The 54,256-nt window shown below is 73.8% G+C and carries 57 protein-coding genes and 1 pseudogene (1 of these 58 cut by a window edge); 29 read left to right on the top strand and 29 right to left on the bottom strand.

From position 1 onward, the window contains the following. Both ACGFSC_RS13100 and ACGFSC_RS13095 read left to right on the top strand, forming a co-directional pair. Positions 1–284 carry the 3' end of an IS982 family transposase gene (locus ACGFSC_RS13100; protein ID WP_359906367.1) on the top strand. The gene continues 631 nt to the left of window position 1, outside the view, so 284 of the gene's 915 nt are visible here — the last part of the coding sequence; its start codon lies beyond the left edge, outside the window; the stop codon is at positions 282–284. Between the two features lie 230 nt (positions 285–514). Then, the gene (locus tag ACGFSC_RS13095; RefSeq protein WP_359906370.1) at positions 515–1,786 is read left to right on the top strand and encodes a hypothetical protein; all 1,272 of its coding nucleotides are present in this window, start codon (positions 515–517) and stop codon (positions 1,784–1,786) included. Between the two features lie 82 nt (positions 1,787–1,868). Here ACGFSC_RS13095 and ACGFSC_RS13090 read toward each other — a convergent pair. From ACGFSC_RS13090 to ACGFSC_RS13080, 3 genes and pseudogenes are all read right to left on the bottom strand, one after another. Then, positions 1,869–2,263 (bottom strand): annotated as a pseudogene (locus ACGFSC_RS13090) (hypothetical protein); the annotation flags it as partial. 212 nt (positions 2,264–2,475) lie between these two features. Continuing rightward, positions 2,476–2,898, bottom strand: a complete 423-nt coding sequence (locus tag ACGFSC_RS13085) for a tautomerase family protein (protein ID WP_359906373.1) — start codon at positions 2,896–2,898, stop codon at positions 2,476–2,478. 92 nt (positions 2,899–2,990) lie between these two features. Continuing rightward, on the bottom strand, positions 2,991–3,698 hold the full coding sequence (locus tag ACGFSC_RS13080; protein ID WP_359906376.1) for an SDR family oxidoreductase: 708 nt from the start codon (positions 3,696–3,698) through the stop codon (positions 2,991–2,993). Between the two features lie 141 nt (positions 3,699–3,839). Between ACGFSC_RS13080 and ACGFSC_RS13075 the strand changes: the two genes are divergently transcribed. Further along, a complete protein-coding gene (locus ACGFSC_RS13075; protein WP_359906379.1) occupies positions 3,840–4,478 on the top strand; it encodes a TetR/AcrR family transcriptional regulator in 639 nt (212 codons plus the stop codon). A gap of 51 nt (positions 4,479–4,529) precedes the next feature. Further along, complete coding sequence (locus ACGFSC_RS13070; protein ID WP_359906382.1) at positions 4,530–5,249, top strand: HAD family hydrolase; 720 nt, start codon at positions 4,530–4,532, stop codon at positions 5,247–5,249. A gap of 1,319 nt (positions 5,250–6,568) precedes the next feature. Here the strand turns inward: ACGFSC_RS13070 and ACGFSC_RS13065 are convergent. Then, positions 6,569–7,219 carry a GNAT family N-acetyltransferase gene (locus ACGFSC_RS13065; RefSeq protein WP_359906385.1) on the bottom strand — a complete coding sequence of 217 codons (651 nt, stop codon included), beginning with the start codon at positions 7,217–7,219 and terminating at the stop codon, positions 6,569–6,571. Positions 7,220–7,427: 208 nt separating this feature from the next. On the opposite strand from ACGFSC_RS13065, the gene ACGFSC_RS13060 reads away from it, so the two are divergent. Together ACGFSC_RS13060 and ACGFSC_RS13055 are read left to right on the top strand one after the other, a co-directional pair. Then, the gene (locus ACGFSC_RS13060; RefSeq protein ID WP_359906388.1) at positions 7,428–8,669 is read left to right on the top strand and encodes an acyltransferase; all 1,242 of its coding nucleotides are present in this window, start codon (positions 7,428–7,430) and stop codon (positions 8,667–8,669) included. A gap of 77 nt (positions 8,670–8,746) precedes the next feature. Further along, positions 8,747–9,094, top strand: a complete 348-nt coding sequence (locus ACGFSC_RS13055) for a hypothetical protein (RefSeq protein ID WP_359906391.1) — start codon at positions 8,747–8,749, stop codon at positions 9,092–9,094. 108 nt (positions 9,095–9,202) lie between these two features. Here ACGFSC_RS13055 and ACGFSC_RS13050 read toward each other — a convergent pair whose 3' ends face one another. Further along, positions 9,203–10,030 carry an alpha/beta hydrolase gene (locus tag ACGFSC_RS13050; protein WP_359906394.1) on the bottom strand — a complete coding sequence of 276 codons (828 nt, stop codon included), beginning with the start codon at positions 10,028–10,030 and terminating at the stop codon, positions 9,203–9,205. Positions 10,031–10,076: 46 nt separating this feature from the next. Next, complete coding sequence (locus tag ACGFSC_RS13045) at positions 10,077–10,742, bottom strand: DUF4097 family beta strand repeat-containing protein (protein ID WP_359906397.1); 666 nt, start codon at positions 10,740–10,742, stop codon at positions 10,077–10,079. A gap of 332 nt (positions 10,743–11,074) precedes the next feature. Between ACGFSC_RS13045 and ACGFSC_RS13040 the strand changes: the two genes are divergently transcribed. After that, complete coding sequence (locus ACGFSC_RS13040; protein ID WP_359906480.1) at positions 11,075–11,812, top strand: helix-turn-helix domain-containing protein; 738 nt, start codon at positions 11,075–11,077, stop codon at positions 11,810–11,812. Positions 11,813–11,866: 54 nt separating this feature from the next. On the opposite strand, the gene ACGFSC_RS13035 is transcribed toward ACGFSC_RS13040, so the two are convergent. From ACGFSC_RS13035 to ACGFSC_RS13025, 3 genes are all read right to left on the bottom strand, one after another. Next, the gene (locus ACGFSC_RS13035; RefSeq protein ID WP_359906400.1) at positions 11,867–12,565 is read right to left on the bottom strand and encodes a hypothetical protein; all 699 of its coding nucleotides are present in this window, start codon (positions 12,563–12,565) and stop codon (positions 11,867–11,869) included. Further along, the gene (locus ACGFSC_RS13030) at positions 12,562–12,786 is read right to left on the bottom strand and encodes a hypothetical protein (protein WP_359906403.1); all 225 of its coding nucleotides are present in this window, start codon (positions 12,784–12,786) and stop codon (positions 12,562–12,564) included. Before ACGFSC_RS13030 ends, ACGFSC_RS13035 begins: the two co-directional genes overlap by 4 nt. Positions 12,787–13,291: 505 nt before the next feature. After that, the gene (locus ACGFSC_RS13025) at positions 13,292–14,230 is read right to left on the bottom strand and encodes an NADP-dependent oxidoreductase (RefSeq protein WP_359906482.1); all 939 of its coding nucleotides are present in this window, start codon (positions 14,228–14,230) and stop codon (positions 13,292–13,294) included. A gap of 136 nt (positions 14,231–14,366) precedes the next feature. On the opposite strand from ACGFSC_RS13025, the gene ACGFSC_RS13020 reads away from it, so the two are divergent. Together ACGFSC_RS13020 and ACGFSC_RS13015 are read left to right on the top strand one after the other, a co-directional pair. Then, complete coding sequence (locus ACGFSC_RS13020; protein WP_359906406.1) at positions 14,367–14,777, top strand: helix-turn-helix domain-containing protein; 411 nt, start codon at positions 14,367–14,369, stop codon at positions 14,775–14,777. Positions 14,778–14,914: 137 nt separating this feature from the next. Then, positions 14,915–15,310, top strand: coding sequence for a hypothetical protein (locus ACGFSC_RS13015; protein ID WP_359906409.1), 396 nt, complete (start codon positions 14,915–14,917; stop codon positions 15,308–15,310). Between the two features lie 51 nt (positions 15,311–15,361). Here the strand turns inward: ACGFSC_RS13015 and ACGFSC_RS13010 are convergent, their stop codons facing one another. The 3 genes from ACGFSC_RS13010 to ACGFSC_RS13000 form a co-directional block, all read right to left on the bottom strand. Further along, positions 15,362–15,964 carry an AAA family ATPase gene (locus ACGFSC_RS13010; protein WP_359906412.1) on the bottom strand — a complete coding sequence of 201 codons (603 nt, stop codon included), beginning with the start codon at positions 15,962–15,964 and terminating at the stop codon, positions 15,362–15,364. Between the two features lie 224 nt (positions 15,965–16,188). Beyond that, positions 16,189–16,722: a DUF6328 family protein gene (locus ACGFSC_RS13005; protein ID WP_359906414.1), complete on the bottom strand. Its 534-nt coding sequence runs from the start codon at positions 16,720–16,722 to the stop codon at positions 16,189–16,191. An 11-nt stretch (positions 16,723–16,733) separates the two neighbouring features. Next, the gene (locus tag ACGFSC_RS13000) at positions 16,734–17,390 is read right to left on the bottom strand and encodes a MarR family transcriptional regulator (protein ID WP_359906417.1); all 657 of its coding nucleotides are present in this window, start codon (positions 17,388–17,390) and stop codon (positions 16,734–16,736) included. A gap of 48 nt (positions 17,391–17,438) precedes the next feature. Here ACGFSC_RS13000 and ACGFSC_RS12995 point away from each other — a divergent pair, with 48 nt between their 5' ends. The 3 genes from ACGFSC_RS12995 (at position 17,439) to fusA (ending at position 21,461) form a co-directional block, all read left to right on the top strand. Further along, positions 17,439–18,350, top strand: a complete 912-nt coding sequence (locus tag ACGFSC_RS12995; protein WP_359906420.1) for an EamA family transporter — start codon at positions 17,439–17,441, stop codon at positions 18,348–18,350. Positions 18,351–18,427: 77 nt separating this feature from the next. Further along, the gene (locus tag ACGFSC_RS12990) at positions 18,428–18,946 is read left to right on the top strand and encodes a hemerythrin domain-containing protein (RefSeq protein WP_359906423.1); all 519 of its coding nucleotides are present in this window, start codon (positions 18,428–18,430) and stop codon (positions 18,944–18,946) included. A 397-nt stretch (positions 18,947–19,343) separates the two neighbouring features. After that, positions 19,344–21,461, top strand: a complete 2,118-nt coding sequence (gene fusA, locus ACGFSC_RS12985) for an elongation factor G (protein WP_359906426.1) — start codon at positions 19,344–19,346, stop codon at positions 21,459–21,461. A gap of 66 nt (positions 21,462–21,527) precedes the next feature. Here fusA and ACGFSC_RS12980 read toward each other — a convergent pair whose 3' ends face one another. Beyond that, entirely contained in the window at positions 21,528–22,397 is an 870-nt protein-coding gene (locus ACGFSC_RS12980; protein ID WP_359906429.1) for an NAD(P)-dependent oxidoreductase, read from the bottom strand. Between the two features lie 164 nt (positions 22,398–22,561). Here ACGFSC_RS12980 and ACGFSC_RS12975 point away from each other — a divergent pair, with 164 nt between their 5' ends. The 3 genes from ACGFSC_RS12975 (at position 22,562) to ACGFSC_RS12965 (ending at position 25,202) form a co-directional block, all read left to right on the top strand. Then, positions 22,562–23,206 carry a class I SAM-dependent methyltransferase gene (locus ACGFSC_RS12975; RefSeq protein ID WP_359906432.1) on the top strand — a complete coding sequence of 215 codons (645 nt, stop codon included), beginning with the start codon at positions 22,562–22,564 and terminating at the stop codon, positions 23,204–23,206. A gap of 70 nt (positions 23,207–23,276) precedes the next feature. Beyond that, entirely contained in the window at positions 23,277–24,113 is an 837-nt protein-coding gene (locus ACGFSC_RS12970) for a helix-turn-helix transcriptional regulator (RefSeq protein ID WP_359906485.1), read from the top strand. A 183-nt stretch (positions 24,114–24,296) separates the two neighbouring features. Next, positions 24,297–25,202 carry a neutral zinc metallopeptidase gene (locus tag ACGFSC_RS12965; RefSeq protein WP_359906435.1) on the top strand — a complete coding sequence of 302 codons (906 nt, stop codon included), beginning with the start codon at positions 24,297–24,299 and terminating at the stop codon, positions 25,200–25,202. 63 nt (positions 25,203–25,265) lie between these two features. On the opposite strand, the gene ACGFSC_RS12960 is transcribed toward ACGFSC_RS12965, so the two are convergent. Beyond that, positions 25,266–26,255: a LysR family transcriptional regulator gene (locus ACGFSC_RS12960; protein WP_359906438.1), complete on the bottom strand. Its 990-nt coding sequence runs from the start codon at positions 26,253–26,255 to the stop codon at positions 25,266–25,268. Positions 26,256–26,322: 67 nt separating this feature from the next. Between ACGFSC_RS12960 and ACGFSC_RS12955 the strand changes: the two genes are divergently transcribed. The 3 genes from ACGFSC_RS12955 to ACGFSC_RS12945 all read left to right on the top strand — a co-directional run bounded on the left by ACGFSC_RS12955 (position 26,323) and on the right by ACGFSC_RS12945 (position 30,390). Then, a complete protein-coding gene (locus ACGFSC_RS12955) occupies positions 26,323–26,784 on the top strand; it encodes a hypothetical protein (protein ID WP_359906441.1) in 462 nt (153 codons plus the stop codon). Further along, on the top strand, positions 26,777–28,414 hold the full coding sequence (locus ACGFSC_RS12950; protein WP_359906444.1) for a multicopper oxidase family protein: 1,638 nt from the start codon (positions 26,777–26,779) through the stop codon (positions 28,412–28,414). Before ACGFSC_RS12955 ends, ACGFSC_RS12950 begins: the two co-directional genes overlap by 8 nt. A gap of 338 nt (positions 28,415–28,752) precedes the next feature. Beyond that, complete coding sequence (locus ACGFSC_RS12945; protein WP_359906447.1) at positions 28,753–30,390, top strand: alkaline phosphatase D family protein; 1,638 nt, start codon at positions 28,753–28,755, stop codon at positions 30,388–30,390. 52 nt (positions 30,391–30,442) lie between these two features. Here ACGFSC_RS12945 and ACGFSC_RS12940 read toward each other — a convergent pair whose 3' ends face one another. Continuing rightward, a complete protein-coding gene (locus ACGFSC_RS12940) occupies positions 30,443–31,195 on the bottom strand; it encodes a histone-like nucleoid-structuring protein Lsr2 (protein ID WP_359906450.1) in 753 nt (250 codons plus the stop codon). A gap of 170 nt (positions 31,196–31,365) precedes the next feature. On the opposite strand from ACGFSC_RS12940, the gene ACGFSC_RS12935 reads away from it, so the two are divergent. Next, on the top strand, positions 31,366–32,178 hold the full coding sequence (locus tag ACGFSC_RS12935) for a hypothetical protein (protein WP_359906453.1): 813 nt from the start codon (positions 31,366–31,368) through the stop codon (positions 32,176–32,178). A gap of 170 nt (positions 32,179–32,348) precedes the next feature. On the opposite strand, the gene ACGFSC_RS12930 is transcribed toward ACGFSC_RS12935, so the two are convergent. Beyond that, positions 32,349–32,597, bottom strand: a complete 249-nt coding sequence (locus ACGFSC_RS12930) for a hypothetical protein (RefSeq protein ID WP_359906456.1) — start codon at positions 32,595–32,597, stop codon at positions 32,349–32,351. A 137-nt stretch (positions 32,598–32,734) separates the two neighbouring features. Here ACGFSC_RS12930 and ACGFSC_RS12925 point away from each other — a divergent pair, with 137 nt between their 5' ends. Beyond that, positions 32,735–33,805, top strand: a complete 1,071-nt coding sequence (locus ACGFSC_RS12925) for a winged helix-turn-helix domain-containing protein (RefSeq protein ID WP_359906459.1) — start codon at positions 32,735–32,737, stop codon at positions 33,803–33,805. Positions 33,806–33,982: 177 nt separating this feature from the next. Here ACGFSC_RS12925 and ACGFSC_RS12920 read toward each other — a convergent pair whose 3' ends face one another. Continuing rightward, positions 33,983–34,147, bottom strand: a complete 165-nt coding sequence (locus ACGFSC_RS12920) for a hypothetical protein (RefSeq protein WP_359906462.1) — start codon at positions 34,145–34,147, stop codon at positions 33,983–33,985. Positions 34,148–34,895: 748 nt separating this feature from the next. Next, positions 34,896–36,134: a cytochrome P450 gene (locus ACGFSC_RS12915; RefSeq protein WP_359906465.1), complete on the bottom strand. Its 1,239-nt coding sequence runs from the start codon at positions 36,132–36,134 to the stop codon at positions 34,896–34,898. A 338-nt stretch (positions 36,135–36,472) separates the two neighbouring features. Between ACGFSC_RS12915 and ACGFSC_RS12910 the strand changes: the two genes are divergently transcribed. Next, positions 36,473–37,201, top strand: a complete 729-nt coding sequence (locus tag ACGFSC_RS12910; protein WP_359906468.1) for a transcriptional regulator — start codon at positions 36,473–36,475, stop codon at positions 37,199–37,201. A 132-nt stretch (positions 37,202–37,333) separates the two neighbouring features. On the opposite strand, the gene ACGFSC_RS12905 is transcribed toward ACGFSC_RS12910, so the two are convergent. Continuing rightward, positions 37,334–38,830, bottom strand: a complete 1,497-nt coding sequence (locus ACGFSC_RS12905; protein ID WP_359906471.1) for a hypothetical protein — start codon at positions 38,828–38,830, stop codon at positions 37,334–37,336. Between the two features lie 456 nt (positions 38,831–39,286). Between ACGFSC_RS12905 and ACGFSC_RS12900 the strand changes: the two genes are divergently transcribed. The 3 genes from ACGFSC_RS12900 (at position 39,287) to ACGFSC_RS12890 (ending at position 41,941) form a co-directional block, all read left to right on the top strand. Then, positions 39,287–40,456, top strand: coding sequence for a histidine kinase (locus ACGFSC_RS12900; RefSeq protein ID WP_359906474.1), 1,170 nt, complete (start codon positions 39,287–39,289; stop codon positions 40,454–40,456). Further along, positions 40,453–41,115 (top strand): response regulator transcription factor, encoded by a 663-nt coding sequence (locus ACGFSC_RS12895; protein ID WP_359906477.1) that lies wholly within the window; start codon positions 40,453–40,455, stop codon positions 41,113–41,115. Before ACGFSC_RS12900 ends, ACGFSC_RS12895 begins: the two co-directional genes overlap by 4 nt. 358 nt (positions 41,116–41,473) lie before the next feature. After that, a complete protein-coding gene (locus ACGFSC_RS12890; protein ID WP_359915445.1) occupies positions 41,474–41,941 on the top strand; it encodes a DUF6623 family protein in 468 nt (155 codons plus the stop codon). Positions 41,942–42,149: 208 nt separating this feature from the next. Here ACGFSC_RS12890 and ACGFSC_RS12885 read toward each other — a convergent pair whose 3' ends face one another. Beyond that, positions 42,150–42,347 (bottom strand): DUF397 domain-containing protein, encoded by a 198-nt coding sequence (locus ACGFSC_RS12885; protein ID WP_359915447.1) that lies wholly within the window; start codon positions 42,345–42,347, stop codon positions 42,150–42,152. On the opposite strand from ACGFSC_RS12885, the gene ACGFSC_RS12880 reads away from it, so the two are divergent. Together ACGFSC_RS12880 and ACGFSC_RS12875 are read left to right on the top strand one after the other, a co-directional pair. Beyond that, positions 42,346–43,008, top strand: coding sequence for an HAD family hydrolase (locus ACGFSC_RS12880; RefSeq protein ID WP_359915448.1), 663 nt, complete (start codon positions 42,346–42,348; stop codon positions 43,006–43,008). The genes ACGFSC_RS12885 and ACGFSC_RS12880 overlap by 2 nt on opposite strands. Before the next feature lie 7 nt (positions 43,009–43,015). Then, positions 43,016–43,549, top strand: a complete 534-nt coding sequence (locus ACGFSC_RS12875; protein ID WP_359915450.1) for an NUDIX hydrolase — start codon at positions 43,016–43,018, stop codon at positions 43,547–43,549. 98 nt (positions 43,550–43,647) lie between these two features. Here ACGFSC_RS12875 and ACGFSC_RS12870 read toward each other — a convergent pair whose 3' ends face one another. Both ACGFSC_RS12870 and ACGFSC_RS12865 read right to left on the bottom strand, forming a co-directional pair. Next, positions 43,648–44,115: an NUDIX domain-containing protein gene (locus tag ACGFSC_RS12870; protein ID WP_359915452.1), complete on the bottom strand. Its 468-nt coding sequence runs from the start codon at positions 44,113–44,115 to the stop codon at positions 43,648–43,650. Continuing rightward, positions 44,102–44,848: an XRE family transcriptional regulator gene (locus ACGFSC_RS12865; protein WP_359915454.1), complete on the bottom strand. Its 747-nt coding sequence runs from the start codon at positions 44,846–44,848 to the stop codon at positions 44,102–44,104. Before ACGFSC_RS12865 ends, ACGFSC_RS12870 begins: the two co-directional genes overlap by 14 nt. A 391-nt stretch (positions 44,849–45,239) precedes the next feature. Between ACGFSC_RS12865 and ACGFSC_RS12860 the strand changes: the two genes are divergently transcribed. Together ACGFSC_RS12860 and ACGFSC_RS12855 are read left to right on the top strand one after the other, a co-directional pair. Continuing rightward, positions 45,240–45,674, top strand: coding sequence for an ATP-binding protein (locus ACGFSC_RS12860; protein ID WP_359915455.1), 435 nt, complete (start codon positions 45,240–45,242; stop codon positions 45,672–45,674). 15 nt (positions 45,675–45,689) lie between these two features. Continuing rightward, positions 45,690–46,241, top strand: a complete 552-nt coding sequence (locus tag ACGFSC_RS12855; RefSeq protein ID WP_359915457.1) for a hypothetical protein — start codon at positions 45,690–45,692, stop codon at positions 46,239–46,241. A gap of 750 nt (positions 46,242–46,991) precedes the next feature. On the opposite strand, the gene ACGFSC_RS12850 is transcribed toward ACGFSC_RS12855, so the two are convergent. Continuing rightward, a complete protein-coding gene (locus ACGFSC_RS12850) occupies positions 46,992–47,360 on the bottom strand; it encodes a hypothetical protein (protein WP_359915459.1) in 369 nt (122 codons plus the stop codon). Positions 47,361–47,818: 458 nt separating this feature from the next. Here ACGFSC_RS12850 and ACGFSC_RS12845 point away from each other — a divergent pair, with 458 nt between their 5' ends. After that, on the top strand, positions 47,819–48,505 hold the full coding sequence (locus ACGFSC_RS12845; RefSeq protein ID WP_359912957.1) for a hypothetical protein: 687 nt from the start codon (positions 47,819–47,821) through the stop codon (positions 48,503–48,505). 300 nt (positions 48,506–48,805) lie between these two features. Here the strand turns inward: ACGFSC_RS12845 and ACGFSC_RS12840 are convergent, their stop codons facing one another. The 6 genes from ACGFSC_RS12840 to ACGFSC_RS12815 all read right to left on the bottom strand — a co-directional run bounded on the left by ACGFSC_RS12840 (position 48,806) and on the right by ACGFSC_RS12815 (position 54,171). Beyond that, a complete protein-coding gene (locus ACGFSC_RS12840) occupies positions 48,806–49,036 on the bottom strand; it encodes a hypothetical protein (RefSeq protein WP_359912960.1) in 231 nt (76 codons plus the stop codon). A 106-nt stretch (positions 49,037–49,142) separates the two neighbouring features. After that, entirely contained in the window at positions 49,143–50,405 is a 1,263-nt protein-coding gene (locus ACGFSC_RS12835; protein ID WP_359912963.1) for a sugar ABC transporter permease, read from the bottom strand. Then, positions 50,402–51,229, bottom strand: a complete 828-nt coding sequence (locus ACGFSC_RS12830) for an ATP-binding cassette domain-containing protein (protein ID WP_359912966.1) — start codon at positions 51,227–51,229, stop codon at positions 50,402–50,404. Before ACGFSC_RS12830 ends, ACGFSC_RS12835 begins: the two co-directional genes overlap by 4 nt. 106 nt (positions 51,230–51,335) lie before the next feature. Next, entirely contained in the window at positions 51,336–52,433 is a 1,098-nt protein-coding gene (locus ACGFSC_RS12825) for a substrate-binding domain-containing protein (protein WP_359912969.1), read from the bottom strand. A gap of 227 nt (positions 52,434–52,660) precedes the next feature. Further along, a complete protein-coding gene (locus tag ACGFSC_RS12820) occupies positions 52,661–53,026 on the bottom strand; it encodes a hypothetical protein (RefSeq protein WP_359912972.1) in 366 nt (121 codons plus the stop codon). 191 nt (positions 53,027–53,217) lie between these two features. Continuing rightward, positions 53,218–54,171: a DUF4331 family protein gene (locus ACGFSC_RS12815; RefSeq protein ID WP_359912975.1), complete on the bottom strand. Its 954-nt coding sequence runs from the start codon at positions 54,169–54,171 to the stop codon at positions 53,218–53,220. Positions 54,172–54,256 lie beyond the last annotated feature (85 nt).

Genomic DNA, 54,256 nt, shown 5'->3' with positions numbered 1-54,256 from the left:
TCGAGCGCGACCTCACAGAGCGTCATCTGGAGTTGCTGCGCCCGGCCCGAAAGGGCGAACCCGAACGGGCCGGGGTACATCTGTTCAAGCCGCTGCGGCAGGTCATCGAGTCGATCAACCAGACCTTCAAAGGGCAGCTCGACCTGGAACGACATGGCGGGCGAACTCCAGCCGGAGTGATCGTCCGGGTGCTGATGCGGATCTTGGCGCTCACCGCCGCGATCTGGTTCAACGACAAGACCGACCACCCCGTTAAGCGATCCCTGATCGCCTTCGATCACTGATCGCGACGGCATCCCTTGGACTCATTCATCTAGGGGGTGGAGCGCCGCGGCTGCCGCCGCAGGCGTAGGCCTGCGGACGTAAGGCCCCCCGGGCGGCTCCTGCCGCGGGCGGACGCGCCCGGGCGGGCCGGGTCGGCACGGTGGACGCGCACCCCGCCCACCGGCGCGCACCGCCCACCGGCGCACCCCGCCGTCGTGCCGCCGCCCGACCCGCCGCAGGAGCCACGCCCATGACCGGAAGCCAGCCCGACCGTCCGTCCGACCGTCCTCTCGCGCGCCCGTCCGAGCGTCCGCTCAGCCGCCGCGGCGTCCTCGGGGCGCTCGCCCTGGGCGCCGCCACCGCCGCCTCCGCCGCCGTCACCGGTGCCGGGTCCGCGCGTGCCGACAGCGCGCCGGGCGGTGCCGCACCGGGCGGCACGGCATCGGGTGCTGCCGCGGGGGAGCCCCGCCTGTGCCTGCCGGCGCCCACCGGTCCCCACCCCGTCGGCACCGCCCTGCTGTACCTGACCGACGCCACCCGCACCGACGCCTGGGCCCCCGCGCCGCGCCCGCGCGAACTGCGCGCCCGCCTCTGGTACCCGGCCGCGCCCGGTGCCCGGGGCCCGTACGCGCCGTGGATGAGCCCCGCCGAGACCGCCCACCTGCAGGCCGCCTACTTCGCCGTCCCCGACGCCCGCCTCGCCTGGCCCACCACCCACGCCCGCCCGGACGTGCCCGCCGACCGCAGCCGTCGCCACCCCGTGGTCCTCAACTCCCACGGCTCCGGCGCCGACAGCGCCTTCAACACCGCCCTCGCCGAGGAACTCGCCTCCCACGGCCACGTCGTCGCCGCCGTCGACCACACCTACGACGCCGGCGAGGTCGAATTCCCCGGCCACCGCCTCGAAGTGCGCGACAAGGCCCGCGTCCAGGCGATGACCGACGCCGAGATCGTCGCCTACCGCGCCGCCGACGCCCGCTGCCTGCTCGACCGCCTCGAAAGCGGCCCGCTGCCCGCCGGCCTCCACACCGCCCTCGACCTCGACGCCGTCGGCATGTTCGGCCACTCCATGGGCGGCGCCACCACCGCCCAGGCCCTGCACGACGACCCGCGCATCCGCGTCGGCGCCGTCCTGGACGGCCCCCTGTTCGGCACCAGCGCCACCGCCGACCAGGACCGCCCCCTGCTGCTGATGGCCTCCACCTGGGACAGCCCCGCCCGCGACGCCATGTGGGACACCCTGTGGCCGCACCTGACCGGCTGGCGCCGCCGCCTGACCCTCACCCGCTCAGGACACCTGTCCTACTGCGACCTCCAACTCCTCGTCCCCCAGGGCCAGAGCGTCTTCGCCTGGCCCACCGACCAGCTGGAACACTTCCTCGGCACCGGCGACCCCCAGCGCGCCGTCGCCGCCCAACGCGCCTACCTCACCGCCTACTTCGGCCTCCACCTGCGCGCCGTCCCCGCACCCCTGCTCGACGCCCCCTCGCCCCGCTGGCCCGAGATCCGCTTCGACGCCTGATCCCCTGAGCCCCTGAGGCCCTGAGGCCCGAGTCCCTGCGCCCTGTTCCGCCGCTCCGTCGCTCCGCTGTTCCGTCGCTCCGCTGTTCCGCCGCCTCAGCCGACCGCGCGCTTGCCGGCCACATCGGCCCCTCGTCCAGCTGCGCCTGGTCGCTGAAACCCAGCGTGGCGTAGCGGGACTTGAACTTCTCCCGCTCTGGAAGAAGCACACCGCCCTGCCCTCCAGCGCGTAGGCGGGCATCCCGTACCAGAGCTTGGGCGCGAGCGCGGGAGCGGCGGCGGTGACCACCGCGTGCACCCGCTCGGCCGGCGCCCGGTCGCCCTGCGGCATCTCCGCGATCTTCGCGAGCACGTCCCGCAGCGCCTCGGCCGCCTTCTCCGCCTGCGAGGCCCGGCGCGCGGCCTGCTTCAGCTCCTGCGCGTGGTCCTTCATCGCGGCCCGCTCCTCGGCGGAGAACCCCTCGTGCCTGCTGCTCATGCCGAACCCTCCGTGCTGTCGTGCGATCTCGGGAGGGACCATGGCGCCCGCCTCCGAAACGGCGGACGGCCCGTCAGATGCCGGGTCCGGTACCGGTTCCGGCGCAAGGTGTGCGCACGACGAAGCGGCGGAGCGGGAGGCCCGTGCCGGTGGGCCTCCCGCTCCGCCGTACCGCCTCCCGAGGGCGGTGAGGGCGGTGAGGTGCGGCGGGGTCAGTAGGGCAGGGGTCGGTTCTCGCGGGCCCACGCGCGTTCGGCCTCGCTGCGGGGCGGGGGCGGGGCGATGCCGTCCGTCATCCACAGGTCCTGGGGCGTCTCGTCGATGTGGAACTCGCAGTACAGGCCGCGCTCGGCGGTGTGGGGCGCGAGGAGGGCGGCGAGGCTCTCACGGGTGTGCCGGCGCGCCTGCGGGTCCGCGTTGTGGCGGGCGATGTGCTCGACCACGATGCGCACCGCGCTGTCGGCCGGTTCGCCGCCGACGTGGAAGGAGTCGGCGGCGATCTCGTGGAAGAGGGTCATGACGTAGAACCTCGGCAGCCCGATACGGGTGTAGAACCCCGTGACGTCGCCGGCCAGTTGACGCTTCTGCTCGGGGGTGTAGGTGCCGGGAGGGTGGTAGACGTGCCACAGCGGCATGGGGTGTGCTCCTCGGTGTCGGTGTCGGTGCGTGCTGGTGTCGGTGTGCGTCGGTGCGTGTCGGCCCCGGTGCGCCGGTCCCGGCGCGGGGGTCAGCGGCCGATGCGCACGGTGAGGCCCTCCACCGGCCCGGACAGGGCGGCCTTGACGGCCCGGGTGGCGTCGTCGACGAGGACCTCGCTCTCGCCGCGCGCCAGGGCGTCCAGCACGAGCCGGGCGACCTCGGCCGGCGGGACCTTCTCGACCGGGAGGGCCGCGACCATGTCGGTGTCCGCGAAGCCCAGGTGCACGCCGAGGACCTGGGTGTGCTGGGCGGCGAGCTCCAGGCGCAGGGAGTTGGTCAGCGACCACAGTGCCGCCTTGGACGCCCCGTAGGCCCCGGCGCCCGCGCCCCAGGACAGCAGCGAGTGGATGTCCACCATCGCGCCGCCGCCGCGCGCGGCCAGCACCGGCGCGAACGCCCGGGCGACGCGCAGCAGGCCGAGGACGTTGGTCTCGAAGGTGGCCCGGACCTCCTCCAGGTCACCGGTCAGCAGCGGCCCCGGGTACAGGACGCCGGCGTTGTTGAAGACGATGTCGACGTCGTCGGCGGTGGCGGCCGCGGCAGCCACCGAGGCGTCGTCGGTCACGTCCAGGGCGAGGACCTCCACCCGCGGGTCGCCGCCGGCGCCGGGGGCGGGGGTGCGGGCGGTGGCGTAGACCTTCCCCGCGCCGCGCGCCAGCAGCTCCGAGACGAACGCCCGGCCCAGGCCGCGCAGGCCCCCGGTCACCAGGACGGTGGAGCCTTCGATCACGGTCATGCGCATCTCCTCGCTCTCGGGGCGGCACCGGCCGTGACTGGCGGCGCCGCAGCGTTTAGATTATTACCATCATCTAAACGGGATGGGAAAGTGGACCCCGGGAACACCACCGCCGTCCGACACGAGGAAGGGAGCCGCGGCATGCCCCGCGTCTCACGCGCCGAGGCCGAACGCAGCCGCCGCCGCGTCATCGACCACACCGCCCGCCTGATCCGGGAGAAGGGCCCCGACCAGGTCAGCGTCCCCGAGGCGATGGCCGCCGCCGGACTCACCCACGGCGGCTTCTACCGGCACTTCGCCTCCAAGGACGACCTCCTCGCCCAAGCCCTCGCCGCCGCCTTCACCGAACGCCGCGAAGCCATGGAACGACTCGCCGACCAGCCCGCCGACCGGCCCGGCGACGACCGCACCCCCCGCGCCGAGTTCCTCGACCGCTACCTGTCCGAACCCCACCGCGACCACCCCGGCCACGGCTGCGCCGCCGCCGCACTGGCCGCCGACGCCGCCCGCACCGAACCCGGCTCCCCCCTGCGCACCGCCTACACCGCCGGACTGCGCGAACTCGTCGACGCCCTGGCCGCACTGCCCGAAGGCGCCGGACGGCAGGAGACCCTCGCCGACCTGTCCACCATGGTCGGAGCGCTGCTGCTCGCCCGCGCCAGCGACGACACCGCACTGTCCGAGGAGTTCCTGGCCGCCGCCCGCCACCGCCTGGCCGACGGGGCGGACCGCGGGGACGGGGCGGACGGGGGCGGCGACGGGGCACCGCGGACCGCATAGGGTCCGTACGTGACCGGGCGGACCCGGACGGAACCAGCGGAAGGACGGACCGTGCCGATCAGAGGCGTGATCTTCGACGTCGACGACACCCTGTTCGACTACTCGGGCTCGGAACAGGCAGGCATCCTCGCCCACCTGCACCACCTCGACCTGCTGCACCGCGTCCCCGACCCGCAGAGCGCCGTGACACTGTGGCGCGAGGTCATGCAGGAGCAGTACGCCCGCTTCCTGGCCGGCGAACTGACCTTCGCCGGACAACAGCGCGAACGCGCCCGCCAGTTCCTCGCCCGCCTCGGCGAGGACACCACCACCATGCCCGACGAGACCGCCGCCGCCTGGTTCGCCGGCTACACCGCCCACCGCAACGCCGCCTGGACCGCCTTCCCCGACGCCGCCCCCACCCTCGCCGCCCTCGCCCCCACCCACCGCCTCGGGATCGTCTCCAACGCCCCGATCGACCAGCAACGCCCCAAACTCCACGCCACCGGGCTGCTGCACCACTTCGACGACACCGCCCTCGTCGGCTCCGACCGGCCCGGCGAGGCCAAACCCGACCCCGCCATCTTCTGGACCGGCTGCGCCCGCCTCGGCCTGCCCCCGCACGAAGTCGCCTACGTCGGCGACAACTACGACCTCGACGCCCTCGGCGCCCGCAACGCCGGCCTGCACCCCTTCTGGCTCGACCGCACCGCCGCCCGCACCGCCCCGGTCGACGACGGCATCCACGTCCTGCACACCCTCACCGCCCTGCCCGCCGCCCTCCACCCCTGAGCCGGGCCGCCCCCGCACACAGAAAGTCGGCCGGGCCGACTTCTGGCGCACGCAGGAGGAGAAGCGGTGCCGGGCGAGCGCATGGAAAGTCGGCCGGGCCGACTTTTGGCGCGTGCGGGAGGTGGGGCGGGGCTGGTGGCCCAGGCCCGGCCCCGGTGCCGGTGCTCGTTGGCGGTGCCGGGCGAGCGCGTGGGAAGTCGGCGGGGCCGACTTCCCGCTCCTCGGGGCGTGTTGGCCGTTGGCCGCTCACGGTCCGTTCGCCGGTCGGTCCGCTGCCTGTGCATCTGGCACGGCCACTGCCTCGCACGGAAAGTCGGCGGGGCCGACTTCCCACTGCCCGGCCCGTTCCCGGGAATCGCCGGCTGAGCCGCCCCGCTGGCGGGGCCGACTTCCCGCGTGCGGGGCCGCAACGCCACGCGGTACCCCAACTGCGGGGACCGTTCGCCGAGCGCCGGAAGTCGGCCCGGCCGACTTCCGGCGTCGAGGCATGGAGCGGAGCCGAATCCCTCGTCCGCGACCTGGGCCCCGGCTGACGGCGATTCCCGTGCCGACCAGTCCGGCCCTCGTCAGCAGGCCCGCGCCTCCCGCGGCTGTCGCGGGTTGTGGGGGAGTGGGAAGTCGGCGGGGTCGACTTCCCACTCCCCGGGCCGTGTTGGCCGCAGGCTGCTCGCTGGTGGGGAGGCGTGAGCGCATCGGAAGTCGACGGGGCCGACTTCCGGCGTCGAGGAAGGGCTTGAACTCGAAGCTCTCGTCGGGCGCCTGGCCTTGGGCTGATGGCGATTCCCTGGCCGAGCTGCCCGATTGCCGCTGGTCGGCCTGTCTCCCCTGGGGCTTTCCCTTCGGCCCGTGCCGCGCGCCGGCTCTGCCCGTCGGCCGGGCCAGTGTGCGGCCACCGCCGCGCGCCGGAAGTCGGCGGGGCCGACTTCCGGTGTTGAGGCCGGGTTGGGACCTGATGCCCTCGTTCGCCGCTTGGGCCGTGGGCGGATGGCGATTCCCAGTGCCGAGCTGCCCGGTGCTCGTTGGCAGGCCCGCGTCTCCCGCGGCTGTCGCGGGTTGTGGGGGAGTGGGAAGTCGGCGGGGTCGACTTCCCACTCCCCGGGCCGCGTTGGCCGCAGGCTGTTCGCTGGCGGGGAGGGGTGAGCGCGCGGGAAGTCGGTGGGGCCGACTTCTCGCGCGGGGAGATGGGGCTCGGGGGGGTCCGAAGCTCGTTCACCATCCGGGCCCGTGCTGCGTGCGGTTGTTGCGGGGGAGTGGGAAGTCGATGGGGCCGACTTCCCACTCCCCGGGCCGCGTTGGCCGCCGGACGTTCGCTGGTGGGGTCAGTCGGTGAGGCCGAACATGGTGCGGCAGTCGGCGCTCAGGCCGGTGACGGTGACCGGGGTGCGGGCGTGTTCGGCCCAGGCCTCGGGGCTCAGGCGCAGGCGTTCGGAGACCACCACCCGCCCGTCCAGGACGTCCCGGTCGATGCCGTCGCCGCGGTAGCCGAGCTTGCGCGAGACGGCCAGGGAGGAGTGGTTGTCGGTGAAGGAGAGCGAGGTCGCCGAGCGCGCGCCCAGCTCCGCGAAGGCCAGGTGGAGCATCGCGGCCCGCATCTCGGTGCCCAGGCCCTTGCCCTGGTGCTCCAGGCCGAGCCAGGAACCGGAGACGATCTCGCGCCGCACGCCGAACTCCTTGGCGCGCATGTCCTGGATCCCCACCGGGCGCCCCTCGTGGAAGGCGACCAGGTCCAGCGCCCAGTGCTGCGCGCTCCAGCGGCCCAGCCGTGCCCAGTGCGACTGCATCACGTGCCGGGCGCGTTCGGCCGGCGGCAGCTCGCCCCACGGCGTCAGGAACGGGCGGTCCTGGGGCAGGTGGACGCCGCGCGCGGCGACGTCCGCCACCTCGGCGAGTTCGTCCTCGGTGGGCAGGCGCAGCTCCAGGCGGGGCGAGGTCACGCGCAGCCCCCGCAGGGGCCAGTGGTCGGTGATCATCGAACCAGTGTGCCCAGCGGGCGCGCGACCCGCACCGCCATTTCCACCCGGCTCGCCGCCCCCCGCGTCCCGCCCCGGCTCGCCACCAGCGCATCCCGCCCCCCGCTCGCCACCAGCGCATCCCGCCCCCGTGTTCCGCCCCGCTTTACGCCGTCCGGGCGACACCGTCAGTGACCCGACTTGACGCACAGTCACCTAAGGTCATGTTATGAGTGCACGAAGTGATGCTCTGCTCGTCGGAGAACCGCCACCCCCGCACCGCCTGCCCACCCTCACCGCCCTGCGCTTCGCCGCCGCCCTCGCCGTCTTCCTCTTCCACGCCTTCCTCATCACCGACCCGCTGCGCCCGCGGGCCCCGCTCGGCTTCTTTGCCGACCCCCGCCTCGCCGCCGCCCTCGCCCACATCACCTCCAAGGCCGGCTACGCCGGGGTCTCGTTCTTCTTCGTCCTCAGCGGCTTCGTCCTGACCTGGTCCGCGCGGGACGGCGAGCGCCCCGCCGCGTTCTGGCGCCGGCGCCTGGCCCGGATCTACCCCAGCCACCTGGCGATGTGGGCCGCCGCCGCCCTCCTGTTCGCCTGGGCCTGCCCGGTGCGGGTCTGGCTGCCCAACCTCCTGCTCGTGCACGCCTACTCGCCCGACCCGAACATCAACTCGGGTATGAACATGCCCAGCTGGTCGCTGTGCTGCGAGGTCCTGTTCTACCTGCTGTTCCCGCTCCTGCACCGCGCCGTACGGTTTCTGCCCGATCGCGCCCTGCGCCCGGCCCTGGCCGCCGTCCTGCTGGTGGCCGCGGCCGTCGCGGGAGCCGACGCCGCCCTGCTGCCGTCCTACCCCCGCATCTCCCAACTGCCGGTGTCGCTCGACCAGTTGTGGTTCGGCTACCTCTTCCCGCCGGCCCGGCTGCCGGAGTTCGTCCTGGGCATGCTGCTGGCCCGGGCCGTGGCCGCCGGTCTCGCCCCGCGCATCCCCCTCGCCCCCGCCGCCCTCCTGGTCGTGCCCGCCTACGCGCTCACCCTCGCCGTCCCCTCGCCCTACGACTTCGTCCTGCCGATGGCCCTGCCGATCGCCCTGGTCATCTGCGCCGCCGCCCACCGCGACCTGCACCGCGGCGGCCCGCGCCCCGCGCCGCGCCGCCTGGCCCAGTGGCTGGGCGCCGTCTCCTTCGGCTTCTACCTCTGCCAGGGCGTCGTCCTCTTCCACGGCCGCCCCCTCGTCCTCGGCGACCGCACCTACCCGACCCCGATCGCGGTCCTGCTGACGCTCGCCGCGTTCGCCGCGACCCTGGCCGCCGGGGCCCTCGTCCACACCCTGGTCGAACGCCCGGCGGTACGGCGCCTCGCCCGCCGCCGTGGCACGGCGGGGGGAGAGGTGGATAGGCTCCGCCCATGTCGAGCCGGCACCGATCGAGGGGATTCACCGCCGCCCAGCTCTCGATCGTCGACGAACTGAGCATCCTCCCGTTTCCCGAGCGGGAGGTCCGGCCGGGGACGGACCGTCGATGGGGTGGGCCCGGACACCATGTGGCAGTGCTCGGGGAGAGCCGGGACTTCTGGGAGGACCGCAGCGAAGAGATCGTCGAGGCGGCCGAACGGGAGCTGGAAGCCGATCTCCACGCGCTGACGGCCGTTCTGGCCGACCGCTGGGGAGATCCGGCGACGGTCGAACTGTGGCCGTATCTCGGGTTCGACGACCCGGATCCCGAATCGGCGGCTCCGGAGCCGCTGGGCTTCCTGTGCAACGTCGCCGGCACCATGCGCGTGTGGTGGCTGCCGTCCGGCGGCCGTTGGCTCGCGCTGGCCGTCGGCCAGGCCGATCCGGAGTTCCCGTTCGAGCTGCTGGCCGCCGTCGGTGAGGAGTCCTCGCTTCCGCGCTGAGCCGCGGCGTGCAGGGCCGCCGTTCCGGCGGGCCGCCCGGCGGTGCCCGGTGGCGGCAGGTGGCGGCCGGTGCCTGTGCCGGTGGCGGCCTGTGCGGGTGCGGGGCCGTCAGCGGCCGGAGGCGGGGCGGTCGAGGGCGGCGACCTCGCGGACGGCGTCGGCGATGGCGCGGAAGTCCTTCTTCAGGATCGCGCCGTGGTTGCTGGGGACCTTCGCGCTGATCTCGATGTGCGGGTTGCGCTCGGTCACCGCGGGCAGGGCCGCGCGGATGATCTCCTGCTCCTCGCCCTTGCTGCCCAGGGACACCCCCGAGGCGACCACGTACCGGGTCGGGACGGTGACGGCGTCCAGCACCGGGCCCAGTGCGCCGGCGCTGCCGATCCTGCCGAGTTCGATGTTGCAGTCGGACATCTGCCGGTGGGTCATCCGCGGGGTCAGGCCGGTGGGGCGCATCAGCGCCATGAGCGGCGCCCACTGCCGGAACTGCCTGCGGATGCGCTGCTCCATCTCCTCAGTGAGCCAGTCGTAGGGCTGCGCGCCGTCGACCAGGACGGCGCCGATGGTGCGCCGCGGGTTGCGCGAGGCCTGGTGCGCGCCGAGGAACGCCCCGTAGGACCAGCCCACCAGCAGGGCCCGCTCGACGCCGCGGGCGGTGAGGACGGCGTCGATGTCCCGGACGGCGGCCTCGAAGGAGTAGTCCGCGGAGCGCTTCGACCTGCGGCCGCGGGCCCGCTCGTCGTAGGTGATGTGCCGGAACCGCGGGCCGAGTTCGGTGATGACGCGGCGCCAGTGGCCCTGGGTGGCGAACTGGCCGTTGAGGTAGAGCACGGGCAGGCCCGGGCCGCCGGTGTCGGTGACGGCGAGGGCGGTGTCGTCGACCGGCAGCATGCCGGTCCACGCGCTCGGACGGGTGGTGGGTGTCGCGTTGCCGGTCATGGTGTCCCCCTGGAACTGGATGGTGTCGGCCCGGGCGGGGCCGGGGTCAGAGGCTGCGGGCGGTGATGTCGCCGTGGGAGGTGGTGGCGCGGATGTCGAGCACGGTGGTGCCGTCGTTGCGCAGGGTGTTGGCGATGCGGCCGTGGCCGGTGCCGGCGTCCAGGGCGGCCGGGACGCCGGCGGCGGCGCCGACGGTGATGCTCCCGGCCTGGGTGGTCAGCTCGACGGTGCCGCGCCGGGCCTCGGTGATCCGGATGTCGCCGCGGGTGGTGGCGATCCGGGCGGGCCCGGTGAGCCGGCCGACCTCGACGTCGCCGTCGACGGCGGTCAGGTCCAGGCTCGCGGCCTCGTCGACCTTGGTGGTGCGGTACGCGCCGTCGAAGGCGACGTCGCCGAGGCGGCCGACGACGCGCAGTTCGGCGGCGGCGGCCCTGCCCCGGACGGCGGAGCCGGCCGGCAGCTGGACGGTGACCTCCAGGGAGCCGGTGGGGCCCAGGAGCTGGTTCCCGGCCGCGGCGGTGGTGATCCGCAGGACGCCGTCGGCGAAGGCGACGTCGGTGCGCTCTGCGGCCTGGACGTCGCGGTTCTTGCCGGCCTCGGCGGGCCGGACCTCGACGGTGGTGTCGCCGCGCTCGGCGGCGATGAACCGGACGCGCCCGCCGGGGATGTCCAGGACGACGGTGATCGGGGCGGAGGTGTCGAACTTCTGCATGGTGCGCTCCTGGGTGGATGCGGGGGTGGGTGCGGGCTCGGCCCGGTTCCGGGCCTGCCCCGTCGGTGTTTCCGACGTTGGAAACGCTACGTTGCTTTCAAGATCTCGGCAACTAGTTCGTTGCGTCAAAACAGCGTTGCAGCAGGTGAATGACGGGAAACTGTTGCAACGGATGTGTCAATGAATGCAACGGCGACCGTTGCGACCATTGCAATGGGTGAAAGGTGAACGCTATGGTGGGGCCGACCGGTGACCCCACCGGCAAGCACGCCGCGAACCGTGCGGCGAACCGTGCCGCGAACCGTGCGGCGACGACCACCGAGGAGAACGCGATGCCCGGAGGCAGGCTCACCCAGCAGGAACGCCGACAGATCGCGCTGGGGCTGGCCGACAGCCTCCCCTACGCCGAGATCGCCCGGCGCCTGGAACGCCCCACCTCCACCGTCACCCGCGAGGTGATGCGCAACGGCGGCCCCCTCGCCTACCGCGCCGACCTCGCCCACCGCGCCACCGAACACCGCGCCCAGCGGCGCCGGCCCGCCACCCCCGGCGCACAGCAGTCCGGCCCGCAGCCCCACGGGCGCGACAGCGAGGCCGTGGCCGCCTACGAGGAACAGCTCACCACCGTCCTGATGGGCTCGGGCCTCAACCGGATGGGCGCCCGGGTGATCACCTGCCTGTCCACCACCGACGCGGGCAGCCTCACCGCCGCCGAACTCGCCCAGCGCCTGCAGGTCAGCCCGGCCTCCGTCTCCAAGGCGATCGCCTTCCTGGAGAGCCAGAGCCTGGTGCGCCGCGAACGCGACGAACGCCGCCGCGACCGCTACATCGTCGACGACGAGCTCTACTACCAGGCCGTCATCGCCAGCGCCCGCGCCAACGACCGGGTCATCGAAGCCGCCCGCCAGGGCGTCACCGTCCTCGGCCCCGGCACCCCCGCCGCCGTCCGCCTGGAGAACATCGCCCGCTTCCTCGACTTCATCAGCGAGAGCATCGTGCGCGCCGCCGACCAGGCCCGCGAAGTCCTCCACACCAAGCCGGCCTCCACCGCGGGCAAGGAACCGGAGTAGGAAGCCGGAGTGGGAAGTCGGACCCGCCGACTTCCCACTCCGCGGCCGTGAGGGTCAGGCCGCCCGGCGCACGGCGGCCTTCTCGATCGTCCGGATCCGCCGCCACGTGTACACCCACGCGTCGATGTCCCGCACCCCGCAGATCTGCAGGTAGTGCCGCACTTTCTCCATCTGCGGAAGCACCGAGGCGTTGAGCATGTCGGAGATCGTGCTGCGCCGCAGGACCTTGCCGTACGCCGTGTGCCGCTGCCGGTGAAGCCTCTCGCTGCGCTCCTCCAGCCGGCGCAGCGACGGCTCGCCGGCCCAGACCCTGACGTCCTCCAGGCCCGCGACGAACTCCCGCACGGTGGAGAACAGCACGGGGTCGGGTTCCCCCGCGGCCGGGACCGGCACGCGCCAGTCGGGGGCGGGACGCTCGTCGGCGGGGGGCTCGGTGACGGGGGGTTCGGCGGCGGGGGGTTCGGCGGGGGCGCGCCGAGCGAAGGTGCGGGCTGCCGAGGCCGCATCGCGCAGGAGCAGCGCGTGCTGCTGGTCGCGACTGCTCACGCCCATGCCGTCCAGCAGTGCCTTCAGCGCCTGCTCCGAGGGAAGAAGCCTCCCCGTGAGCATGCTGCTCACGGCGCTGACCGACAGATCGCTCCCTCTGGCGATCGAGCTCAGGGACGGCAGGCCTGCCAGTAGGCGCTGGTGCTGCAGCTCGGCGACGAGCCGGGCGCGGGCGGGAGGGATCCCCGTGCGATCCGGCGTGCTCATCGCCGCCCCCGGGCGGCCGTGCCGGAGGCCTCCACCGCGGCGGTGACGACGACGGTCACCAGCGCCTCGACGGTGTACCCGAGGACGATCAGGGCGATGACGCCGGCCAGGGCGACCGCGAGGAACGCGGCGGACGGCGCGGCGCGCCGCAGGTCGTGGCTCCCGGCGTACTGGGCGGGCGGCGGTGTGCGCCGCACCGCGCAACGGAACTCGAACAGCACAGTGATCCCTTTCTGAACTCTCAACCCGGACGTGGGGATTGCCGTCCCCTGGGCCGCCCGGCGGGCGGCTGGGTCAGATCATGCGCGGGCCGCGAAGGCCGGTGCAAGTTCGTGTCCGCGGGCGCTGCCGGAAGCAACACGGCTTCGGAAGAGGTGATGTGACGGGCTTTCGGGACACCTTCGGACACCGCCGCGCCGGCACCGGGGCCCGCGCGTCCGGGGCCGTCCGAAGCCGTCCGCGTACCTGCGGGCGCAGTCGCGGGATCGCGCCTGCTCAGGGCGCTCGGGCGTCCGAAGGCGTCCGGGAGTGTCCGAAGTCGTCCGGCCCGCTTGGTCGGAGCCCCGCCGGCTGCCACAGTGCAACCCGAGAGCCCTTCCCCTCAACCCGGACGGTCTCCCCGGGCGGAGCGCTGTTGCCGCAGTCCCGCCGTGACGCGGATCACATCGAAGAAGGCCTGCCCCGTAACGGGAGCAGGCCTTCTTTCCGTTCCCCGGGGGCGACGGTTCAGGGGGTGAGGACCAGCCGGCCGCGCAGGTGGCCCGCCTCCAGGCGGCGGTGGGCGTGGGCGGCGCTGGTCAGGGGGAGGGTGTCGGCGACCCGCAGGGTGAGGCGGCCGTCGGCGGCGAGGGCGCAGAGGCGGGCGAGGGCGGGGCCGTCGGCGGTGATCCACACGTTGGCGACCCGGATGCCGCGCAGGGCCGCCGGGGCGCTGCCGGCCGCGACCGCGACGAAGGCGCCGCGACCGCGCACCGCGCCCAGCGCCCGCACGCCCAGCAGGGCGGCGTCGATCGCGCCGTCGACCCCGCCGGGCACCGCCTCCCGTACGGCGGCGGCCGCATCGGGCGCCGTGCGCGGCACGAACCACTCGGCGCCCAGCCCGCGCACCAGCGGCTCGTCGCCCTCCCCGGCCAGTGCGACCACCCGCAGGCCGCGCAGGACGGCCAGTTCGACGGCGAAGCCGCCGACCGCGCCCGCGGCGCCGGTGACCAGGACGGTGGAGCCGGCCGGAAGGTCGAGCAGGTCCAGGGCCTGCAGCGCGGTGAGGCCGTTCAGCGGCAGCGTCGCGGCCTGCGCGAGGGTGGCGCCCGCCGGGGCGGGGGCCAGGGTGTCCGCGTCCAGGACGACCTGGTCGGCGTAGGTGCCGAGGTCGGTGTCCAGGCGGTCGCGCAGGCCCACCACCGGCTGCCCGGGGGCGAATCGCGTCACGCCGGGGCCGACGGCGTCCACCGTCCCGGCCACGTCCCAGCCGATCCCGGTCACCGCCCGGGGCGCCATCAGCCCGGCCCCGGCGAGCACCCCGGAACGGGTGACCGCGTCCACCGGGTTGACCCCGGCCGCCGCCACCCGCACCCGCACCTGCCCGCGGCCCGGCTGCGGCAGCGCCACCTCCACCAGCTCCAGCATCTCGGGACCACCGAACCCCCGCACCACCACGGCACGCATCGCACCCACACCCCTCGCGCCTCGGCTCGCGCCGTCGGCTCACGCATCGGCAACTCCACCCAACCTAAGGAGAGTTACTCTCCACGGGGAAGGACGCACCCGAAGGTGCGTACCGTACGGAAAGGAGAGTGGGCCGGTGCCCACCACGACCGCTGCCCAGCGCCGCGCCGCCGAGGCCGCCGACTACGACGCCTACCTCGCCGAGTGCCCGGCCCGCCAACTCCTCGACCGGATCGGCGACAAGTGGGCCAGCCTCGTCGTCAACGCCCTCGCCGACGGACCGCTGCGCTACAGCGGCCTGCGCCGGCGCCTGGCCGGGGTGAGCGAGAAGATGCTCACCCAGACCCTGCGCGCCCTGGAACGCGACGGCCTGGTCGGGCGCACCGTCACCGCCGGGGTGCCGGCCCGCGTCGACTACGCGCTCACCGCGCTCGGACGCGACCTGCTGCCGCTCATGCGGCAGATCAAGGCCTGGGCCGAGTGCCACATGCCGCAGGTGCTCACGGCGCGCGCCGCGTACGACGCCGGGCACCAGGCACCGGACTGACCCGAACGCCGCCCCCGGCCGGTGAGGGAGGCGGACCGGGGCGCAACCTCCGGTGGGCAGGCTCGTTGGGTCTACAGGTCGAACCGACCGGCCGGGGCGGGAGCGTGCCACCCCCGGCCCTGACGGATGGGGATGTCATGACCGACGCCGACGCCGACACCGCCGCGGGCTCCGCGGTCCGCAGCGGCAGCCCGGACTCCGCGGTGGACCGGGTGGCCGACTTCTACGGCGCCTACATCGACGCCGTCTCCGACGGCACCGACGACCTGGGCGACCAGCTGCGCTCCCACTACCTCACCGAGGACTTCCGTCAGCGGCTGGCGGCCTGGGAGGAGGCCAACCACGCCGACGGCGTGCTGCGCGCCCAGGACGTGCCCACCCGCTGGGAGGTGCTCTACCACGACTCGGGCGCCGGGCACCTGTTCACCACCGTCACCCTGACCTGGGGTACCGGCCCCGACGCCGGGCACACCCGGCTGGCGGTGCAGAGCGACCTGAGTACCAAGCTGATCTCGGACATCGAGGACGCCTGATCCGCCGTCACGCCACCCGCCGTCCCGCCGCCGCCTCCGCCCTCGCGGGGGTCACGCCAGGGCGGCGGCCAGGCGTTCGGGCAGGGTGGTGTACGGGCGGCAGTCGACCACGGGCAGCGCGTGGGCGCGGGCCTGGTCGGCGAGCCAGGTGCTGTAGCGGGCGCTGACGGCGGCGCGCTCGGGCTGCGGGCCCGAACCGGGCTCGCGGTCGGCGTAGTTGGCGCCGATGCGCCGCGGGTCGTCCTCGTGCAGGAAGACCGCGCGCACGCGCCGGCCCTGCCCGGCGGCCTCGGCAACGGCGCGGGCGGCGGCGGCCGGGGTGAGGTAGTCGCCCTCCACGATCGCGGGCACGTCCACGGTGAGCCGGTTGCGCACGACGCCCAGCAGCGCGTCGTCCAGGGCGCGGGCGGTGGCGATCTGGAGCTCCAGGACGCGGTCGGCGGGCAGCGCGTCGGGGTCGGGCACGGTGGCGAAGTGGTGCAGGCCGGGGTGGCCGGCGGGGGTGGTGGCGGCCTGGAGGGCGGCCACGACGTCGTCGAACTCGACCACGAACGCGCCGTGCCGGGCGGACAGGCGGGCGGCGGCGCGGCTCTTGCCGAGGCCGGACGCGCCGCCGATCAGCAGGACGTCCCACGGGCTTTCGTCGGTATGCATACCGGCACGGTAAGCGGTCCGGGGTGCGGGTGGGCTCTGTGGGGTGGGGGAGGCGGCCCGGCGGGCGCCTCCCGGCCCGGCCCCCGGCGCCCGGCAGCCGGCCCCGGCCCGGTCCGTGGTCCGCCGCCCGTGCAACCCCGCTGCGGGCGGCGGCAGCGGCGAAGGCGGCGATGGCGAAGGCGGTGGCGAAGACGGCGGTGGCGAAGGCGGCGGTGGCCGTCGGGTCAGGCCCGGTGGTGGGTGGCGGAGCGGCGCACCGCCCAGGGCAGGACGAACCACAGCACGGCGAAGACCAGCGCGATGGCGCAGGTGATCGGCACCGCCGGCACGGTGCCGAGGACGACGTCGAGGACCAGCAGCACGGCGCCGGTCAGCGCGCAGGCGAGCAGCAGCAGGCCCACCTGGGCGATGCGGGCGGAGACGTCGACGATCCGCGCCTTGCCGGGGTGGCGGTACAGGCCGCGGTGCAGGGCGACGGGGGTGGCCAGGACGGCCGAGGAGACGACCGACAGCAGCAGGGTGACGATGTAGATGTCCTGCTGGGCGTCGGTGAGTTGGGGGAAGCGCGGGGTGAAGGCGACGCCGAGCAGGAACGCGAAGACGATCTGCACGCCGGTCTGGAGCACCCGCAGTTCCTGGAGCATCTCCACCAGGCGCCGGGCGGCCCGCACCTCCGGGTTCCGCCAGCCGGGCGGGGGAGCGGAGGAGTGCCGGTGGTGCGGCGGCGGGGCGTCGGGCGGGGGAGTCTCGCTGGCCATGCGTCAGCTTCTCACGGTCCGCCGTCACCGCCCCGCTCCGTACGGCCCGCGTCCCCGGTGCCCCCGGCGCCGCTTCCACCGGTGCGGCTTCCACCCGCGTCCCCGGTGCCGTCCAGGCGGTGCTGCCAGGCGGTGAGCAGGCCCTGCAGGGCGGCGGCCTCCTCGGTGCTCAGGTGCGCCAGCAGGCGGTGCTCGTTGCGCAGGTGGGCGGTGAACGCCTCGTCGAACAGGCGCCGGCCGGCGTCGGTGAGGGCGACCACGCGCCCGCGCCGGTCGTCCATGGCGGGGCGGCGGGTGACCAGCCCGGCGCGCTCCAGCCGGTCGATCCGCTTGGTCATCGCGCCGGTGGTCACCATCGTGTGCGCGGCCAGCTCGCCCGGGGCCCGCTCGTACGGGGCGCCGGCGCGGCGCAGCGCGGCGAGCACGTCGAACTCGCCCTCGCCCAGGCCGTAGCGCTGGTAGACGAGGGTCAGCTCGGCGGTCAGGCGGGCGGCGAGGCGGTGCAGGCGCCCGATGACGGCCAGCGGGGAGACGTCGAGGTCGGGGCGCTCGCGCCGCCACGCGGCCTGGATCTGGGCGACGTGGTCCGGGGACCGCTCCTCGCACCGGTCCTCGTACCGCTCTTCGTACCGCTCTTCGTGCCGGTCCTCGTGCTGGTCGGGCTCCATGGACACCACCCTACGCCAGTAGCTTCCCAGGAAGCTATATTGCCTTCCATGGAAGCCACCAAACGCTGGGTGCTGCTCACCGCCCTCGCCCCCGTCGCCTGGGGCGCCAACTACTGGGTCACCCACGCCCACCTGCCCGCCGACCGCCCCCTGTGGGGCGCCGCCCTGCGCGCCCTGCCCGCCGGACTGCTGCTGCTCGCCCTCGCCCGCCGCCGCCCGCACGGCGCCTGGTGGTGGCGCAGCGCCCTGCTCGGCCTGCTCAACACCGCCGCCTTCTTCGTCCTGCTCTACCTCGCCTCCCAACTGCTGCCCACCAGCGCCGCCGCCACCCTCATGGCCGCCTCCCCGCTGGCCCTGCTGCTCACCGCCTGGGCGCTGGCCGGGCAGCGGCCGCGCCGCGCGCACCTGGCGGGGTCGGTGGTGGGCCTGGCCGGGGTCGCCCTCGCACTGGCCGGAACGGGGGAGGGGATCGGCTGGGCCGGGCTGGCGGCCTCCGCGGCCGCGATGCTCGTCTCCTCCGTCGGCTACGTGCTGGCCGCCCGCTGGCGCGAGGGCGCCGACCCGCTCACCGCCACCGCCTGGCAGCTGACCGCCGGCGGCCTGGTGCTGCTGCCGCTCGCCGTCGTCGCCGAGGGCGCGCCCCCACCGGCGGACGGGCCCACCCTGCTCGCCTTCGGCTACACCACCGTGGTCGCCACCGCGCTCGCCTTCACCTGCTGGTTCGCCGGGCTGCGCCACCTGCCGGCCGGCACGGTGGGCCTGCTCGGACTGCTCAACCCGCTCACCGGCGTGCTGCTGGGCACCGCGCTGGACGGCGACCCCTTCGGGGTGCGCCAGGGCGCGGGACTGGCGCTGGTGCTCGCCGGCATCCTGCTCGGACGCCCGCGCGCCGGCGCGGCCGCCGAACCCGCCGCCGAGCCCGGCCCCGCCGCCCGCTTGCCTTCCGGCCGGACCACATGATCCGATGGCGCGAGCATCGCGTGCCGGTGACGGACTGCGTCAGGCATGGAGGTGCGGAACCGAAGGGACCGCCACCCGTGGCCTCCCCCTCCACCGGCCGTACGGCCGCCCTCAGCCTGCAACTCTCCCGCGCGCACCAGGACTTGCGCCGACGCCTCGCCGACCTGCGCACCAACCTCGGCCGGCCCCGCCGCCCCGACGGCGACGGCAACGAACTCCTCACCCACTGCCTGGCCTTCTGCACCGCCCTGACCAACCACCACCAGGGCGAGGACACCGGCCTGTTCGCCCAACTCCTGCAAGAACGCCCCGACCTGGCACCGACCATCGGCAAACTCGTCGAGGACCACGGCTTCATCACCCACATCCTCGCCCGGGTGCGCCACCTCGCCGACCGGGCCGCCGGGCAGTCCGACGCCGGCGTCCAGGGCGCCACCGGCGCCGACCTGGAGGCGATCGGACGCGAACTCGACGGACTCGCCGCCATCATGGACTCCCACTTCGCGTACGAGGAACGGGCCATCGGCGCCGCCCTGGACGCCGGGGTGCGCGACGACGGCTGGTCGGAGCCGGTGCTGCGCTTCCGGGCGCCGTAGGACCCGGCACCGTAAAACCCGGCACTAAAACCCGTCGCACCGGCCGGCCCGCCTTCCCTACACTCGCCACGCGGCCGCGCCCCGACGCGCGGCCCGCCGCGACAACGCGACGACCGCGACGACCGCGACGACGAACGGGACGAGAGAGGGGGCGGGCGGCCATGCCGAAGCAGAGCGCCGCCGCCCCCTCTCCCGCGTCGCGGTACGAGGTGATCCTGGTGTCCTCGGCCTTCCGGTGCCCGCTGCGCGGCCGGCACCGGAGCAGTGCCGCCACCGTCTGACACCGGCCTGTCCGGCCGTAACCCCATTCCGTGGTCATGAATCCGACGATCCGTCGGCACTGCTGGAATCGCGCGCCCACCCCATGAGCGGAACCGCCTCGAAAGGCACCCGGGCCATGCGCACCCACACCACCACCACCCGCAGCACCACCCGCAGCACCACCCGCGGCACCACCACCGCCACCGGCACCACCGCCGCCGCGACCGCCGGCATCGCCGCCGTCCGCAACCTCGGCATCCTCGCCCACGTCGACGCCGGCAAGACCACCGTCACCGAGCGGATCCTCTACCTCACCGGCACCACCCACAAGCGCGGCGAGGTCCACGACGGCACCACCGTCACCGACTTCGACCCCCAGGAGCGCGACCGCGGCATCACCATCTTCGCCGCCGCCGTCAGCTGCGCCTGGGCCGGGCACCGGATCAACCTCATCGACACCCCCGGCCACGTCGACTTCGCCGACGAGGTCGAGCGCTCCCTGCGGGTGCTCGACGGCGCGGTGGCGGTGTTCGACGCGGTCGCCGGCGTCGAGCCGCAGAGCGAGTCGGTGTGGCGCCAGGCCGAACGCCACGGCGTGCCGCGCATCGCCTTCGTCAACAAGCTCGACCGCGCCGGCGCCGACCTGGACGCCGCCGTCGCCGCCATCCGCGAACGCCTGCATCCGCGCCCGCTGGCCGTCCACGTGCCCATCGGCGCCGAGGAGTCGTTCACCGGCGTCGTCGACCTGGTCGGCCAGCGCGCCCTCACCTGGGACGAGGACGGCACCCTGCACGAAGGCCCGGTCCCGGCCGGCCTCGAAGCCGTGGCGGCCGAGCGCCGCCGCGCCCTGGAGGAGGCGGTGGCCGAACTGCACCCCGAAGCCCTGGAGGAGTTCTGCGCCCGCGCCACCCTGGGCGCCGACACCCTCACCGCGGCCCTGCGCGACCTCACCCGCACCGGCGAGGTGGTCGTGGTGCTGTGCGGCTCCGCCTACCGCAACCGCGGCATCGAACCGCTCCTGGACGCCGCCGTCGCCTACCTGCCCTCCCCGCTCGACGTCCCGCCCACCCGCTCCGCCGACCGTGCCCAGCAGCGCGACCCCGACCCCGAACAGCCCCTGACCGCCCTGGCGTTCAAGGTCACCTCCGCCCCGACCGGGCGCCTGACCCACCTGCGCCTGTACGCCGGAACCCTCCACAAGGGAGCCACCGTGCTCGACAGCGCCACCGGCCGCCGCGAGCGCGTCGCCCGCATCCTCACCGTCCTGGCCGACCGCCACACCGAGACCGACACGGCCCGCGCCGGCGACATCGTCGCCGTCGTCGGCCCCAAGCACACCCGCGTCGGCGCCACCCTGTGCGACGCCGACCACCCCATCGTCCTGGAGGCCCCCGTGAGCGCCGAACCGGTCGTCACCGTCGCCGTCGAGGCCCGCCGCGCCGCCGACACCGACAAGCTCGCCGCCGCCCTCGCCCGCCTGGCCGAGGAGGATCCCTCGCTGCGCGTGGCCACCGACCCGGAGACCGGCCAGCGCACCCTGTCCGGCCTGGGCGAACTGCACCTGGAGGTCGCGGTGGAGAAGGTCCGGCGCGACGCCGGCGTCGAAGCGGTCGTCGGGCGCCCGCGCGTCGCGCTGCGCGAGGCCCTCACCGAGGGCGTCACCGGCTTCACCTACCGGCACGCCAAACAGGACGGCGGCGCCGGGCAGTTCGCCCACCTCGTCCTCGACGTCCACCCCCTGCCGGCGGGCACCGAGGGGGAGTTCGCGTTCACCTCCACCGTCACCGGCGGACGGGTGCCGCGCGAGTACGTGCAGGCCGTCGAGGCCGGCTGCCGCGACGCCCTGGCCGAGGGCCCGCTCGGCGGGCACCCGGTCACCGGCGTCGCCGTCACCCTCACCGACGGGGCCACCCACCCCAAGGACTCCTCCGAGCTCGCCTTCCGCACCGCCGCCCGCCTCGGCCTGCGCGAGGCCCTGCGCGCCTCGCGGATGCACCTGCTGGAACCGCTCGCCGAAGTGAGCGTCACCGTGCCCGAGGACGCCCTCGGAACCGTCCTGGGCGACCTCGCCGCCCGCCGAGGCCACGTCCGCTCCACCGAACCCGGCCACGGCGCCACCGCCCGGGTCGGCGCACTGGTGCCGCTGGCCGAACTGTTCGGCTACGCGGGCCGCCTGCGCGGCCGCACCCAGGGCCGCGGCACCTTCACCACCCGCCCGGCCGGCTACGCCCCCGCGCCCACGCCGGCCGGCTGAGCGGCGCCGGCCGGCTGTGCGGCGTCGCCCGGCCCTCCCCGTACCGGGAGGGCCGGACGGCGTCCGCTACAGCGCCCCGGCGTCGGCCGCCGCCCACGCCGACGGGTACAGCGGACGCCAGCCCAGCTCCCGGCGCGCCGCCGCCGTGGACACCTGTCCCTCCCACGGGTCGAACGGCTCGGCCGGCTCGGCCGCCTCGGACGGTGAACTGCCGGGGTGCGTCCGACCGTTGAGCGCGTACAGGTCCCAGGCCGTCAGCGGCGCGTCGTCGCCGACGTTGTACGTGCGCCCCTCGATGCCGGGCGTCACCACCGCGCGCCACAGCGCCCGCGCCACGTCCGCGTGGTGCACCACCGCCAGGCGCTGGTGCGCGGGCCAGTTCGCCGCCCAGTGCAGCGACTGCGCCAGGTGCGGATCGCCCTGCCCGTAAACGAACGCCAACCGGGCCACCACCAGAGGCAGTTCGTCCCCCAGGGCGCGCAGCCCCGCCTCGGCCTGCGCCTTGGACGCCGCGTACACCCCCCATGCCGGATCCGGTGCGAGCCGGTCGCCCTCCACGGCGGGGCGCCCCAGCCCCCGCCCGTACACCAGGTTCGTACTGGTGTGGACGAACCGCCGCACCCCGGCCTTCGCGGCCTCCCGCCCCAGGGCGACGGCCGCGTCCCGGTTGACCGCCCACGCCGCCTCGTCCGGCACCCCGCGCAGCGCCGCCGCCACGTTCAGCACCACCTCGGCGCCCTCCAGCGCCCGCGCCCGGTCCGCCTCCTCGCACAGGTCGCCGACCACCACCTCCACCCCGTCCAGGGCCCGCGCCTTCGCGGCGTCCCGCACCAGCACCCGCACCGAGGACCCGTCCGCCTCCGCCCACCGCACCAGCCGCGGCACCAGCCTGCTGCCCACCGAACCCGTCGCGCCCGTCACCAGGATCGTCGCCATCGTCCGCCTCCTCCAGGAGAGTTGATCACCTTCGACACCCACCACCCTGCCCGCGCCCCGAGCGGTGCGGCAGAGACCTCCCGATCCAGGGACCGCCGATCCCTGGCTGGGGGCCCGGGTGAAAAGCGGTCGCGCTCCCGGCGGGCGCGCCGTAGCGTGCGCGCGTGGACGACGAGAATCCGAAGGAAGTGGTCCGGCGCGGGTACGACGTGCTGTCGGAGCACTACGAGCGGGCGTTCGGCAGCGGGACGAAGTACGGACCGTGGATCGAGGAGCTGCTCGGCCGGCTCCCCGGGGCCGCGGCCGTCCTGGACATCGGGTGTGGCACCGGGGTTCCCGTGGCCCGGTCCCTGGTCGCGGCGGGCCACCGGGTGACGGGGGTCGACATCAGCGAGGTCCAGATCCGCAGGGCCCGGCAGCTCGTGCCGGGCGCCGACTTCATCCGGGCCGATGCCACGACCGTGGAGCTTCCCCGGGGCCGCTTCGACGCCGTCGTCTGCCTGTACACCCTGATCCATGTGCCGGTGGAGGAACAACCGGCCCTGCTGGAGCGGATCGCCCACTGGCTGCGGCCGGGAGGCTGGTTCCTGAGCACCACCGGGCACCGGGCCTGGACCGGCACCGACGAGAACTGGCTCGGCGGCGGGGCCGCGATGTGGTGGAGCCACGCCGACGCCGCCACCAGCCGCGGGTGGCTCGTGAGCGCCGGCTTCGACGTGGTCCACGAGGAGTTCGTGCCCGAGGGCGACAGCGGCCACGTCCTGTTCCGGGCCCGGCGCCGCGGACACCCACCGCACGCCGACGGGTGACGGCGTCCGCGAGCGGGGGACCGCCGGTCCCTGGTGGCGGCGGGCTCCGGCGGGCCATGCTGGGGGCATGATCGACCGAGCGGCACTGGCCGACTTCCTCACCCGTACCCGGGCCCGGCTCGCCCCCGCCGACCTGGGGCTGCCGCCCGGGGTCCGGCGGCGCACACCGGGGCTGCGCCGGGAGGAGGTGGCGCAGGTGGCGGGGCTGTCGGTGGACTACTACGCGCGCCTGGAGCAGCGGCGCGGCCCGCAGCCCTCGCCGCAGCTGCTCGCGGCGCTGGCGCGGGCGCTGCGGCTGAGCGAGGACGAGCGCGACCACCTGTTCCGCCTCGCCGGGCACGAGCCGCCGCGCCGGCGCGGGCCGCTCGGGCACGTGCGGCCGGGGCTGCTGCTGATCCTGGACCGGCTGCACGACACGCCCGCCCAGGTCGTCTCCGACCTCGGCGACGTCCTCGCGCAGAACCCGATGGCCACCGCCGTCTTCGGCGACGTCACCGCGCTGGCGCCCGAGCGGCGCAACCTGCTGCTGCGCTGGTTCACCGAACCGGGCGTCCGGGCGCTGTTCCCGCCCGAGGACCACGAGGACCTCGCCCGCGCCCACGTCGCCTCCCTGCGCGCCGCCCGCACCGCCCGCCCCGGGGATCGGCGCGCCGCCGAACTGCTGGAGCAACTCCTTGCCAGCGGTGATGAGTTCACCTCATTCTGGGAGCGCCACGAGGTCGCCCGGCGGCGCAGCGGCCGCAAGCGGGTGCTGCACCCGGTGGTGGGGCCGCTGGAGCTGGAGTGCGAGGTGCTGGCCGCCGGCGGCGAGGACCAGTTGCTGCTGGTGCACACCGCCGCGCCGGGCGGCGAGTCGGCCTCCCGTCTGGAGCTGCTGCGCGTCGTCGGCGCCCCGGCGCCCGCCTGACCGCGCCCGCCCGACCGCGCCCGGGCCGCCGGGGCGGGACCGCCGGGCGGGACCGCCGGTCGGGGCAGCCGGGACCCGCTGCGGCGCGATCCGGGGCGGGGCCCGTAGGCTGGGCCGGGCCGTCGACGGTACAGACCGTCACCAGTAGGGCGGAACGCGACAGAAGCGGGCAGGCAGGGGCACATGCAGTTCGACGACCAGGGCGACCTCGACACCTCGCAGGTGGACGACCGGCGCGGCATCCCGGGCGGGAAGATCGCCATCGGGGGCGGGGCCGTGGGCCTGATCGCGGTGCTGTTCGCCGTCGTCCTCGGGGTCGACCCGCAGCTGCTGGGCCTGTCCTCCGGCTCCGGCTCCTCCTCCAACTCCTCCGGCGTGCGCACCGCCGGCGAGGCGCAGCAGGCCTGCAAGACCGGGGCGGACGCCAACAAGCGCCAGGACTGCCGGATCGTGGCGGTCACCAACAGCCTCCAGGAGTTCTGGCGCACCGAGCTGCCGCGCGCCGCCAAGGTCCCGTACAAGAACGCCGAGACGGTGCTGTTCACCGGCCAGGTCTCCACCGCCTGCGGGGCGGCGACCTCGGCGGTGGGCCCGTTCTACTGCCCCGGCGACAAGAAGGCCTACGTCGACCTGGGCTTCTTCAACGAGCTGTCCGCCCGCTTCGGCGCCAAGGGCGGCCCGTTCGCCGAGTCCTACGTCGTCGCCCACGAGTACGGCCACCACATCCAGAACCTCACCGGCGCCATGCAGAAGGTCGGCAACGACCGCCAGGGCGCCACCAGCGGCTCGGTGCGCCTGGAGCTGCAGGCCGACTGCTACGCCGGGGTGTGGGCGCACCACGCGACGACCACCCCGCAGCCCTCCACCGGCCGTCCGCTGATCGCCTCGCTCACCGACCAGGACATCGCCCAGGGCCTGGACGCGGCGGCGGCGGTCGGCGACGACCGGATCCAGCAGCAGGCCACCGGGCGGATCAACCCGGAGGCCTGGACGCACGGTTCCGCCGAGCAGCGCAAGGCCTGGTTCACCACCGGCTACCGCAGCGGCGACTTCGCCCAGTGCGACACCTTCTCGGCCGCGAAGCTGTAGCGGCACTCGAACGGGGGCAGGCCGTCAGAAGCCGCCGTCCGCCCGCCGTCCGCCTGCCGGCCGTCAGAAGCCGCCGGCAGCCCGCCCGCCGGCCTCTGTCCGACCGCCGCCCGCCCAGTCCCAGCCCGCGATCGCCTCGCGCAGCAGCCGGGCGCCGGCGGGCAGGCGGGCCCGCGCGTCCCAGAACAGGGTCAGGGAGCGCCGGCAGTCGGGGCTGTCGACGCCGACCCACACCAGCGGCAGGCGGGTGGCGGTGCGCCGGGCGACGGCGGGCACCAGGCCGATGCCCAGGCCCGCGCTGATCAGTTCGGCGATGGCGCCGGCCTCGTCGCTCTCGCAGACGATCCGCGGCACCAGCCCGCGGGCGGCGAACAGCCGGTCCAGCAGGCGGCGTTGCCAGTGGCCGGGGCGGGCGGCGATGAACGGGCGTTCGGCGAGCTCCTCGACGCCCACCGAGGTGCGGCCGGCCAGCGGGTCGCCCACCGGGACGGCCAGCCCCACCTCCTCGTCCAGCAGCGGCACCGACTCCAGGCCCTCGGCGGCGACGGGCTGGGAGAAGACGGCGAGGTCGACGTCCTGGGCCCGCAGTCGCCGCGCCGCCTCCTGCGCGGACAGCTGGTGCAGCTCGATCTCCACCCCCGGGTGGCCGCGCTTGAACGCCGCCAGCGGCCCGCTGAAGGCCAGGAACGTCTCCGAGGCCAGGCGCACCGTGCCCAGTCCCTGCCCGGCGGCCTCCGCCACCGCCCGTCGGCCCGCCTCCAGTTCACCGAGCGAATGCTCCGCGTAGCCGCGGAACAGGTGCCCGGCCGCGTTCAGCCGCAGCCGCCCGCCCCGCTCGAACAGCGGGGTGCCCAGCTCGGCCTCCAGCCGGGCGATGGAGCGGCTCAACGACGGCTGGGCGACGCGCAGTTCCTCGGCGGCCCGGCTCAGGTGCTCCAGCCGCGCCACCGCCAGGAACTGCGCGAGCGTGTTCAGGTCCACCGGCGCCCCCATGCCCGAGGCGTCATAACGCCATAGCAATATTGATCTTAGACAGGATAACCGGACGGTCATAGCGTCATGGGCGGGGCCGCGCACCGGCACACAGCGCGGCCCGGCAACGGTTCGAGGAAGGACGCCCATGGCCATCGCCGCCGACAGGACCCCACCGGAGCCGAGGGCCCGGTCCGCCGCGGGGGAGCGGACCGGGCCCGCCGGACGGACCCTGCGCGCCCTGGCCGCCGCCCACACCGCCGCCGTCTTCGGCCAGCCCGTCTTCGCCGGCGTCTACCTCAGCGGCGACTACGACGCCCTCTCCTGGCACGCCGCCGGCGCCAACGCCGTCACCTCCCTCGGCTACCTCCAGCTGATCGCCGCCCTCGTGGTGTGGATCCGGCTGCGCCGCGGCTGGCCGGCGGCCGCCACCCTCGCCGTCGTCGCGGCCGAGACCGTCCAGTACTTCGCCGGACGCGACGGCGCCCTGTGGCTGCACCTGCCCCTGGGCGTGGCCACCATCGCCGCCACCGTCGTCCTCACCATCGCCCTGTGGCGCACCCCGCTGCCCGCGCGCCGCCCCGCCCGCCGGGAGGGCGACCGTGACTGAACCCCGCCCCGGCCGCCCGCTCGGCATGACCCGCCGTCAGATCCTCGGCATCGGCGGCGCGTTCGGCCTGCTCACCACCACCGGCCTCGCCACCGCCGCCACCCTCGCCCGCCGCCCCGCCACCACCGGCGCCCAACTGCGCAGCACCGCCGCCCTGCCACCCCCCTACCGGGTGCCGCTGCCGCTGCCCGCCGTCGCCAAGCCCCTGTCCACCGACGGCGGAGCCGACCGCTACGAGATCGTCCAGCGCGAGACCGACGCCGAGATCCTGCCCGGCCTCACCACCCGGCTGTGGACGTACGGCGGCACCTTCCCCGGCCCCACCATCGAGGCCCGCCGCGGCCGGCCCGTCACCGTCACCCACCGCAACGAACTGCCGGTACCCACCGTCGTCCACCTCCACGGCGGGCACACCCCCGCCGACTCCGACGGCTACCCCACCGACCTCGTCCTGCCCGCCGGCTGGCCCGAGACCCCCCACGTCATGCCCGGCATGCAGGGCGCGGACGGCATGCCGGGCATGGGCGGCGCCATGACCGACCCCCGCGCCGTCACCAGCCGCCGCACACGCGACTACACCTTCCCCAACGACCAGCGCCCCACCCTGCTCTGGTACCACGACCACCGCATGGACTTCACCGCCCCCGCCCTGTGGCGCGGCCTCGCGGGCCTGCACATCGTGCGCGACGACGCCGAGGAAGCCCTCGGCCTGCCCGCCGGCCCCCGCGAGATCCCCCTGATGATCACCGACCGCGCCTTCGCCGCCGACGGCGCCCTGACCTACCCCTCCCTCGACCCCACCCTGCGCGAGCGCCCCGGCGTCACCGAACCCCACCTCGCCGGCGTCCTCGGCGACGTCGTCCTCGTCAACGGCGCCCCCTGGCCCGTCCACGAGACCGACGCCGCCCGCCACCGCCTGCGCCTGCTCAACGCCTCCAACGCCCGCCACTACGAGATCGAGGCCCGCACCGAGGACGGCCGCCGCCTCGACCTCGTCCAGGTCGGCGCCGACCAGGGCCTGCTCGCCACCCCCGTCACCCACCAGTCCCTGCCCCTGGCCCCCGCCGAACGCCACGACCTCGTCGTCGACTTCGCCGCCGCCCCCGTCGGCTCCCTGGTCCGCCTCGTCAACCGCCTCGGCACCGGCCGCACCCGCGACATCATGGCCTTCCGCATCACCCGCCGCCCCGCCGCCGACGACAGCCGCATCCCACCCGTCCTGTCGACCGACCTGCCCGAATGGAGCCGCCAGGACGCCGTGCGCACCCGCGACTTCGCCTTCCGCGCCGGCCGCATGAACGGCGGCCACGGCTGGCTGATCGGCGGCCGCCCCTTCGACCCCGCCCGCACCGACGTCACCGTCCCCCTCGGCGACACCGAGATCTGGCGCCTGATCGCCGACGTCCACCACCCCGTCCACCTCCACCTGGTGGGCTTCCGCATCCTCACCCGCGGCGGCAGGCCCCCGCTGCCCCACGACGCCGGCCTCAAGGACACCGTCTCGCTGCGCCCGGGGGAGTCCGCCGAGATCATCACCCGCTTCGACGGCTACCGCGGCCGCTACCTCTTCCACTGCCACAACGCCGAGCACGAGGACATGGGGATGATGGCCAACCTGGAAGTCGTCTGAGCGTCCGGCCCGGGCCCGCCCGCCCGAAGGCGTCCGGCCCGCGCGCCTTGACCTGCCCATTGCGCGGGCCGCGCCCACCGGGCGCACGGGCGGGTGCCGGGGCCCGCGGGGTGCGGGGCGGGGCCGGCCGGGGCCGGTCGGGGCCGGTCGGGGCCGGTCGGGATACGGCGAACGCAACCGGAATGCGGCCTTCCGTCCGGTTCGGGGTGAAGTGCCGGACCTTCACCGCTCTCCCACCGGATGATCACTCTGCTGCCGTGATCCCGACCCCCGCCGTACGGGGCGGTCCACTCCAATTCCCTTCGCACACCCCCGAGCTGCGAAAGGCCACCACGCCGATGACCCGCCCCGCCGACCACCCCACGCCCGACCGGATGCTGCGCGAGGCCGCCGCCCGCCTGGACCGGCGCCGCTTCCTGACCGTCACCTCGGCCGCCGCCGCGCTCGCCTTCGGCGTCAACCTGCCCTCCGCGCACGCCGCCGACAACGAGATCGCCCCGCGCGCCATCGGCGACAACCCCTTCACCCTCGGCGTGGCCTCCGGCGACGCCACCCCCGAGGCCGTCGTGCTGTGGACCCGCCTGGCCCCGCGCCCCCTGGAGCCCGGCGCCGGCCTGCCGCCCACCGGCTCGGTCAAGGTCGCCTGGGAGATCGCCCGCGACGAGAAGTTCCGCCGCGTCGAGCGCCGCGGCACCGCCCGCGCCCACGCCGAGTTCAACTACGCCCTCCACGTCGACGTCGACGACCTCGACGCCGGACGCGAGTACTGGTACCGCTTCACCGTCGGCTCCTGGTCCAGCCCCGTCGGCCGCACCCGCACCGCCCCGCCGCGCGGCCGGAAGCTCGACAGCGCCCGCATCGCCCTCGTCTCCTGCCAGGCCTACGAGGACGGCTACTTCACCGCCTACCGCCACCTCGCGAACGAGGACCTGGACGCCGTCTTCCACGTCGGCGACTACATCTACGAATACGGCATCGACGCCACCGGCGGCGACCGCAAGTACACCGACCGCACCCTCGCGGCCCACTTCAACCACGAGACCACCACCCTGGAGGACTACCGGCTGCGCTACTCCCTCTACAAGAACGACCCCGACCTCCAGGCCGCGCACGCCGCCCACCCCTGGTACGTCACCTGGGACGACCACGAGGTGGAGAACAACTACGCCGCCGGCATCCCGGAGAAGAACCAGGACCCGGCCCCCTTCGTCGCCCGCCGCGCCGCCGCCTACCGCGCCTACTGGGAGAACCAGCCGCTGCGCATGCCCCAGCCGCACGGCACCGAACTGACCCTCTACCGGCGCGTCCACTTCGGCCAGCTCGCCCAGTTCGACATCCTCGACACCCGCCAGTACCGCGACGACCAGGCCAACGGCGACGGCTGGCAGTACCCCACCCCGGAGTCCGACGCCGCCGGACGCACCCTGATGGGCGCCACCCAGGAACGCTGGTTCGCCGAGGGCCTGCGCCGCTCCAGGGCCACCTGGAACGTCGTGCCCCAGCAGGTCGTCTTCTCCCGCCGCAAGAACACCACCGCCGAGCGCTCCAAGCTCTCCATGGACGCCTGGGACGGCTACCCGGCCGCCCGCGAGCGCTTCCTGCAGGCCGTCGACCGCTCCGGCGTCAAGAACCTCGTGCTGCTCACCGGCGACGTGCACGTGGCCTACGCCCTGGACGTCAAGCGCAACTTCGACGACCCCGGCTCCCGCACCGTGGGCGTGGAGTTCGTCGGCACCTCGATCAGCAGCGACGGCGACGGCGAGGAGAAGCCCTCCAACTGGAACAACCTCATGTCGGCCAACCCGCACATGAAGTTCTACGACGGGCGCCGCGGCTACACCGTCCTCACCCTGGACCGCCACCGCGTCCGCGCCGACTACCGGGTGGTCTCCCACATCACCCGCCCCGGCGGCACCCTGTCCACCGCCGCCTCCTTCACCACCGAGGCCGGCAACCCGGGCATCCGCCCCGCCTGACACCTTGTCGAACGCCCCGGCCCCGCCGCTTCGAGGGAGGCGGCGGGGCCGCTCACCGCCGGGACGCCTCGTAGGCCTCGCGGACGGTCGAGGGGACGCGTCCGCGCTCGTTGACGAGGAAGCCGTGGGCGCGGGCCCAGACGCGGATCGGCTCGTCCTGCGGCCGGGGGTCGGGCTCGCGGGAGGCGGCGGGCCTGCCGGGGCCGGTCCAATCTCCCGTGGGGGCTCCCTCCAGCCAGTCCGCCGCATGGTGGAAGAACGCGGACAGCGAGGCGTACACGCCCTCCTCGGGGCAGTACGCCTCCGCCCACGTGCCGACGGCTCCGGTGGCCGTGTCCAGGAACGTCCCGTAGAGCCCGTCGCGCTCCGCGGCGACCGGCACCCAGGCACGGCGCCAGAACGGGCAGTCGGGGTCCTCGGACGGCTCCGCCTCCTCCAGGGCCGTCCGGCTGAGGTGGACCCGCTGGATGTCCGTCAGGCCGAGCAGGAAGTGGCCGCCGGGCAGGGGCACGGCGCAGGCCCGCGTCACCAGGCACGAGGGCATGTCGGGCTGCGTGCCGGCGTCGATGCCGTTCACCAGCAGCCACTGCCGCAACTCCTGCGGCAGCGTCAGGCCCATGCGCCGTTCGGCCCGGTCGACGTCCTCCCGGCTCGCCGGGCCGCCGAGGGAGGCGAAGACCGCCGGGTCGTGCCGCTCCAGCCACCCCGTCACCCGGTCCCACGCCCGCCGTACGTCGTCTCCCGGCCCGTACGCCGCCCCGTGCACCGGAGTTCCGGCCGTGTGCGATTCCTGCTGGTCATCCATGGGACGACCGTACGCGGGGCCACCGACAGGGCCGGTCGGACGCCCGACCGGGGAGGTTTCGGCATCGATCGGCCGGTTTGTGATCACGGTTCGGCGACCTTCCGTCGGCCGGTGAATAAATCGGTCCTCCCGGCTCCCCGGCAGCGGTAGGTTTCCCGACGCACATATTCGTGACCGTCACGGGGGATTTCACCATTTCCACTCAGTCTGCCGAGCTGCCCGAGAGCGCTGCGCCCACCGAGCCCGCCTCCGAGGCCCCGGCACCCGGCCCGGGCCTGCCCGGCTACGGCGAGGGGCAGCTCAGCTGCCGGCACTGCGGATCCGTCCCGGCCGTGGACGCGACCTTCCGCGGGCACCTGGGCCTCATCATCATCCTGAAGTACCTGAAGACCCGGGGGCCGTTCTGCCGCAGCTGCGGCATCGCCACCCACCGCGAGATGACCTCCGACAGCCTCTGGCAGGGCTGGTGGGGCATCCCCTCGATGATCGTCAACCCGATCATCATGCTGATCAACATCCCGCAGCGCCTGAAGGTCGACAAGCTGGCGGAGCCGCTGCCCGGCGCGCCCCGCCCGCCGATGGACCCCGGCAAGCCGGTGTACCTGCGGCCCACGATCCTCGGCGTGCTCATCCCGGCGCTGCTGATCACGGTGATCTACCTCGTCGCGAAGCGCGACCCCGAGTTCGCCAAGGCCGGCGACTGCATCCACAACAACAACCCGATCGCCGCCGCCCTGCCCGGCCTCGTCGACAAGAACCCCGACGTCGAAGTGGTGCCCTGCTCCGACCCCAAGGCCGAGGCCCGCGTCGTGGGCCGCGAGGAGGACACCGACGACGGCGAGGCCGCGTGCAGGAAGTTCCCCACCGCCGACGGCTACTTCACCTACAAGCGGAGCAGCACCAAGTACACCCTCTGCCTGCAGAGCCTGGAGACCCCGAAGCAGACGAGGCCGACCACGATCTTCGGCCCCGTGAACCCGTAGATCCCGTGATCCTGTAGTCAGGCCCGCCCCGGGCCGGCGCGACTCCGGCCCTTCGGACGAACCGAAGGGCCGGAACCGTTTCCTGACGCGCCGCCGACGAACTCCCCGGGCCTTCGCGGCGCAGCGCACTCACGATGAGGCCGCTCCAGGAGCAGTCCGCGAGGAGAGGGTCAGAGGACCCAGATGTGCAGGTAGTAGTCGGCGCCAGCGGAGGTGCAGTAGGCCTTGCCGGCGTAGGAGTCCCTCATGGCGATGCACATCGACTTGGTGAAGGGGCCCATGACCTCCCAGTACCCCGGAACCACGGCCGACGACGTGCCGGCCTGGGAGGGCACGGGGGCCGCCTGTGCGGTGGCGGCGCCGCCCACCAGCACGGTGGCGCCCAGAACCAGGCCGGTGAGAAGCAGACGTGCGCGCATGTGTGTTCTCCTCTGTCGCTTCGTGGATGTGCGGTGTGCCTCGGGCACGAATGAAAGAGTCCACCCGGACCGGTGCGGGATTCGACTCGTTTCGGCCTGCCCCGAAACGAGTGCGGCCGGAAGGCTCATCCGCAGGTGTGGGCGCGGATGAGGAGGATGTCGTGCTACGGGTTCATTTCACCGCCGAGGACCTGGCGCAGGTACGGGTCACGGCGTTGGGGCCGCTCGCCGAGACGCAGCTGAGCCTGCGGACCGTGCAGTGGCGTGACCGTGCGGTGCTGTTCGACGGCTGGCGCGCGCGGACCGGTCCGAGGATCGATGCCGACGGGCGGGAGACGGCACGGTTCCTCAGTCCGGCTGCCTGCGGGGGACTGGTGGACCTGTTCACCCTGGTGGGCGCGGTGGGCTGTGTGGACGAGGGGGTGGAGCGGCTGATCAGTGTGCCGGCCCCGCGGCTGCGCGCGGAGTTCTCCGTCAAGCCGCGCACGGCCGGGCCTCCGGCACCGTGGCTGACCGAGGCGATGGACGCCGCCCCGCAGGCGGTGCGACGGCTGGGCGTCGCCCTGCGGCACTGCCACCGCGTCGCGGTCGCCCCCTACTGGCCACGCATCGACCAGCACCTTCGGGGGGAGGTGGCGCGACGCGGCCGGCTCATGGCGCAGGGCGGGGTGGGGGCACTGCTGGACGGCCTGCGCCCGATGGCCGTGTGGAACCCGCCGGTGCTTCAGATCCCCGGCTACCGGCCGCTGGTCCACCCGGAGGCCGACTTCCACCTGTCGGGCCGCTCGTTCGTGCTGGCTCCGTCGGTGTTCTGCGGGCCGGTGCCCCAGCTGTTCGCCAGCCCTGAAGCCGAGACGGTGGTCATGGCCTATCAGGCACTGCACGACCCGGTCGATGCGGCCGCCCTGTGGGCTCCCCCTGCCGACACCCGCCGAGGCGCTGCCCCGGTACCGCCGGCGCTGACCGCGCTCCTCGGCCGTAGCAGGGCGATCGTGCTGTGCGTCATAGCCGACCATCCGGCCTGCACGACGACGCAGCTGGCGCAGCGGGCCGGATTGTCGCCGGCCAGCGCCAGCGAGCACGCCACCACCCTGCGCAAGGCCGGACTGACCGCGCTGACCCGGGAGCGGAAAACAACCCTTCACACGCTGACCCATCTCGGTCTCACCTTGCTGAGCACCAACGGCACTTCCCCTACGGCTTCCTGACTGCTGGTCGGCACACCGGGACGGTGCGGCCGGCAAGACCTCCCGACCAGAGTTCGCCACCGGCTACCAGGCACATGGCCGAGACGGTCCCGCGCAGCTCGAAGTCACCTCGGACCGATGTGGCAGAAGGCCGATGACCCGGAGGCCGAAGAACAAGCCGGGGGCGGCATCCGGCTGTCAGGCGGCGGCCAGGCCGTCCGGGTTCACGCCGACGGTCTGCGCGGCCCGCAGGGCCGCCCTGGCGTGGGCGGCGCCGGTGCGGGCGGCCGTCGCGCCGCGGCCGATCTCGACCTGCCGGGGTGCGAGGCCCGCGCAGGGGTCGCAGAGTCCGGAACGGGGCACCGGGTCATGGCACTCGGCGCACTTGGCGTACCGGGCCGCGGCGGGCCGAACGGCGCTCCGGTCGGGTGGCAGCTTGCGCGCTCCAGGCGGTGGCGGAGCACCGCGAGCGCCGAGTGCATTGGGGTGGGCAGGCCCGGCAGCAGGGCCTGGGCGAGGTCGGCGCGGGTCGCGCCGCGTTCGAGCCACCGCGCGACCAGGGGTGCGAGTTCACGCGCCTCGGCCTCGCGGAGCTGCTCGTCCGGCACCTCCGCTGACCTGCCACCGGAGTTCTGATGCTCCATCACATATCGCTCGGGGAGGGAGGTTTCCTGGTTTCGGTTCTTTGGAAGGGCGTCAGTGCCGGCCGGTGGCCGCTTCGCCGGGAACCGGACGGGTGGCACCCGGCGGCCCGAGCTGCGGGGTGTGTAGACGTGGGTCTCGGTGACGATCGTGCCGTCGGGCCTGCGGATCCGCTCGACCCGGTAGTACCCGGAGGCGGTCAGCTCCTTCAGTGCCTTGCGGATCGCGCCGCGTCCCTGGGGGCTGGTGTCGGCCATGTGCCGGCCGTCCTCGCGCCATCCGTCGGGGCGGGAGAGGAGGTCCGAGAGCACTCGCGGGCGGTGTAGGAGAGCTGCCGGCACTGCAGCATGCCGTTGGGCAACACGGTGAATCGCGCACGTGGGCGCTGCGATGAACACGCATCGGGAGTGGTTGTTGTCACGGAACCTGTCACAACGACCGCGCACACAACGGGCGTTCGCGACGGAGGTCAGGCGGCCGGGGCGGGCGTGGGGACGATCCAGAGCTCGGACGGGCCGTTGATGATGACGGACTCCATCCGGGCCGGCGCCGCCCTGGACGGGTCCAGGACGGCGCCCGGGTAGGCGCCGAAGAGCCCCTCCAGGGCCACTTCGGCCTCCAGGCGGGCCAGCGGCGCGCCCAGGCAGAAGTGCGGCCCGTGGCCGAAGGACAGGTGCTCCTTGTCGGGGCGCGTCGGGTCGAAGTCGTCCGGCCGCTGCGGGTGGACCTCCGGGTCCCGGCCGGCCGCGCCGAAGCCGAGCAGGATCGGCTCGCCCCGCCGGACGACCACGCCCTCGCCGAGGTCGATGTCCTCCAGCGGGTAGCGCAGCGGGATGTGCATCACCGGGCTCTCGTGGCGCAGGGTCTCCTCGATGACGTCCCCCCAGCCGAGGCCGCCCTCGCGGACCCGGGCCAGGTGGCCGGGGTGGGTGAGGAGCGCCTGGACGGCGCTGGTGATGAGGTTGACCGCGGTCTCGTACCCGGCGCCCAGCATCAGGAAGAGGATGTCGCGGGACTCCTCCTCGCTGCGGCCCGTCCCGTCGCCGGTGTCGACGGCGGCCACGTCGGTGGCGAGGTCGGGCCCGGGGGAGCGCCGTTTGAGTTCCAGCAGGTCGGTCAGCACCACGTTGATCGCCGCCCGGGAGGCGGTCATCCGCTCGGCCGTGGCCGTCGTCGTCAGCAGGGCGTCCATCGACGTGCCGATCCGCGGCCGCATGTCGGCGGGCACGCCGAAGAGGTCGCAGATCACCGTCATGGTCAGCGGGAGCGACAGGGCCCGGCGGACGTCCACGGCCTCGCCGGGGCCCAGGCCGCGGAACGCGCCGACGAGGGCGGCGGTCGTCGCCTCGATCCGGGGCCGCAGCCCGGACACCCGGCGGGGCGAGAAGGAGGGCGCCATCTGCCGTCGTGCCGAGCGGTGTTCGCGGCCGTAGAGGTTGAAGAAGTTCTGCTGGAACGCGATCGGCCCCATCGGCCACCCCTCGGGCACCGAGGCCAGGCCGGGCCAGTGCTTGCGCGGGTCGCGGGAGATCCGGGGATCGCCGGTCAGGGCGCGGATCACCGAGCTGCGGGTCACGGACCAGGCGATGATGCCGCCGGGGAGTTCGACCCGTACGGCGGGTCCGGCGGCGCGCAGCTCCGCGTTCTGCTGGTGGACGCGCCGGGCGGTCATGTCCAGCACCGGGCAGCGGCTGTCGTCTGGAGCCATGGCATTGCTCCTCACGAGCTCTCAGGAACTCAGGAACTCAGGAATTCAGGAACTCTCGGGACCTGTCGGGAAATCGGGAACTCTCAGGAACTCTCAGGAACTCTCGGGACCTGTCGGGCCCGCCCCGGTGGACGGTGGTGCCCCGCGGCGGGGCCGGCCTGTCCGGGGCCGGTGCTCCGTTGCGGATCGGGGCCTGTGCTCCGTTGTAGAGGGGCGCGGCACGGCCGTCAACGGGGCATCGGCCCGTCCGGCGCACCGCCCCGGCTCACCCCCGGCGCACCCCCGGCGCACCCCCGGCGCACCTTCGAATCCCGCCCGCCCCGCTCCCGCAGAGCCCGGTGGGTGAGCACCGCCCCCGCCGCGGACAGCACCGCCAGGACGACCCCCAGGACGTGCAGGGCCCCGGTGAACCCGGCCGCCAGCGCCTCCCGCCGGGCCGGGTCCACCTGCCCCTGGACGGCCCGCCGCGCCGGGCGGCGGGCGGGGCGGCGGGGCGGGCGGTGGGCCGGGCGGCGGGGCGCTCGGAGGCGCTGCGCCCGGCGCTGTGGCGGGTGGTCGAGGCGATGGCGGACACCCCCGCCCTGGTCATGAACGACCGCAACGACGTGCTGGCCTGGAACCGGATGGCCGCCGCGCTGATCGCCGACTTCCCCCGTCTGCCGCCGCGCGAACGGAACATGGCCCGCCGGCTCTTCCTCGACCCGGACGCGCGCGAGGTCCACCTCGACTGGGCGGAGGCCGCCCGCACCACCGTCGGCATCCTGCGGATGGCCGCCGGGCGGCGGCCGCACGATCCCGAACTCGTCCGCCTGCTCGGTGAACTCTCCCTCGGCAGCCAGGAGTTCCGCACCCTGTGGGCCGGGCGCCATGTGCACGAGAAGAGCCACGGCCGCAAGCGCTTCCACCATCCGGCCGTCGGGGAGGTCGCCCTCGACTACGAGACCTTCCGTGCCCCCGGCACTGCGCACCACCTGCTGGTCGTCTACACGGCCGCGCCCGGCAGCCGGGCCGAGGAGGCGCTCGGCCTCCTCGGCGCGCTCACGGCCGAACCGGTCGCCCGGCACTGAGCGGGCCGCCCGGCTCGTTCACCCGTACGGCGCTGAACCACCCGTCACCGGGCCGGCGCTGAACCACCCGTCACCGGGCCGGCGCTGAACCACCCGTCACCGGGCCGTCACCGGGCCGCCCGTCACCCGGCCTCACCCATGGCCGCCCGGGCGGTGGACGCTCAGGTCGCCGTAGGCCCGCAGGGCGCCGGCCGGGTCGCCGGGCTGGTCCCGCAGAACGGCGTCCAGGAAGGCGAGGGTGGCCGCGGCGACGACGCGCGGGCTCTCGGTGCGGCCCAGGGAGCCGACGAGCGAGGGCACGGGCGGCAGGTACAGGGGGCCGTCCATGAAGGTGAGATGTGCGGCGCCGGGGACGGTGAGCCGGTAGCTCGTCGCGGTGCTGGAGTCGAGCGCCTCGGTGAGGCGGGGCAGGTAGCGCGGGTCGGTTCCCGGGGTGAGGGCCTGGGTGAGTGCGAGCGCCGGCCGGTCGAGGGCGGGTGTGGTGGGGCCGTGGGGGTAGCCGTCCAGGTCGAGGACGGCGGCGAAGCGGCGGTCCTGCCGGGCCGCCTGCAGGGCGGCGGCGCCGCCCATGGAGTGGCCGCTCACCGCGACCCGGCCGGTGTCCAGGCGTCCGGTCAGGGGGTCGGCGATCCCGCCCCGGTCCAGGGTGTCCAGCTGGGTGAGGACGAAGCCGAGGTCGGCGGCCCGCACCGCCGTCCAGCCGGCCGCCAGCTCGTCGTCCTTGTCCCGGTCGCCGCTGGAGGCGGTCTCGGTGGTGACCGTCCGGCCGTCGGCGAGGACGACGGCGGCGGAGTCGTACGGGTGGTCGAGGGCGGCGACCACGTAGCCGTGGCTGGCCAGTTCCTCCGCCCAGGCGGTGTTCTGGGTGCGCACCCCGCCCGACCCGGGGGAGAACAGCACGACCGGGAACCGTTCGCCACCGCCGGCCACCGGGGCGTCGAAGACCGAACGGCTGCGGGCCCGCGGAACACCGTCGACCAGGAAGCCCGGCAGGCCGACGCCGCGGGCGAGGGCCTCGGAGACGGTGCGCGCCTCGCGCTCGGTGCGTCCCAGGTACTGGGCCCGCCGCGTGCCCGCGGGGCTCTTCCGCGCCGGGTACCAGAGCTGGACCACGACGGTGCGCAGGTCGTTCGGATCGGCGGTGAAGGTCTCGGGGCGGCGCGGGTCGGTCCACTGCAGCACACGGGTGCCGACCGCGAAGGCGCCCGACGGTTCGGGGAACACGGGCAGGGGAAAGGCCCAGGCGGCCACCGGGCCGGTGGCGATCAGGCCGGCGCAGGCCACCGATCCCGGCAGCGCCAGCCACCAGCGGGCCCGCCACGCCGGCCGGCCGGTACGGCGCCGGCGCCGCAGCAGGGGCGCGAGGGCGAACGGCGCCGCGAGGGCGGCGCCGGCCAGGACCGGCAGCAGCTGCCAGCGGATCCCCGTCACGGCCAGCGCGAGCGCGGACGGTACGAGGAGCGCCCCCGCCGCGATCGTCACGCGCGGGCGGGCGGCGGGGGGAAGCCAGCGCGCCGCCACCAGCGCGACGGCACCCAGCAGGGCGAGGATCTCCAGGGGGGACATGGGCAGTCCCGCGATGTTCTCGGTCACCCGGCCATGCTCGGCGCCGGGCGTGCGCCGCCGCATCGATCACGGGTCGCCGCCGTGGGCGACCGGGGTCGCAAACCGCGCAACATCCCCGTACGACCGCGGCAGCAGTCGAGCACGCCGGATCGGCGGCCGCACTGCGACCACGGGAGGTATCGGGACTCCTCCTGCGGGTGTATCCCGGCCCGGCGCGATCAGACGGTGGACGCATGTGCCGCGCGGGCCGGCGGCCTACCGTGAACAGGGCCGCGGTACGCGTACCGGGCAGCGGTCCGTGCCGGGGCGGCGGTGGCCCCGGCCGGGGCCACCATGACGCCGAATCGACAGGGACGTGCGATGAACGAGGCGGCCGCGGAACCCGGCCACGCCCACCGGGACCGGGTGCCTGTGCGGGCGCCCGTGCCTGTGCGGGCGAGGGTGCGGACGTGGTGGGCGGGCACGGCCCCACGACTGAGGCAGTACGCCGACCTCGCCCGCGTACGAGCGGCGCGACCGGTGAAAGCCGCCGCACGCTGGGGCTCCCGGCTGCCGCCCGCGGTACGGGACGCGCTGCTGCCGGCGCTCCTGCTCCTCAACGCCGCGACCACGCGCCCGCCGCACGAGCTGCCGGTGGCCGTGGCGCTCACCGCCGCCCTCGCGCTGCCCCTGCTGTGGCGGCGCCGGGTCCCGCGCACGGTGTTCGCCGCGGTGGCGGCCGCGGCCCTCGTCCAGTGGCTGGCGGGAGTCCAACTGCCCGCCGACGTCGCCCTGTTGGTGGCCCTCTACACGGTGGCCGCCACCTCGGGCCGGCGCGGCACGCTCGTCGCCGGCGCCCTCGTGGAGGCGGGCGCCCTGCTGGCCTGCCTGCGCTGGGCGACGGAAGGCGCGTTCCTGACCCCGTTCGTCGCGGTCACCGCCATGGTCGTCGCCGCCGCCGTCCTCGGCGTGAACGTGCGCACCACGCGCGCCTACCTCGCGGCCCTGGAGGAACGGGCCGCCCGCCTGGAGCACGAACAGGAACAGCAGGCGCGACTGGCCGTCGCCGAGGAAAGGACGCGCATCACCCGGGAGATGCACGACATCGTCACCCACAACCTGTCCGTCATGGTCGCGCTCACCGACGCCGCCGTCTACGCCCAGCACCGGTCGCCCGACAGGGCCACCACCGCGATGCTCCAGATCTCCGAGACGGGCCGCCAGGCCCTGACCGACATGCGGCGCTCGCTGGGCGTCCTGCGCGCCGACGAACCGGACGCGCAGCGCCACCCGCTGCCCGGCATCGCCCAACTGGAGGCCCTCGCCGACCAGATGTGCGCCGCCGGACTGCCCACCCGCCTCGACGTCCACGGCGGCCACGCCGACATCCCCGCCACCGCCCAACTCACCGTCTACCGACTGGTACAGGAAGCCTTGACCAACACCCTCAAGCACACACCCGCCGGCACCCGCGCCACGGTCCGCATCCACTGCTCGACCGCGGCCGTCACCGTGGACGTCACCGACAGCGGCCCCCGCCCGCCACAACCCGCCACTGCCACCGCCGCACCGTCCGGCCACGGCATCCCCGGCATGCGCGAGCGCTCGGCCGCCTACGGGGGGACGCTGCGGGCCGGACCGCTCCCGGGCGGCGGCTGGGGAGTCCACACCCGCCTGCTGCTCGACAGCGGCGAAGCGGCGCCCGCATGACGATCCGCATCCTGATCGCCGACGACGAAGCGCTGCTCCGCATGGCCTTCGCCACCGTCCTGGAGGCCCAGCCCGACATGGCACCGGTCGGCGAGGCCGCCGACGGCGCCCAGGCCGTACGCCTCGCCCGGGAACTGCGCCCCGACGTCGTCCTCATGGACGTCCGGATGCCCGGGACCGACGGGATCGAGGCGACCCGGCAGGTCGTCGCGGCCTCCCCGCACAGCAGGGTGCTCATCCTCACCACCTTCGACCTGGACGAGTACGCCTTCGCCGGACTCAACGCCGGGGCCTCGGGCTTCCTGCTGAAGAACGCCCGGCCCGAGGAACTGCTCACCGCGATCCGCAACGTCGCCGCGGGCGACGCGGTGATCTCCCCGCGGATCACCCGCCGCCTGCTGGAGAACCTCCGCCCGCACATCCCCGACGGCCGCAACCCCGAGCACGACGAGCGGCTGGGCCGGCTCAGCGCCCGCGAACGCGAGGTGCTCGTCCAGGTGGGCCGCGGCCTGTCCAACGCGGAGATCGCGGCCACCCTGTACCTCGCGGAGGCGACCGTGAAGTCCCACCTGGGGCGCATCCTGCAGAAACTCGAACTCCGCGACCGGATCCAGGCCGTGGTCCTCGCCCACGAAAGCCGCCTCGTCCACCCGGCCTGACCCACCACCCCGCCGCCCCGCCGGTCGTGCGCGGGAAGTCGGCCCGGCCGACTTCCCGCGCGGCGTGGACGTCCTCGATGTCGTCGGCGAGCGCGTACCCGCATCGCGGGAAGTGCGCACAGCCGGTCATCGCCGGAAAGAGCGTTAGCGCGATGGCAGGCCGGCCGTCCGTCCCCGGCCGGGGCTCGGCGAATTGCGTGTCCGGGCTCATGCGGCGAGCCGCCGCCTTCACCGTTACTGTACGAATCGGTAATGGGCCCGCGACAGCAGAAAGTATGCGGGGCCGGACTCTTGTGAGCCAGGGCTCCGGAGTGTGAGACTGCAAGAAAAGGAATAACCTGCCGAGGAGGTGGGTATTGTGGCGCTGCAGGCGAGTTGGGTCCACGGGAACGCCATGGTGGTGGAGAATCCCGAGAACCTCAGCCGCAACGGACACTTCGGGTGGGGCTCCGACGTGGACATCACACCCGGGAAGACCAGCTGGTTCCACATCGCCGTACCGACGCCGGTGATCGTCAACGACGTCCGGACGAACCTGGTCAGGGTCTTCGTCCTGTTCAAGACCGACGTCGGATTCGGCCGGCTCACCCGGGTGCACGTCTGGGACGCCTCCGGAGGGCCCATCCAGCAATTCGAGGACCTCGCCGGCGAAGGCGAACACCGCACCGGGCTGGACGGTCAGAACACGTTCAACCTCGACCAGCCCCATTCCGTGGCCTTCGGTATCGGAATCTCGTTCTTCGTCGTCGCGGCGATCGGGTTCGACACGCCGATCGCCCCCTCGCGTCTGATCCTCGGAACGGCGGGTGGTGATTTCACGACCTGACCGCCAGCCATTCCAGCCACTCAGGGCATCGCGGTCGAACGCCGCCGGATTCGACCACGAGTCCTGGCGTCAGTTGCTCACGGTGTCCCCGGACAGCGAAGGAAGTCGGCTGCGAACCGGCGGCCCCGACGGAGCGCCCGGCAGCCTCTTCACCGCACGTCGCGATGCTCCTGGAACCGTCCCGGGCCAGGACGCCAGGGCCTGCGGTTCAGACTTCGCCGAACTCGCCGCTGCGGACAGCAGCGACGAACGACGCCCAGGCCTCGGATGGGAAGACCAGAGTCGGCCCCTGGGGGTCCTTGGAGTCACGGACCCTGCCCGGGTGCGCGTCATCCACTTCGATGCAGCCGCCCCCGCCATTGCTGTAGGTGCTCTTGCGCCACTTGGCGCCCGTTGGGTCATGCATGGTCCAGTTCCTTCCGTTCCTCCCGGATCATGGCCGAACTGTCCGGCTGGCTGAGCGCGTTGACCTGGAGTCGATCGTATCCATCGACCCATCGGGCCACCATCTCGGCATCTTGTTCCAGGTGTCTCCGTTGAGGCGTCTCCGTGGACCCGACCAGCGCCCGGTTGGGGAGGGTCAGGAGCGTGCGACAGGACCGATCCTTCGCCGACTGTTCACGGACGACGTCGACCTGATCGGCACCTCTGACGACTTGGGCGTGAGCAAGCCGGACCTCGCCTTCTTCGAGCGCGTCGCCGAGGTGACACCCGCCGAGCCGCACGAGATCCTCTACGTCGGTGACCGGCTCGACAGCGACGTGCTCCCCGCCCGAGCAGCGGAGATGCGGACAGCGTTGATCCGGCGCGGGCCGTGGGGCTGGATCCAGCAGCACGATCCGGCCGCGGAGCAGGCGACGTTCCGAATCGACTCGCTGGCGGAACTTCCGCATCTGATCGCCGAGTTCAACGCCGGAGCGAGCCGAGCGTTGCCGACCAGGGCCGGGGAGTCGGCGTATCCGTCGGGAGCGGGCTCGGTCATGCGCTTCCAGTACTGGTCGTCGGCCGTGCCGCCGTCGCAGGCACCTCTGGCAGGATGGCGCCGACCCGCCCCACCGAGATCATGAGGTACGAGTGAGCAGCGAGTGGACCGTCCACGGCAGCCGTCCCGTCTACACCAGCCCGTGGGTGCGGCTCGACCTGGTCGACGTCGAGCCGCTCGGAAGGGACCGGTACGAGCACCACCTGGTGCGATTCGCACCGGTTGCTGCCGTCGTAGTGATCAACGATCGGGACGAGGTGCTGATGATGTGGCGGCACCGCTTCGCGACGGGTACCTGGAGCTGGGAGATCCCCAGCGGCATCGTTGAGGACGGAGAATCCCTCGAGGCCGCAGCGGTCCGCGAGGTGTTCGAGGAAACCGGCTGGCAGGTGGACGAGGTCGAGGCACTCGCCTACACCCAGCCCATCGGCGGCATGAGCAACGCCGAGCACCACGTGTTCCTTGCCCACGGCGCCACCTATGTCGCACCGCCGGCGGACACCCATGAGGCCGACCGGATCGAGTGGATCCCGATCTCCCGGATCCAGGACATGATCGACCGGCGGGAGATCGTGGCAGGCGTCGCGGTCACCGGGCTGCTCCAACTGCTCGCCCGGCGTCCCTAGTTCGGCAGGGCCAGCATCTCGCGGAGATCAACAACCAGCGGCAGGCGGGCCGCCCGCGGCGGCACCGCCGGCACGACCTCCCGCGTGCACCAGCCGTGTCAGCGCACCGCGGGGATCGCCCCGGAGCGCCAGTCGGCCAGCCGTTTGCGGATGCTCGCCACCATCGGCAGCCCGTCCGTCTCGGCCGGGGTGAACCAGGCCACCTCGTGGGACTCGTCGGACACCCGCAGCTTCCCGCTGACCGGGCGTGCGAGCAGGCAGATGGAGAACTCCTGGCGGACCTCGCCGTCGTCGTAGGCGAAGACGTGGCGGGGGTCGGTGTAGGTGCCGACGATCCCGGTGATCTCGACGTCGATGCCGGTCTCCTCGTACGTCTCGCGGATGCCGCACCCGGCGAGCGACTCGCCGATGTCCATCTTTCCGCCGGGCAGGGCCCACATCCCGTTGTCGCTGCGCCGCTGGAGCAGGACACGGCCCGCATCGTCGACCACGACCACGGATGCGGCCGGGACCAGCGAGTTGGCGGCCGGGGCGTTCGGGTCGTCCTCGTAATCACGCCTGGGCATGATCCACCACCTCTGCTGCCGGGGCCGTCCAGACGTCACGGCCGTTCGCCCACAAATCCTCGATGTGACCGGCGAAGCGATCGAACACCCCGTCGTCCTGGGCCCGCCTGAGGTGCATCATTGGGGCATCGTGGCCGATCCTACCCGGCAGGAGCGGCGTGACGATCATGTCGTCGTCGAAACGGAACACGCTGAGTGAGACGTGTGCGGTCTCGTGTCGAGCCTCGATCGACGTGTCACGCAGCTTGGCAAGCTCGGACAAGGTGACCTCGATCCGGGTCGTCAAACTCAGGGGGACGTCCTCCTCCAACTCGCGCTGACGGGTGACCGGGTGACCGGGCACGCCGAGGATGAAGCGGACCCTGACGCCAGCCGCCAGCTTCTGCCGAAGCAGACTGCCGAAATTCGCATGCTCCAGCCACAGGAAGTAGTTGGTGTACCCGGCGAATGTCAGCTCCCGGGTTGCCCCCCTTATCAGATGACGCCACAGAGTGGCCGGTGCTGCGGACCGGTACGGGTACATCTGCACCAGCTCCCGGTCCGGGCCCGACTTCACGAGCTGCTGTACGGATGGCCAGAGCACGGCTTCCTCCTCGCCGAGGGCCCGGCTGGCCGCTGAGCGGTGTCGGGCGTGGGGCTCGCGCGAGGGGTTCGCGAGCCACCGGTCGACGGTCTTGGGGTCGACGCCGCACACACGCGCGAGCTTGGACGAGGTCATGTTGGCACGGGTCATTGCGTCACGGAGTGGGCTGTTCACCGGTTGGCCTTCCACGTTAGGGACGTTTCAAGGTCTACCAGCCAGATGTCCCAAACGTCCCGCAAAGGCGGTATGACGTCCCGTCGGACTGCCCGAGGATTCGAGCGTGACCAATGGTGCGCCGCCTGCCTATTCCCGGCTCCAGGCCACTTGCTACAGCAACTACGTTGACAGGAAAGCAAGTTGGTCAGGGGTGGTCACGTGCAATACGCCTACCAGGCTTGGACCGGGCCTCGCTCGGTGTGGCGATTTCAGTACGTGTGATCGAGCCTTAACGCCAACCATTGGGTGGTGCCGTATCAGACAGGTGCGGCGTGATGCCGCACTTCTTTCGCATGTCCCCACTCCGCCCCTTCGAGGTACCCCCATGCTCAAAACCCACCAGCCCCGCGTTTTCGTCGCGCGCCTTGACTCGCGGACCGAATCCACGCCCCTGGCGCGGTACCTGTTGCGCGCCTACCTGGCGGGCATGCCTTCCGGCGAGCGCTACCGCGACACCGCCGAGTTGCTCCTCGGCGAACTCTTCGCCAACGCCGTCCAGCACTCCGACGCCCCCGACGACTGCCACATCGAGGTCCGCTTCACCGTCACCGGCTCCCGTCTGCGGCTGGAAGTCCACGACGCCGGCACCGACCACCCCACGCTCCACACCCCGACCCCCGACGACGAACACGGCCGCGGCCTGCTCCTCGTCAACGAACTCGCCGAACGCTGGGGTAGCGCCAACCGCCCCGGCGGCATCGGCAAGTACGTCTGGGCCCTCGTCGCCCCCGCCCCCGGCCCCGCCCTCGTCACCGCCTGAAAGTCCGAACCCCCTATGCACCTCACCACCCTCGCCGGCCACGCCCTCTCCCGCGGCCGCACCCCCGCCGACACCTACGCCCTCCTCGCCCGCCGCACCCACAAACCCGTCCCCTCCGCCCGCGCCGTCTGCCTCGCCCTCACCATCCCCCTCGCCGAGACGACCCGCCGCCTCGACGAGTGCCACGACGCCCTCCTCGCCAACCCCCGCCCCGGTTCCGAGACCGACACCGGCGAACTCCTCGAAGCCCTCGGCGTCTTCGACGTCCCCAAGTCCCTCACCGACACCGAACTCGCCGTCGTCGACCTCTTCCTGCTCGTCATCGACGCCATGGGCGGCATCCGACCCGGCCACCAGCACGGCCTGCACCGCTGGTTCACCACCGGCAACCTCACCGCGGCCTACCTCTCCCTCGCCGCCGCCCGACCCGTGCCCCGCACCGGCGACCCCACCCTGTACTGGACCACCCTCGTCACCGCCGGCGAACTCCTCACCACCACCCCCAACCCCGACACCCGCATCAAGTACGCCCTCACCCACTGCCGCACCCAAGCGGCCCGTATCTGAACCCCCACCCCGCACAGGAAGTCGGACCCGCCGACTTCCTGTGCAGCGTGGCAGGAGCCGGGCGCGTTCACCGTCGCGCATCCGCGAGCAGCGCCCGAGCTCGGCTCTGTCGGTGATCTTGGATGGTCGGGCTCAGGTGCCAAGGGCTCGCCAGGACTTCGGCCGGGGGATGTCGTTCTCGTCCGGGTAGGTCTGGAAGGCGGTCTCGATAACGAGGTTTCGTCCCGGTGACATGTGCGGCGAACCCCTTCCAGCTGATGATGTGCCCGCGGCGGACGTAGCGAGCCGTCGTGTCGTGCAGGGAGACGATCGCCGAGGCGGAGGGTGGCAGGCTGCCGTCGTCGGCGGCGAGGATCCTGGCCCTGGGCCGGGTGGGGTTCTTGCCCGGACGGACCGGGCGTCCGTCGCGCGGGTACCAGCCCGCGAAGCCCCGTTGCACCACAGCCCGTCCAGCCGGTCTCCGGCCCGCATTGCGGTCGTGCCGACGGGGTTGCTCGACCGCGCGATCCGAGCGCTCGGAGAAGGGACTTGCTCACCGGAGCCGGGGTGCAGCGACAACTGGCGCCTCAACAACTGCACGGTCTTCGATCGGCCCCGAGCATGCCCGCTGATCACGTCGGCACCGGCGCGTCCGGTCCCGGCGCCCTCGGTCAGGTCCTCGGGTCAGGCACCCGACCGAGGGTCCGGGCGGATCAGCGGATCAGCGGATCAGCGGATCAGCGGATCAGCGGAGCCGCCGGGGGCGCCGGATCAGGAGACGCGCTTCAGCTGCCAGGCGTTGTTGTTGAGGCTCGGGTTCGACCAGGCGACGCAGCTGCTGGTGTAGTAGGAGCTGGTCTGGACCCAGCCCGCGGGCGGGTAGGTGGTGGAGCAGGCCTGGACCACGGTGCCGACGGGCAGTCCGGTGAGCTGCTTGATCTGCTTGATGTTCGGGCTGAAGCTCCCCGTGCCGCAACTGCTGCTGTAGCCCCAGTTCACGTCGACGAAGCCGGCCGGGGTGACCACGCTTGCGCACGAGGTCGTGACGTCACCCGGGGCGGCCTGGGCGGGCGCGGCGGCCAGGGCGAGCATCGCGGCGGTAGCGGCGACGGCCATACAGGTGGTACGAAGGCGAATCATGGGTGAGGCTCCTTCTGGTCGGGGGTGGCCGGTCAGGCCGTGGAGCCATTCCTATGGTTTGATCACCGGTTTCGGATAGCGACTTTCAGGCCTAAAGATCCAGCGCGCAGAGCGGCGGCCAGGACGCGCGGGAAGGCTGGAGAACGGGACACGCGGGGAAGGCGGGGGCGGGCCCGGACCGGTCCGGGCCCGCCCCCGCCTCGGGTGCCGGTCCGCCAGCTGCTGGGTCCGCGAGGTGGGCAGGGATGCCGACTTGTCCGATGCCGGCCCTGTTGCCTGTGCGGGCGTGGAGGAACGGTGCGGCTCCGGGGGGGGAGAGACAAGGCGACCTGGCCGTCGGGGCACCGATCCTGCGCGGCGGGGCATGGGAGCCTGGTCCGGTGCTGGACGACGGACATGGCGGGAGGACAGCGGCCCGACCGGAGTGGTGGGCCGCGTACCTGACGCGGCATTGCGCGGTGGCGGAGACGGAGCGCGAGCTGGTCGCGGGGTGGTTCGGTACCGGTGGCGCCGAGGCCGACGCCGCGTGGGAGACGTCGATGCTGGAGGGGCTGGAGGCGCGCCTGCCCTTCGGTGGCGGGCACGCGGTGCACGTGTACAGCTGCGACCTCCCCACGGAGTGGGGAACGGAGTACCTGGTCGTCCACCCCGACTGGGGCCGGGTGCGAGGTCGTCTCGCCGCCGTCGACACCCACCTCCCGGAGCCGGAACACCAGCAGGGACCGGGCCTGTCCTGGCGGGAGCTGATCCACGTCGCGAACACGCCCGACCACGCCGCGCCCGGTGTGCACGACCCGTCGGTGCGGCTTCTGCTCCTGCTGCCGATACTCGGCGACGCGCAACTGCCGCCGGACGCCGCAGAGGTGGTGCGGGCGGCGCTGGCCGCCGTCGGGACACCGCCGGAGAACGCGGCGCACCTTGCCGCCTTCGTCCTGCGGCACCTTCGCTGGGCACCCGCTCGCTGGAGCGCACCGCAGGGCCGGCGATGGGGCCGGCCCCGGGCAGGGCGGGAGCGCGCCGTCGCCGGGATCCTGCGGTGCGACGTCCCGGGAAGCCCGCGGTTCGCCCAGCAGCTCGCCCACGGCATCACACCCGCGCAGGGCAGGCAGCTCGCCCGGGCGCTCGGGACCCGGCAACCGCGGTGACGGCCGTCCACCGGGCTCTCCGTCACGGGCCCGGTCGACGGCTCGGTCGACGGCTCGGCCCGGACCCGCGACAGGGGCCGGGGAGGGATCAGAACCGCTCCGGACCGACGTCCACGCCAGCGGCGAGCATCTCGGCAGTGATCCGCTGCGCCAAGGTGTCGTTGCAGACCAGCAGGTGCGTCCACGGCGCGTCCCGGCGCCGGACCACATGGCCGCCGTCGCTCTCGTGGAGCTGCCACCGGTCGCGTTCCGTGGTCCACAGGTACTGGTAGCCGCTGAGGGCGCGTTCGGCCTCGGCGGCTACCGCCTCAGCCAGGGCGCCTCGGCCCCGTCCAATTCCTCGGTACTGGCGGTCACTTCGATGTCCGCCCAGCGGGCGGTGCGGCTCCTGGCCGCGTCGGGTACGGGCCGCGGCGGGAGCGGGCCGAGCCTGGCCAGGGTCCCGGCGGTCGTCCGGTCGTCCAGGCCGAACCGCAGGGTGCCCGCCGCGCCCGGCAGTCGGCCCCCGATGCCGGGGAGCAGTTCGAACACCGGCAGGTCCTCTCGCGGTGCCGGAGCGGGAGGCGGGGCGCGAAAGGGCCCGGCGTCCCGCCGCATCGCGGGGCGCCGGGCCGGGGTTCCGCCGGGCCGGGCGGCGCTACCGGCGGCCGCTGCTGCGGGTGCGGCGGGTGAGGGAGTCGAGGACGACGGCGGCCAGCAGCACCGCGCCGGTGATCATGTACTGGATGGCCTGGGCGGCGTGGACCATGTCCAGGCCGGTGGTGATGGACTGGATGACGAGGATGCCCAGCAGGGCGGACCAGGTCTTGCCGCGGCCGCCGAAGAGGCTGGTGCCGCCGATGACGGCCGCGGCGATGGCGCTCATCAGGACGTTGCCGCTGCCCAGTTGCTTGTCGGCGGAGCCCTGCTGGGAGGCGTAGAACAGGCCGCCCAGGCCCGCCAGGAACGCGGAGAGCACGAAGACGGAGATCCGTACCCGGGCGACGTTGACGCCCGCGCGCCGGGCGGCCTCGACGCCGCCGCCGACGGCGAAGACCTGGCGGCCGTAGCGGGTGCGGCGCAGCACGAAGTCGGTGGCGAGGACGGCGCCGAGCAGGACGACCAGGGACAGCGGCAGGCCGCGGTCCTGGTTGAGGGTGTAGGCGGTGGCGAGGGTGAGGACGGCGAGGGCGGCGGCGCGCACGGCGCTGTCGGCGGCGGGGGGTGCGGTGAGGCCGGCGGCGCGGCGCCGGCGGGCGGTGTTCAGGCGGGCGGCCAGGTAGAGGACGGGGGCGAGGACGGCCAGGGCCCAGGCGTAGGCGATGTCGCCGTCGCCGAGGAAGGTGCTGTCCAGGCCGGCGACGACGCCGCCGTGGCGGTTGTTGACGGTGCCGCCGTCGCCGAGCACGTACTCCTGCAGGCCGCTCCAGGCGAGCATCCCGGCGAGGGTGACCACGAAGGCGGGCACGCCGACGCGGGCGAAGAACAGGCCGTGCAGCAGCCCCATGACGCAGGCCGCGCCGAGGGCGGCGAGGATCGCCACCCACTCGCTCCAGCCCTGGCGCACCGTCAGCACCGCCGCGATGGCGGCGCCGGCGCCGGCGACCGAGCCGAGGGAGAGGTCGATCTCGCCGAGGATCAGCACGAAGACGACACCGACCGCGATCAGGCCGGGCCCGGCGATGAAGCGGGTGATGTTGGTGAGGTTGTCGGCCTGCAGGAAGTGGTGGGTGACGGACTGGAAGACGACGGCGATCACGACGAGGCCGACGACGACCGGCAGTGAGCCGAGCTCGCCGGAGGCCAGGCGCCGGCGGGCGGCGCGCAGTTGGCCGGCCCAGCCCGGTTCGGTGCGGTGCAGCCTGGGGTCCGGCGTGGCCGCGGGGGCGGGGGCGGGGGCGGGTGCTTCGGGGGTGCTCATACGGCCTCGGCCTCCTCGGTGGGCCCGGTGTGCCCGGTGTGCCCGGCCTCCTCGGTGGGCCCGGTGCGGCGGGCCCGGCGGGCGTGGGCGTTGTCGGTGGCGCCGGTGATCGCGGCGACGATCTGCTCCTGGGTGGTGCCGGCCACCGGGAAGACGCCGTTGTTGCGGCCCAGGCGCAGGACGGCGACGGTGTCGGCCACCGCCCGTACGTCGGCCATGTTGTGGCTGACCAGCACGACCGCCAGGCCCTGCCCGCGCAGCCGCTCCACCAGGTCGAGGACCTGGGCGGTCTGTTCGACGCCGAGGGCCGCGGTGGGCTCGTCCAGGACGACCAGGGCCGGCTCGCCGACCAGGGCGCGGGCGATGGCCACCACCTGGCGCTGTCCGCCGGACAGGGCGGCCACGGGGGTGCGCACGTCGGGGATGCGGATGGAGAGGGTGTCCAGCAGCCGCCGGGCGTGCTGTTCCATGGCGACCTCGTCGAGCAGGCCGCGGCGGCGTTTCTCGTGGCCGAGGAAGAGGTTGGCGATGACGTCGAGGTTGTCGCACAGCGCGAGGTCCTGGTAGACGGTCGCGATGCCGAGGGCGGTGGCGTCCTGGGGGCGGGCCAGGCGCACCGGCTCGCCGTGCCAGGCGAGGGTGCCCTCGTCCACGGGGTGGACGCCGGCGATGGTCTTGACGAGGGTGGACTTGCCGGCGCCGTTGTCGCCGACGAGGGCGAGCACCTCGCCGGCGTGGACGGTGAGGTCGACGTCGGTGAGGGCCTGGACGGCACCGAAGCGCTTGGAGACCGAGCGCAGCTGCAGGACGGGTGCGCCTGTCACGGGAACAACCACCTTGGGGGAGCGGCTACTTGGTTTGATAGCCGAGGCCTGCTGGAGAGGGGCCTGCTGAAGGGGTCCTGCTGGAGAGGGTTCTGCTGGAGGGGGCCTACTTGAGGCCGGCGGCGGCGCACGCGGCGGCGTAGTCGGCGGTGCAGATGTCGGAGACCTTGTAGATGCCGTCGGCCACCACGGTGGTGGCGATGGTGTCCTTGGTGACGACCTTGGCGTCCAGCAGCTTGGACGGGATGTTCTTGGCGGTGGCGCTGTCGACGCTGTCGGGGGCGATGCTCTTGACGTCCTTGCCCCGCAGCAGGGCGACGGCCAGTTCGGCGGCGGTGTCGGTGATCGGGCGGTAGGCCTTGTAGATGGTGTACGCCTGGTCGCCGTTCACGACGCGCTGGATGGCGTCCAGGCTGGCGTCCTGGCCGCCGACGGGGATGTTGATGCCGGCGCCCTTGAGCTGGGTGATGATGGCGGCGGCCATGCCGTCGTTGGCGGAGTAGACGCCCTGGAAGCCGTTCTTGCCGAACTCGGTGACGGCGGCGGAGATCTTCTGCGCGGCGACGGCGGCGTTCCACTGCCCGGACTGCTCGTAGACGACCTTCTTGATCTTCCCGTCGAGGGCCTTGTGCGCGCCGGACTTGAACTGCGCGGAGTTCGGGTCGGCCTCGTCGCCGTCGATCATGACGATGTTGGCCTCGGCGGCCTGCGGGCCGAGCGCGTCCAGCAGGGCCCGGCCCTGGAGTTCGCCGACCTTCTCGTTGTCGAAGGAGGTGTACGCGGCGACCGGGCCGCTGGCCAGGCGGTCGTAGGCGAGGACCTTGACGCCCTTGGCGGCGGCCTCCTCGACCCAGCTCTGGGTGGAGTCGGCGTCGTACGGGTCGAGGATGATCACCTTGACGCCCTGGGTGAGCAGGGTGTCGAACTGCTGCTTCTGCTTGGCCGCGCTGCCCTCGGCGTTGTTGTACAGCACCTTGCACTGTGCGCACAGGGACTTGACCTTGGCCTCGATGAACGGCCGGTCGAAGGACTCGTAGCGCACGGAGGAGGCGTTCTCGGGCAGCAGTAGGCCGATGGCGTCGGGGTTGCCGGCGGCGGATGCCTCGTTCTTGGCGCCGCCGGCCTTCCCGCACGCGGCGGTCATGGACAGGGTCAGCGCGAGGCCCATGGTGGAGACGAGGGCGCGACGCAGTACGGCGTTCATCGGATACCTCTCCCTGGGATCGCCGCGGCTTCGCGGCGGGGTGGGGGGAGTTAAACCTGGGCGCGTACATGACGTCAATAAGTAAAACCAGACTCCCCGGAATCCACCACCATTCGTTATCTTCGTGAACACGCCTCGGACGGGCGGCGCGCCCGCGGCGCGGGAAAGCGGAATGCCCGCCGCTCCCCTCGGACGGCGGGCACCCCCGGCTCTGACCTGACGGAACGTCAGGGACGGTCGAGCGTGATCGAGTTGATCGGACCCAGGTCGTAGTACACGCCGCGCTGCGCCGCGATGTCGTAGACGCAGTCACCGCCGCCCGAGGCACGGCACAGGTGGGCGTGCGCGCCGCCGGTCTGGTTGTTGAGCACCCAGTGGTTGCCGTACTGGCCGCTCAGGTTGTGCGCGCCGTAGCTCCGGTAGACGGCACTGGGGCTGACCGCCGGGTCCTGGTCCTGCGGGTAGATGCAGACCGCCCCGGACGGGCAGCCCGCCCAGTCGCCGGCGGCGGCGCCGGCACTGCCGGCCCCCATCGTGGTCAGCGCGGCGGCGGCCATGGCCAGGGCGGCGACGGCGTGGGTGATCCTGCGCATGAGTGGTTCTCCCTTGGCTGGTACGAGGACGGACGACCCGTCCGTCCGGTGCCCGTCAGCCTAGGAATCCGGCGCCCGCAGCGGTCCCTGACATCTGACAGGGGCGCGCCTGCTTGCCCCACGGGCCGGGAACCCTCCACGGGCCGGAACCCTCCACGGGCCGGAACCCTCCACAGGGCGGGCCCCCGAGGTCAGTGCGGGTGGCCCAGGTACGGGAAGGCCGGCAGCAGATCGGTGTGCGGCCCGATGTGGTCACCGGACACCTTGCCGTCGGTGAGCATCGTCAGCCGCGCCGAGGTCACGTCGTCGGTCAGCGAGCGCCCGTTCGGGTAGACGGCCGGGCGGGCCCGGTCGTAGCGCAGGACGTCCGGCAGCACGATCCGCAGCTGCGCGTGCGCCGCGTCCGTGGTGTACCCGCCGAAGTGCTGCAGCTTCGCCGTCCACGGATCACGGTAGGTCACCCAGTCGTCCACCGGCTCCCCGGCGTTGTACGCGTCCTTCACGTCCTCCTCGTTGAAGTACGCCGTCAGCGACGGATGCGCACCCCGGTCCACCGACACCAGCCGACCGTCCTTGCGCACGCTCACCCGCGCCCACACCCCGATCTCCGGCACCTCGCCGAACGCCGCGTCCGGCGCCTCCAGCACGATCCCGAAGACGTTCTTGTCCGCGCCCCAGTCCACCCCCGTCCACTGGAAGTCCTTCACGATCCCGTCCAGGTCCGCGAAGAACGGGTCGCTGCGCAGCCCCGCACTCACCCGGTACGACCCCGCCTCCACCACCGCCGGAGTGCCCGTGAAACTCACCGGCGCCCGCGACACCAGCACCTCGCCGCTCGCCTCGTGCCCGCGCGCCCCCTCGCCGGTGGTACGCCGCACCGTCATGCTCTGCGCCCCGCCCACCGGCTCGGAGAAGGTGAAGCTGTACGCGATGTCGGCCCGCTGGTCGCCGTCGGTGTCGATGTCGATCCGGTACACCGCCTCCGGATGGAAGGCCTGCCCGCCACTGGGCGCGACCGGGTTCACGTTCATGATCAGCACCGTCCGGCCCGGCTCCGGCGAGGCGAAGGCGAACAGGTCGGTCAGATCCAGGCGCGCGTCACCCTCCGGTGAGCGCAGGTTCGGTCCGCTGAGGTGGTGCGACACGACGGTCTCCGGTCTCCAGTGCTTCGCGTGCGTCCGCGTGGACACCCCCCGCCCCCTCCGGCCATTGCTAACACGACCCGCCCGT

Source organism: Kitasatospora sp. NPDC048715 (assembly GCF_043198905.1).
GTDB classification, from domain to species: Bacteria; Actinomycetota; Actinomycetes; order Streptomycetales; family Streptomycetaceae; genus Kitasatospora; species Kitasatospora lactacystinica.
Note: the sequence above shows the minus strand (reverse complement) of the source record. Positions and strands in the feature narration are given on the sequence as shown.

Excerpts from the sequence above, each read along its gene's own strand:
- ACGFSC_RS13095 (WP_359906370.1), top strand. The coding sequence starts at position 515 with ATGACCGGAAGCCAGCCCGACCGTCCGTCCGACCGTCCTCTCGCGCGC.
- ACGFSC_RS13085 (WP_359906373.1), bottom strand. The coding sequence starts at position 2,898 with ATGCCGCTGTGGCACGTCTACCACCCTCCCGGCACCTACACCCCCGAG.
- ACGFSC_RS13080 (WP_359906376.1), bottom strand. The coding sequence starts at position 3,698 with ATGACCGTGATCGAAGGCTCCACCGTCCTGGTGACCGGGGGCCTGCGC.
- ACGFSC_RS13075 (WP_359906379.1), top strand. The coding sequence starts at position 3,840 with ATGCCCCGCGTCTCACGCGCCGAGGCCGAACGCAGCCGCCGCCGCGTC.
- ACGFSC_RS13065 (WP_359906385.1), bottom strand. The coding sequence starts at position 7,219 with ATGATCACCGACCACTGGCCCCTGCGGGGGCTGCGCGTGACCTCGCCC.
- ACGFSC_RS13060 (WP_359906388.1), top strand. The coding sequence starts at position 7,428 with ATGAGTGCACGAAGTGATGCTCTGCTCGTCGGAGAACCGCCACCCCCG.
- ACGFSC_RS13050 (WP_359906394.1), bottom strand. The coding sequence starts at position 10,030 with ATGACCGGCAACGCGACACCCACCACCCGTCCGAGCGCGTGGACCGGC.
- ACGFSC_RS13045 (WP_359906397.1), bottom strand. The coding sequence starts at position 10,742 with ATGCAGAAGTTCGACACCTCCGCCCCGATCACCGTCGTCCTGGACATC.
- ACGFSC_RS13040 (WP_359906480.1), top strand. The coding sequence starts at position 11,075 with ATGCCCGGAGGCAGGCTCACCCAGCAGGAACGCCGACAGATCGCGCTG.
- ACGFSC_RS13035 (WP_359906400.1), bottom strand. The coding sequence starts at position 12,565 with ATGAGCACGCCGGATCGCACGGGGATCCCTCCCGCCCGCGCCCGGCTC.
- ACGFSC_RS13025 (WP_359906482.1), bottom strand. The coding sequence starts at position 14,230 with ATGCGTGCCGTGGTGGTGCGGGGGTTCGGTGGTCCCGAGATGCTGGAG.
- ACGFSC_RS13015 (WP_359906409.1), top strand. The coding sequence starts at position 14,915 with ATGACCGACGCCGACGCCGACACCGCCGCGGGCTCCGCGGTCCGCAGC.
- ACGFSC_RS13010 (WP_359906412.1), bottom strand. The coding sequence starts at position 15,964 with ATGCATACCGACGAAAGCCCGTGGGACGTCCTGCTGATCGGCGGCGCG.
- ACGFSC_RS13005 (WP_359906414.1), bottom strand. The coding sequence starts at position 16,722 with ATGGCCAGCGAGACTCCCCCGCCCGACGCCCCGCCGCCGCACCACCGG.
- ACGFSC_RS13000 (WP_359906417.1), bottom strand. The coding sequence starts at position 17,390 with ATGGAGCCCGACCAGCACGAGGACCGGCACGAAGAGCGGTACGAAGAG.
- ACGFSC_RS12995 (WP_359906420.1), top strand. The coding sequence starts at position 17,439 with ATGGAAGCCACCAAACGCTGGGTGCTGCTCACCGCCCTCGCCCCCGTC.
- fusA (WP_359906426.1), top strand. The coding sequence starts at position 19,344 with ATGCGCACCCACACCACCACCACCCGCAGCACCACCCGCAGCACCACC.
- ACGFSC_RS12980 (WP_359906429.1), bottom strand. The coding sequence starts at position 22,397 with ATGGCGACGATCCTGGTGACGGGCGCGACGGGTTCGGTGGGCAGCAGG.
- ACGFSC_RS12965 (WP_359906435.1), top strand. The coding sequence starts at position 24,297 with ATGCAGTTCGACGACCAGGGCGACCTCGACACCTCGCAGGTGGACGAC.
- ACGFSC_RS12960 (WP_359906438.1), bottom strand. The coding sequence starts at position 26,255 with ATGACCGTCCGGTTATCCTGTCTAAGATCAATATTGCTATGGCGTTAT.
- ACGFSC_RS12955 (WP_359906441.1), top strand. The coding sequence starts at position 26,323 with ATGGCCATCGCCGCCGACAGGACCCCACCGGAGCCGAGGGCCCGGTCC.
- ACGFSC_RS12945 (WP_359906447.1), top strand. The coding sequence starts at position 28,753 with ATGACCCGCCCCGCCGACCACCCCACGCCCGACCGGATGCTGCGCGAG.
- ACGFSC_RS12940 (WP_359906450.1), bottom strand. The coding sequence starts at position 31,195 with ATGGATGACCAGCAGGAATCGCACACGGCCGGAACTCCGGTGCACGGG.
- ACGFSC_RS12930 (WP_359906456.1), bottom strand. The coding sequence starts at position 32,597 with ATGCGCGCACGTCTGCTTCTCACCGGCCTGGTTCTGGGCGCCACCGTG.
- ACGFSC_RS12915 (WP_359906465.1), bottom strand. The coding sequence starts at position 36,134 with ATGGCTCCAGACGACAGCCGCTGCCCGGTGCTGGACATGACCGCCCGG.
- ACGFSC_RS12905 (WP_359906471.1), bottom strand. The coding sequence starts at position 38,830 with ATGCGGCGGCGCACGCCCGGCGCCGAGCATGGCCGGGTGACCGAGAAC.
- ACGFSC_RS12895 (WP_359906477.1), top strand. The coding sequence starts at position 40,453 with ATGACGATCCGCATCCTGATCGCCGACGACGAAGCGCTGCTCCGCATG.
- ACGFSC_RS12880 (WP_359915448.1), top strand. The coding sequence starts at position 42,346 with ATGGTCCAGTTCCTTCCGTTCCTCCCGGATCATGGCCGAACTGTCCGG.
- ACGFSC_RS12885 (WP_359915447.1), bottom strand. The coding sequence starts at position 42,347 with ATGCATGACCCAACGGGCGCCAAGTGGCGCAAGAGCACCTACAGCAAT.
- ACGFSC_RS12870 (WP_359915452.1), bottom strand. The coding sequence starts at position 44,115 with ATGCCCAGGCGTGATTACGAGGACGACCCGAACGCCCCGGCCGCCAAC.
- ACGFSC_RS12865 (WP_359915454.1), bottom strand. The coding sequence starts at position 44,848 with ATGACCCGTGCCAACATGACCTCGTCCAAGCTCGCGCGTGTGTGCGGC.
- ACGFSC_RS12860 (WP_359915455.1), top strand. The coding sequence starts at position 45,240 with ATGCTCAAAACCCACCAGCCCCGCGTTTTCGTCGCGCGCCTTGACTCG.
- ACGFSC_RS12855 (WP_359915457.1), top strand. The coding sequence starts at position 45,690 with ATGCACCTCACCACCCTCGCCGGCCACGCCCTCTCCCGCGGCCGCACC.
- ACGFSC_RS12850 (WP_359915459.1), bottom strand. The coding sequence starts at position 47,360 with ATGATTCGCCTTCGTACCACCTGTATGGCCGTCGCCGCTACCGCCGCG.
- ACGFSC_RS12835 (WP_359912963.1), bottom strand. The coding sequence starts at position 50,405 with ATGAGCACCCCCGAAGCACCCGCCCCCGCCCCCGCCCCCGCGGCCACG.
- ACGFSC_RS12825 (WP_359912969.1), bottom strand. The coding sequence starts at position 52,433 with ATGAACGCCGTACTGCGTCGCGCCCTCGTCTCCACCATGGGCCTCGCG.
- ACGFSC_RS12820 (WP_359912972.1), bottom strand. The coding sequence starts at position 53,026 with ATGCGCAGGATCACCCACGCCGTCGCCGCCCTGGCCATGGCCGCCGCC.